52 protein-coding genes and 1 tRNA gene (2 of these 53 only partly in view) are annotated in these 56,088 nt (G+C 64.2%); 40 read left to right on the top strand and 13 right to left on the bottom strand.

What is annotated here, in order from left to right; translation table 11 throughout:
• The 4 genes in view from AC0CMF_RS13930 to AC0CMF_RS13915 are tightly spaced (at most 7 nt apart) and all read left to right on the top strand, a layout consistent with a single transcriptional unit that may run on beyond the window.
• Positions 1-601: the 3' end of a Z1 domain-containing protein gene (locus tag AC0CMF_RS13930; protein ID WP_374629224.1), read on the top strand. The gene continues 2,267 nt to the left of window position 1, outside the view; 601 of the gene's 2,868 nt are visible here — the last part of the coding sequence; its start codon lies off the left edge, out of view; the stop codon is at positions 599-601.
• Positions 585-1,589 (top strand): PD-(D/E)XK motif protein, encoded by a 1,005-nt coding sequence (locus AC0CMF_RS13925; protein ID WP_374629225.1) that lies wholly within the window; start codon positions 585-587, stop codon positions 1,587-1,589. The genes AC0CMF_RS13930 and AC0CMF_RS13925 overlap by 17 nt, the downstream gene beginning before the upstream one ends.
• Position 1,590: 1 nt before the next feature.
• Positions 1,591-3,393: an AIPR family protein gene (locus AC0CMF_RS13920; RefSeq protein WP_374629226.1), complete on the top strand. Its 1,803-nt coding sequence runs from the start codon at positions 1,591-1,593 to the stop codon at positions 3,391-3,393.
• 7 nt (positions 3,394-3,400) lie between these two features.
• Positions 3,401-4,552, top strand: a complete 1,152-nt coding sequence (locus AC0CMF_RS13915; protein ID WP_374629227.1) for an HNH endonuclease — start codon at positions 3,401-3,403, stop codon at positions 4,550-4,552.
• Here AC0CMF_RS13915 and AC0CMF_RS13910 read toward each other — a convergent pair.
• On the bottom strand, positions 4,535-6,070 hold the full coding sequence (locus AC0CMF_RS13910; RefSeq protein WP_374629228.1) for a DNA cytosine methyltransferase: 1,536 nt from the start codon (positions 6,068-6,070) through the stop codon (positions 4,535-4,537). The genes AC0CMF_RS13915 and AC0CMF_RS13910 overlap by 18 nt on opposite strands.
• Before the next feature lie 67 nt (positions 6,071-6,137).
• Between AC0CMF_RS13910 and AC0CMF_RS13905 the strand changes: the two genes are divergently transcribed.
• On the top strand, positions 6,138-6,635 hold the full coding sequence (locus AC0CMF_RS13905) for a very short patch repair endonuclease (protein WP_050474437.1): 498 nt from the start codon (positions 6,138-6,140) through the stop codon (positions 6,633-6,635).
• 286 nt (positions 6,636-6,921) lie between these two features.
• On the opposite strand, the gene AC0CMF_RS13900 is transcribed toward AC0CMF_RS13905, so the two are convergent.
• Positions 6,922-7,011 (bottom strand) — tRNA-Ser (locus AC0CMF_RS13900).
• Positions 7,012-7,980: 969 nt separating this feature from the next.
• On the opposite strand from AC0CMF_RS13900, the gene rplU reads away from it, so the two are divergent.
• From rplU to AC0CMF_RS13825, 15 genes are all read left to right on the top strand, one after another.
• Entirely contained in the window at positions 7,981-8,355 is a 375-nt protein-coding gene (gene rplU / locus AC0CMF_RS13895; RefSeq protein WP_050473329.1) for a 50S ribosomal protein L21, read from the top strand.
• 50 nt (positions 8,356-8,405) lie between these two features.
• On the top strand, positions 8,406-8,675 hold the full coding sequence (gene rpmA, locus AC0CMF_RS13890; protein ID WP_019963644.1) for a 50S ribosomal protein L27: 270 nt from the start codon (positions 8,406-8,408) through the stop codon (positions 8,673-8,675).
• Between the two features lie 123 nt (positions 8,676-8,798).
• The gene (locus AC0CMF_RS13885; protein WP_094462809.1) at positions 8,799-9,404 is read left to right on the top strand and encodes a GNAT family N-acetyltransferase; all 606 of its coding nucleotides are present in this window, start codon (positions 8,799-8,801) and stop codon (positions 9,402-9,404) included.
• Positions 9,401-9,970: a GNAT family N-acetyltransferase gene (locus tag AC0CMF_RS13880; protein ID WP_050473331.1), complete on the top strand. Its 570-nt coding sequence runs from the start codon at positions 9,401-9,403 to the stop codon at positions 9,968-9,970. The genes AC0CMF_RS13885 and AC0CMF_RS13880 overlap by 4 nt, the downstream gene beginning before the upstream one ends.
• On the top strand, positions 9,970-10,536 hold the full coding sequence (locus tag AC0CMF_RS13875) for a GNAT family N-acetyltransferase (RefSeq protein WP_374629231.1): 567 nt from the start codon (positions 9,970-9,972) through the stop codon (positions 10,534-10,536). Before AC0CMF_RS13880 ends, AC0CMF_RS13875 begins: the two co-directional genes overlap by 1 nt.
• 27 nt (positions 10,537-10,563) lie before the next feature.
• Entirely contained in the window at positions 10,564-11,610 is a 1,047-nt protein-coding gene (gene obgE / locus AC0CMF_RS13870; protein ID WP_050473333.1) for a GTPase ObgE, read from the top strand.
• Positions 11,598-12,749: a glutamate 5-kinase gene (gene proB, locus AC0CMF_RS13865; RefSeq protein ID WP_374629233.1), complete on the top strand. Its 1,152-nt coding sequence runs from the start codon at positions 11,598-11,600 to the stop codon at positions 12,747-12,749. Before obgE ends, proB begins: the two co-directional genes overlap by 13 nt.
• Positions 12,750-12,759: 10 nt before the next feature.
• Positions 12,760-14,040: a glutamate-5-semialdehyde dehydrogenase gene (locus AC0CMF_RS13860; protein ID WP_374629234.1), complete on the top strand. Its 1,281-nt coding sequence runs from the start codon at positions 12,760-12,762 to the stop codon at positions 14,038-14,040.
• A gap of 12 nt (positions 14,041-14,052) precedes the next feature.
• The gene (locus AC0CMF_RS13855; RefSeq protein WP_374629235.1) at positions 14,053-14,697 is read left to right on the top strand and encodes a nicotinate-nucleotide adenylyltransferase; all 645 of its coding nucleotides are present in this window, start codon (positions 14,053-14,055) and stop codon (positions 14,695-14,697) included.
• A 243-nt stretch (positions 14,698-14,940) separates the two neighbouring features.
• Positions 14,941-15,339: a ribosome silencing factor gene (gene rsfS, locus AC0CMF_RS13850; protein ID WP_081625965.1), complete on the top strand. Its 399-nt coding sequence runs from the start codon at positions 14,941-14,943 to the stop codon at positions 15,337-15,339.
• Positions 15,340-15,430: 91 nt separating this feature from the next.
• Positions 15,431-15,913 carry a 23S rRNA (pseudouridine(1915)-N(3))-methyltransferase RlmH gene (rlmH, locus tag AC0CMF_RS13845; protein WP_019963653.1) on the top strand — a complete coding sequence of 161 codons (483 nt, stop codon included), beginning with the start codon at positions 15,431-15,433 and terminating at the stop codon, positions 15,911-15,913.
• A gap of 382 nt (positions 15,914-16,295) precedes the next feature.
• Positions 16,296-17,600 (top strand): murein hydrolase activator EnvC family protein, encoded by a 1,305-nt coding sequence (locus tag AC0CMF_RS13840; RefSeq protein ID WP_082676130.1) that lies wholly within the window; start codon positions 16,296-16,298, stop codon positions 17,598-17,600.
• Positions 17,597-18,949: a S41 family peptidase gene (locus AC0CMF_RS13835; protein WP_050473337.1), complete on the top strand. Its 1,353-nt coding sequence runs from the start codon at positions 17,597-17,599 to the stop codon at positions 18,947-18,949. The genes AC0CMF_RS13840 and AC0CMF_RS13835 overlap by 4 nt, the downstream gene beginning before the upstream one ends.
• 137 nt (positions 18,950-19,086) lie before the next feature.
• Entirely contained in the window at positions 19,087-20,226 is a 1,140-nt protein-coding gene (locus AC0CMF_RS13830) for a divergent polysaccharide deacetylase family protein (RefSeq protein WP_082205973.1), read from the top strand.
• Between the two features lie 86 nt (positions 20,227-20,312).
• Positions 20,313-20,864 (top strand): RNA pyrophosphohydrolase, encoded by a 552-nt coding sequence (locus AC0CMF_RS13825; RefSeq protein ID WP_374629236.1) that lies wholly within the window; start codon positions 20,313-20,315, stop codon positions 20,862-20,864.
• Positions 20,865-21,192: 328 nt separating this feature from the next.
• On the opposite strand, the gene queG is transcribed toward AC0CMF_RS13825, so the two are convergent.
• Positions 21,193-22,368: a tRNA epoxyqueuosine(34) reductase QueG gene (gene queG, locus AC0CMF_RS13820; RefSeq protein WP_374629237.1), complete on the bottom strand. Its 1,176-nt coding sequence runs from the start codon at positions 22,366-22,368 to the stop codon at positions 21,193-21,195.
• 23 nt (positions 22,369-22,391) lie between these two features.
• Positions 22,392-23,084 carry a glutathione S-transferase family protein gene (locus AC0CMF_RS13815; RefSeq protein ID WP_019963659.1) on the bottom strand — a complete coding sequence of 231 codons (693 nt, stop codon included), beginning with the start codon at positions 23,082-23,084 and terminating at the stop codon, positions 22,392-22,394.
• 181 nt (positions 23,085-23,265) lie between these two features.
• Between AC0CMF_RS13815 and AC0CMF_RS13810 the strand changes: the two genes are divergently transcribed.
• Positions 23,266-24,072, top strand: a complete 807-nt coding sequence (locus tag AC0CMF_RS13810) for an undecaprenyl-diphosphate phosphatase (RefSeq protein WP_374629239.1) — start codon at positions 23,266-23,268, stop codon at positions 24,070-24,072.
• A gap of 115 nt (positions 24,073-24,187) precedes the next feature.
• Here the strand turns inward: AC0CMF_RS13810 and AC0CMF_RS13805 are convergent, their stop codons facing one another.
• Positions 24,188-24,511: an AzlD domain-containing protein gene (locus AC0CMF_RS13805; protein WP_374629241.1), complete on the bottom strand. Its 324-nt coding sequence runs from the start codon at positions 24,509-24,511 to the stop codon at positions 24,188-24,190.
• Entirely contained in the window at positions 24,504-25,250 is a 747-nt protein-coding gene (locus AC0CMF_RS13800; protein WP_472481972.1) for an AzlC family ABC transporter permease, read from the bottom strand. Before AC0CMF_RS13800 ends, AC0CMF_RS13805 begins: the two co-directional genes overlap by 8 nt.
• 88 nt (positions 25,251-25,338) lie before the next feature.
• Between AC0CMF_RS13800 and AC0CMF_RS13795 the strand changes: the two genes are divergently transcribed.
• The 3 genes from AC0CMF_RS13795 (at position 25,339) to maiA (ending at position 28,403) form a co-directional block, all read left to right on the top strand.
• Positions 25,339-25,899 carry a helix-turn-helix domain-containing protein gene (locus tag AC0CMF_RS13795; RefSeq protein WP_374629245.1) on the top strand — a complete coding sequence of 187 codons (561 nt, stop codon included), beginning with the start codon at positions 25,339-25,341 and terminating at the stop codon, positions 25,897-25,899.
• A 99-nt stretch (positions 25,900-25,998) separates the two neighbouring features.
• Positions 25,999-27,228: an alpha/beta hydrolase family protein gene (locus tag AC0CMF_RS13790; RefSeq protein ID WP_374629246.1), complete on the top strand. Its 1,230-nt coding sequence runs from the start codon at positions 25,999-26,001 to the stop codon at positions 27,226-27,228.
• Between the two features lie 524 nt (positions 27,229-27,752).
• Positions 27,753-28,403, top strand: coding sequence for a maleylacetoacetate isomerase (gene maiA / locus AC0CMF_RS13785; RefSeq protein WP_374629247.1), 651 nt, complete (start codon positions 27,753-27,755; stop codon positions 28,401-28,403).
• A 66-nt stretch (positions 28,404-28,469) separates the two neighbouring features.
• Here the strand turns inward: maiA and fsa are convergent, their stop codons facing one another.
• Positions 28,470-29,123, bottom strand: coding sequence for a fructose-6-phosphate aldolase (gene fsa / locus AC0CMF_RS13780; protein WP_374629248.1), 654 nt, complete (start codon positions 29,121-29,123; stop codon positions 28,470-28,472).
• Positions 29,124-29,353: 230 nt separating this feature from the next.
• Between fsa and AC0CMF_RS13775 the strand changes: the two genes are divergently transcribed.
• The 6 genes from AC0CMF_RS13775 to AC0CMF_RS13750 all read left to right on the top strand — a co-directional run bounded on the left by AC0CMF_RS13775 (position 29,354) and on the right by AC0CMF_RS13750 (position 36,748).
• A complete protein-coding gene (locus tag AC0CMF_RS13775; RefSeq protein ID WP_374629249.1) occupies positions 29,354-31,549 on the top strand; it encodes a primosomal protein N' in 2,196 nt (731 codons plus the stop codon).
• Positions 31,550-31,770: 221 nt separating this feature from the next.
• The gene (locus AC0CMF_RS13770) at positions 31,771-32,331 is read left to right on the top strand and encodes a F0F1 ATP synthase subunit delta (RefSeq protein ID WP_050473643.1); all 561 of its coding nucleotides are present in this window, start codon (positions 31,771-31,773) and stop codon (positions 32,329-32,331) included.
• The gene (gene atpA, locus AC0CMF_RS13765; RefSeq protein WP_050473348.1) at positions 32,331-33,860 is read left to right on the top strand and encodes a F0F1 ATP synthase subunit alpha; all 1,530 of its coding nucleotides are present in this window, start codon (positions 32,331-32,333) and stop codon (positions 33,858-33,860) included. The genes AC0CMF_RS13770 and atpA overlap by 1 nt, the downstream gene beginning before the upstream one ends.
• A gap of 37 nt (positions 33,861-33,897) precedes the next feature.
• On the top strand, positions 33,898-34,779 hold the full coding sequence (locus tag AC0CMF_RS13760; protein WP_058898322.1) for a F0F1 ATP synthase subunit gamma: 882 nt from the start codon (positions 33,898-33,900) through the stop codon (positions 34,777-34,779).
• A 19-nt stretch (positions 34,780-34,798) separates the two neighbouring features.
• Entirely contained in the window at positions 34,799-36,223 is a 1,425-nt protein-coding gene (atpD, locus tag AC0CMF_RS13755) for a F0F1 ATP synthase subunit beta (protein WP_472481968.1), read from the top strand.
• A 117-nt stretch (positions 36,224-36,340) separates the two neighbouring features.
• Positions 36,341-36,748, top strand: coding sequence for a F0F1 ATP synthase subunit epsilon (locus AC0CMF_RS13750; RefSeq protein WP_019963672.1), 408 nt, complete (start codon positions 36,341-36,343; stop codon positions 36,746-36,748).
• Positions 36,749-36,946: 198 nt separating this feature from the next.
• On the opposite strand, the gene AC0CMF_RS13745 is transcribed toward AC0CMF_RS13750, so the two are convergent.
• The 5 genes from AC0CMF_RS13745 to AC0CMF_RS13725 form a co-directional block, all read right to left on the bottom strand.
• Entirely contained in the window at positions 36,947-37,153 is a 207-nt protein-coding gene (locus tag AC0CMF_RS13745; protein ID WP_026355509.1) for a hypothetical protein, read from the bottom strand.
• A gap of 243 nt (positions 37,154-37,396) precedes the next feature.
• Positions 37,397-39,022 carry an NTP transferase domain-containing protein gene (locus AC0CMF_RS13740; RefSeq protein ID WP_374629829.1) on the bottom strand — a complete coding sequence of 542 codons (1,626 nt, stop codon included), beginning with the start codon at positions 39,020-39,022 and terminating at the stop codon, positions 37,397-37,399.
• The gene (locus AC0CMF_RS13735) at positions 39,022-39,717 is read right to left on the bottom strand and encodes an XdhC family protein (RefSeq protein WP_374629828.1); all 696 of its coding nucleotides are present in this window, start codon (positions 39,715-39,717) and stop codon (positions 39,022-39,024) included. The genes AC0CMF_RS13740 and AC0CMF_RS13735 overlap by 1 nt, the downstream gene beginning before the upstream one ends.
• Complete coding sequence (locus tag AC0CMF_RS13730) at positions 39,707-40,027, bottom strand: XdhC family protein (RefSeq protein ID WP_019963676.1); 321 nt, start codon at positions 40,025-40,027, stop codon at positions 39,707-39,709. The genes AC0CMF_RS13735 and AC0CMF_RS13730 overlap by 11 nt, the downstream gene beginning before the upstream one ends.
• 254 nt (positions 40,028-40,281) lie before the next feature.
• The gene (locus AC0CMF_RS13725) at positions 40,282-41,892 is read right to left on the bottom strand and encodes a phosphoenolpyruvate carboxykinase (RefSeq protein WP_122519082.1); all 1,611 of its coding nucleotides are present in this window, start codon (positions 41,890-41,892) and stop codon (positions 40,282-40,284) included.
• 421 nt (positions 41,893-42,313) lie between these two features.
• On the opposite strand from AC0CMF_RS13725, the gene AC0CMF_RS13720 reads away from it, so the two are divergent.
• The 8 genes from AC0CMF_RS13720 (at position 42,314) to tsaE (ending at position 52,310) form a co-directional block, all read left to right on the top strand.
• Positions 42,314-43,012: a response regulator transcription factor gene (locus tag AC0CMF_RS13720; protein ID WP_026355512.1), complete on the top strand. Its 699-nt coding sequence runs from the start codon at positions 42,314-42,316 to the stop codon at positions 43,010-43,012.
• A 16-nt stretch (positions 43,013-43,028) separates the two neighbouring features.
• Positions 43,029-44,939: a stimulus-sensing domain-containing protein gene (locus tag AC0CMF_RS13715; RefSeq protein ID WP_374629827.1), complete on the top strand. Its 1,911-nt coding sequence runs from the start codon at positions 43,029-43,031 to the stop codon at positions 44,937-44,939.
• Positions 44,936-45,421 carry an HPr kinase/phosphorylase gene (locus AC0CMF_RS13710; RefSeq protein ID WP_374629826.1) on the top strand — a complete coding sequence of 162 codons (486 nt, stop codon included), beginning with the start codon at positions 44,936-44,938 and terminating at the stop codon, positions 45,419-45,421. Before AC0CMF_RS13715 ends, AC0CMF_RS13710 begins: the two co-directional genes overlap by 4 nt.
• Positions 45,422-45,555: 134 nt before the next feature.
• Positions 45,556-45,960 (top strand): PTS sugar transporter subunit IIA, encoded by a 405-nt coding sequence (locus tag AC0CMF_RS13705; RefSeq protein ID WP_019963681.1) that lies wholly within the window; start codon positions 45,556-45,558, stop codon positions 45,958-45,960.
• 32 nt (positions 45,961-45,992) lie between these two features.
• The gene (locus AC0CMF_RS13700) at positions 45,993-46,286 is read left to right on the top strand and encodes an HPr family phosphocarrier protein (protein ID WP_058898317.1); all 294 of its coding nucleotides are present in this window, start codon (positions 45,993-45,995) and stop codon (positions 46,284-46,286) included.
• A gap of 307 nt (positions 46,287-46,593) precedes the next feature.
• Positions 46,594-47,982 carry an adenosylhomocysteinase gene (gene ahcY / locus AC0CMF_RS13695; protein ID WP_374629825.1) on the top strand — a complete coding sequence of 463 codons (1,389 nt, stop codon included), beginning with the start codon at positions 46,594-46,596 and terminating at the stop codon, positions 47,980-47,982.
• A gap of 226 nt (positions 47,983-48,208) precedes the next feature.
• Positions 48,209-50,731, top strand: coding sequence for a PAS domain-containing sensor histidine kinase (locus AC0CMF_RS13690; protein ID WP_374629824.1), 2,523 nt, complete (start codon positions 48,209-48,211; stop codon positions 50,729-50,731).
• A gap of 7 nt (positions 50,732-50,738) precedes the next feature.
• Entirely contained in the window at positions 50,739-52,310 is a 1,572-nt protein-coding gene (gene tsaE, locus AC0CMF_RS13685; RefSeq protein ID WP_374629823.1) for a tRNA (adenosine(37)-N6)-threonylcarbamoyltransferase complex ATPase subunit type 1 TsaE, read from the top strand.
• A 61-nt stretch (positions 52,311-52,371) separates the two neighbouring features.
• Here tsaE and AC0CMF_RS13680 read toward each other — a convergent pair whose 3' ends face one another.
• Complete coding sequence (locus AC0CMF_RS13680; protein ID WP_050473360.1) at positions 52,372-52,719, bottom strand: gamma-glutamylcyclotransferase family protein; 348 nt, start codon at positions 52,717-52,719, stop codon at positions 52,372-52,374.
• Between the two features lie 307 nt (positions 52,720-53,026).
• Here AC0CMF_RS13680 and AC0CMF_RS13675 point away from each other — a divergent pair, with 307 nt between their 5' ends.
• On the top strand, positions 53,027-53,761 hold the full coding sequence (locus AC0CMF_RS13675; RefSeq protein ID WP_058898314.1) for a nucleotidyltransferase family protein: 735 nt from the start codon (positions 53,027-53,029) through the stop codon (positions 53,759-53,761).
• 28 nt (positions 53,762-53,789) lie between these two features.
• On the top strand, positions 53,790-56,088 hold the 5' portion of the coding sequence (gene addB, locus AC0CMF_RS13670; RefSeq protein ID WP_374629822.1) for a double-strand break repair protein AddB. Its footprint extends 845 nt past the window's final position; 2,299 of the gene's 3,144 nt are visible here — the first part of the coding sequence; the start codon lies at positions 53,790-53,792; the stop codon falls past the right edge of the window.

Genomic DNA, 56,088 nt, shown 5'->3' with positions numbered 1-56,088 from the left:
CAGGACCCACCCTGCCAGTTTCCGGATCATGAGTCCGCTGATTGCGGACTTCATCGAGGAGATGAACAAGGATAGCGAGCTCACAAGCTGGACGGTTGCGCTTATCGGAAAAGACACAGGCCCGGACGACAAATACCGCACGGTCGGCGGTGCTTCGGTCAATATGCTGAAGCGGAGGAGAACGACAGAACATGCAGACCGTTACTCGATAAAGACCCTGATCTCGCCTCGCGATCAGGCCATCGATCTGACCGAGGCGGAATGGAAGGCAGCGCTCGATCTCAGCCAGAAGACCTGGCGCAACGACACGGATCGAAACGAAGGCAAGGAGCCACCGTCCGATCCGAGAGGTCCGCAGATCCGTCACGTACTCGGAGAAGGCGTCGCCGAAGCGGGCATTCCGGCTCGCCGGGAACGCGGCCTGCTCATGCTCTATCTGCTCGATCCCGAGGGTGCAGGTGTCGATGAGTTGAATGATGCCGATCCCGTCGTCGCCTGGGCAATCAGTTTTCCGTCAAGCACTTCCGAGAGAAGGGTCTCCAACTCGAGGTACATCGCCAACAGCGTACTGTGGGGAGGCCTCAATGAGTGGGTGGACTGAAGACGGGCTCGCACGTGCGTGGCGAGCGCTCGCGCGTCAGGAAGCCGGAGAAGACTGGCGATTTGTCCATCTCACCGGAATAGGCACTGTCTCGGTCGAGGCGGGTTGTCACTTTCCCCTCGGGCGGGAAGCGCTGATCGTCGCCTTTCCTGGATCATGGCCAGTCAATCCGGCACGGCTGCCCGAAGGCAAGGGCTTCGACGTTTCCTGCATCGAAGGTCAGATTGTCTTTGCCGGGAAGACCGCCATCGCCCTCGTGAGGCGGCCTGAGGGGTCACCGGATATCTTCGCCATCATGGTTGTCGATGTCTTGAGGACGCTGGAGACCGCAGCCGACACCGCGAATCGCGACGTGATGGAGGCCTTCCTCGAACGTGTCATGGAGTGGCAGGCGTTCATGGCTCGAACGCACCGTCCACTCTCGTCCGATGCGCAGATCGGCCTGCTCGGTGAGCTGTGGCTGCTCAGGCTGCTCACGGACACTTCCCTCGGAGCTGGTGCTCTCGACTGCTGGCAGGGACCGTTGCGGGCGGCGCAGGACTTCCACGTTCGAGGTGGCGCGATAGAGGTGAAGAGCACGGTTCGGACCGGCAGCTTCCTTGCGCGGATCAACAGCATCGAGCAGCTGGACGGTGACAGGGCTCCCATCTTCCTCTGCGCCTTCCGCTTCGAGGAAAACACGGACGGGATCTCGCTTGTCGATCTCGTGTCTGAACTCCGCGAGAGGTTTAGACTGGCCGGAATTCAGCGCGGCTTCGAGGCGTTGCTCATGGTGATGGGGTACCTCGAAGAGCATTCACCGCTCTACAGCCGAACGCTGACATTGAAGGATGCAAGGACATTCCGCTCGGAAGGTGACATGCCGCGCCTTACGCGTGCCTCCCTGCCAGCCGCCATCCGTTCGGCCGCCTATGTACTCGACCTCGATGCCTTGGAAGTCCCCTCTATTGGGATTCCGGAGCTGATCAACGAATTTGGACTTGACTGACATGAGCCTTGAAGAATTTCACCGCAACTTTCGTTCCGACCTGCAGACCATCATCGCCGAGCGCGTAGAGGCTGGCGAAGGCCCCTTTCCTTCGGATGAGCTCGTCTTTGCGGAAATGGTCATGGAGCATGTCGCAGAAACCGGGATCTGCGAGGCCCCAACCGTTTGCCACTGGAGCGGCAAGGTCGGCAACGCAAAACTTCGCATTACGGGCTATGCGCTCAGCTCCGATGAAACGGCTCTCGACCTGTTCGTGACCCACTATTTCGGGACTGAGGAACTGAACGATCTCAGGGACTCGGATGCCACCGCAACTGCAGGCGAAGGCGTTCGCTTTCTCTTTCGTGCGGCAAGCGGCAACCTCGACGCAAAGATCGATCCGACCCATCCGGTCAGGGACCTGGTCGCAACCATTCGTTCTCGCTGGGGCGACATTGACCGACTTCGTGTGTTCGTGATCACTGATGGCAAGACCAAGACCAAACGGTTCTCGAACAAGGAGGTTCACCAGAAGATGGTGGCCGTTGAGGCCATGGATATGGAGAGGCTGTTCCGCCACACCGAGGGCAAGCCGCGAGACGAGCTGGCCGTGAGTTTCGTCCAGTCGATCGGTCGGGCGCTCCCCTGCGTCCACGTCCCGGACCCTGATGCAGACTACGAGTATGCCCTTACTGCCATTCCCGGGCAGCTCATCCGGGATCTTTATCTGCGCTACGGGACGACGCTGCTCGAAGCCAACATTCGCACCTTCCTGGGGAACAAGCGCGCGGTCAACAAGGGCATCGTCGAAACGCTGCGAAAGGAACCGGAGCACTTTCTTGCCTTCAACAATGGCCTCGTTCTTGTCTGCGACGAAGCGGCGTTCGAGCGGACTGAGGACGGAAATCTGGGCCTGTCGTTCCTGAAGGGCCTGCAGATCGTGAACGGCGGGCAGACCACCTCGACCATCTACTTCTCTTCGCGCGACGATCGCACCATCGATCTCAGCCATGTCATGGTCCCCGCAAAGATCATCATCCTCAAGGGATCGCAGGACGAGGCACGCGAGCGACTGATCAGCAACGTCTCCCGCTATGCGAACAGCCAGAACGCGGTGAAGATGTCCGACCTGTCGGCAAACCGCCCGTTCCATCGAGAGCTTGAAAAACTTGCAAACGACACGTGGTGCCCGGACGGCGCAACGCGATGGTTCTACGAGCGCGCGGCTGGCGCCTACAACGTCATGCTTCTGAGAGAAGGCACCACGCCGGCCAAAAGGCGAAACCTGAAGGAGATGATCCCGCCGAAACGCAAACTGACCAAGAACGACATCGCGAAGTACCATGAAGCGTGGCGCGGCAAGCCGAACCAGGTCGCCATGGCTGGCGAGAAAAACTTCGCTGCCTTCATGGCTGCACTCGATGATGATCCGACGATTGTCCCGAGCCCGCTCGATGCCCGCTGGTATCGGGCGATGATCGCCAAGGTCATTCTGTTCAAGGCGATCGAGAGCATGATCAAGACGAAGGAGGCGAAAGAGGTGTTCCGCCAGGGATGGGTGAACATCGCAACCTACGTCGTGTCGGTGGTCGCGGATCGACTCGGCGACAGGCTGGACCTCGAGCAGATCTGGATGCGACAGGGGATTTCTGGCGGTCTGCGCGACCTGCTCTGGGACTGGGCCGTGGTCGTGAACGCCGAGTTCAACAGGATCGCTCCGGGTCAGCAGATCTCGGAAGTTGCGAAGCGCGCGGACACGTGGGCTAAAGTCAGAGCGGCGGACTACTCGCCTCATTCCTTGTCCATTCCTGAAATCAAGCAATAGAGATCATTTGGTCAGCACAGAAATGGCAAAAGTTCGAGACATCGGCGAGACACGGAAACGATCCGACGACATGATCCTAGTTGGGTACTTTCTTTCGCGTTGCACAGACTTTTCCGATGGCAAGGTGCCGAGGCCGCCTACCTCACTGGGCGTCGATAGTTGGAATGGTGCGTACGACCTGTTCTTTGACGCGCTTTCGGATGGTCGCTCTCAACAGCAGTTTCGCCATACGCTCAGGAATACGCGCGACATCTTTGACTCCCTTTTTGACAATGGTCGAAAGGGCTGGTCGGATGGTCAGAAGCGAGGGTCAGAGCTCAGCGAACGAGACCGCGCAGTTCACGAACAGTGGATACGGAACAGCGATGAAGATCTGTTCCGCAAGGTTCGTGAGTTTCTTGTAGAGCAGGGTCGACACCAAAATCCAGATTGGACCCGTGACGAGCTAATCATTGCACTCGACTATCATCTGAATCATCGTAATTTTGATCCACGGCCCCAATCTGAGGAAATCGGTGAACTCGCGCAGCGTATCGCGAAAGTTGGTGTAGCCTTGGGCCTGATAGAACGCGGATTGCTTTTGCGAACGCCAGATGCAATCGCCATGAAGTTGCGAATCTTCAGTTCTTTCGACCCCCAATATATTGATAACGGCCGAAAGGGGCTAACCAATGGCAACAGGCTTGAAGTTGAGCTTTGGGAGGAATTTTCCGGACGTCCGGACGAGGTGGCGCGGGTTGCGAATGGGATATTGGAGTTAATCGGCGACAGTGATGCGGAGATCCTGGCTTTCGATGAACCCGAAATCGAAGCGTCAGAAGGTCTAATAATGACCCGAGTTCATGTTTCCCGAGAACGAAACAGTACACTCGTGAAGAAAAAGAAAGCCGTCGCGCTGAGACAGCATGGCTGTCTTGCCTGTGAGGTCTGTGGTTTCGATTTCTTGCAAACCTACGGAGAGAGGGGCCGGGAATTTATCGAATGCCACCACACCCTGCCAATTTCATCGCTCGGTGAACACGGCAAGACGAACCTGAAGGACCTTGCCTTGGTCTGTTCCAACTGCCACCGGATGATACATGCTCGACGACCTTGGTGGTCAATTGACGATGCTAAGGCCGCGCTGATCGGCGCCAACGGATCAAGAGCCCAAAGCTGAAAGGAGCAATCTCGAAATCTGCCTCGCAAGAAACGGCGGCACGGCGTTTCCGACCTGGACATACTGCTGCGTGCGGTTGCCAAGAAACAGGTAATCGTCGGGAAAGGTCTGGAGCCGGGCTGCCTCGCGCACGGTCAGACTCCGGCACTGGATCGGATCGGGATGAATGAAGTAGTGCCCGTCCTTGGAAATATGGCTCGTGACAGTGGTAGACGCTTCGCCCGCCAGCTGGACACGGAAACGGTCGTTGAAGACACCGCTGTGCCAGTTGCGGTGATTCGGGCTAAGCGCCAGAGGAAAATCGGCGGCCTTCGGACTGTAGCCACGCACCGCCCCGAACACCGACGCGAACAGGTAGCGGCCGAGATCCGACGCCATGTGCCCGCGTGTCTCATGCTGGGCAATTGCGCGCAGGTTCGGCCGCTCGAGCCACCGCAGCAGATCATCGTTCGAAGTGCCGTAGCCCTCCGGCAGACATGACGCCGCCCGAAGGGTCGGCGAGCCGTCCGTCAGTTGCCTTGAAACGGTCAGGAACGCGTCATGGAGCGTGTCGTCGTCCTCCACCGTGCAGATGCCAGCCAGCAGTCTCGCGGCGTCGACGACCTCCTGTCGCCACGCCGCCGCGTTGTCCACCCCACGGCTGATGCCGCTTCGCAAGGCGGGCATCGTTTCGATGACATCCCGGACGGTACGTGCCATCCCCGCTACAGCGATCTCCGCATCGGCGGCACGTCCTGCGAGGTCCGAACGGATGCCGACAATGATCACCCGGTGGCGCCGCTGCGGGACTCCGAACGCCTCGGAGCGCACGACGAAGTCCGATGGCTGCACCGCATCCCGCAAGCTGGCCTTTCCATCCTCGACCCGGATGGCCCGCAGTTCGTAGTGATGGCCGTGGCCCGTGCCGAGCGAGGACAGGTCCTCCATCAGCATCTCGAAGACAAGGCGGCTCTCGACTGTCGAAGACAGCATGCCCTTGACGTTCTCCATCACGAAGGCGGCCGGGCGAAGCTTGTCGAGCACCCGGATATACTCGCGGAAGAGATAGTGCCGCGCATCCTCCTCGGGAACATAGCCGACCTTGCCCCTGGAGCGGGCGCGCCCCACCAGGGAATAGGCCTGACAGGGCGGACCGCCGATCAGGATCGTGTCGTCGTATTTTCGTTTCAGCTTCGCGATGGCGCCATCTATGGCGGTCGTCGCAGCCTCGGTTCCGAGCTCGAGCGCGCGGGCTTCATCGATGGCATGCTGCCACGCTTCAGCGTCGACGGCTGACCAGTCCGGTTCGGATGCAAGCCCAGCATGGAAATCGATGAACTCTTTCGGCAAGACGCCATGACGTGCACGGTACTCGCGCAGAAAGGCACGCAGCGTCAGGGTCCGATGGGCCGACGCCTCCTTCTCGACCGAGATGCCGATCCGGAACGGCGCATGGCCGTCCTCGACGAAGGACGCGAATCCCTCGCCAAGGCCGCCTGGACCGGCAAACAGATCGACAATGCCGAAAGTGGAGGGCAAATCAGGCTCCTGACGAATTTCATTCAGCCGGTGTATACTAGGTTCAAGGACGAAAACCAGGGAGCATATGACCGATATCGTGGACCAGCAGACCCGTTCCCGGATGATGTCAGGGATCAGGGGAAAGAACACCAAGCCCGAGCTGGCTCTCAGGCGGGCATTGCACGCGCGCGGTTTTCGCTTCCGTCTTCATTCAAAGAAGGTCCACGGACGACCGGACCTCGTTCTGCCGAAGTATCGCGCCGTCGTCTTCGTGCACGGCTGTTTCTGGCATCGGCATAAGGGATGCCGCTACGCCACCACTCCCGCAACGCGCTCGGAGTTCTGGCAGGCCAAATTCGCGGCGAACGTTGCACGGGACAGCTCTGTGCGCGGAGCGCTGCTTGACGAGGGTTGGCGCGTGGCGACGATTTGGGAGTGTGCCTTGCGTAAGCCCGAACTGGTCTCCGTAGCCACCGACCGTCTTTCTGAATGGCTGCGGACTGTTGGCGCCACGCTCGAGCTCGGCGAAAATGAGGTTTCGAAACCCACAAGAGAAGGTGAGGACGTCGGCTCTTCCCGCTGATTGATCCAGCGCAGCAAGGCTATGATCCGCCTGTTGAATGTTCGATGCGGGTTCCATTTCACGAACGCCACTGACATCGAAGTGTTCAGGTGCTACGTCGGAAAAACCGAGAAATATTTGATGGTTGCAAGCTATTCACCAAAATCGCGCAGTCATGAGGTCCGGAGAGAACGCATGCGCGCCCTTCAGGGCGTAGCCCGGTCAACAGCCCCTCCCGCATAACCCTCGAAAACAACGGAAAAATCCGGCCGGGGCCGGATCGGGAGAAGGTCTTTGTAAGGGAGAATGGCGGAGAGGGTGGGATTCGAACCCACGGTACGGTTGCCCGCACAACGGTTTTCGAGACCGTCCCGTTCAACCACTCCGGCACCTCTCCGCGGCACACGTCAAACGTGGTCTCAAGTGGCGCGGAACATAGACAAGGGTTCCAACCCCCGCAAGGGGCAATTTCGGCTTTTGCCGGTTTTTTTGCCATGCACAGCCGGGACCGGCAGAAAGCCTTGAGCGGCAAGGGGTTGAGAGTGTTTTCAGGAGCAGCAGGCTTCACTTGCGTCTCCTTTTTCCGTTCAGCCACCCGTATGCCGGTGATGCAGCAGGCCGTTCCCCGGTCAAAGCCGCCACACGCCCGGCAGCCATCGTCATGAGTGCCGGACTTGACCGCGTGGCCTCCGGGGATACTGGATCCCCACCTTCGTGGAGATGACAGCCCCACCGATGGCAAGCCGTCATGCCCGGCAGCAACGCCGCCTCAACGTACACGCAGCGCCACTTGCCGAGGCCACCGGCGCCCCGGTGCAGACTGCACGGAACCGGCACACGAGGCGCCGTCCCGGACGACGCGCAGCGAAGATCCGGGAACCATCCGTTCGCAGAGCGGTCCGTGGAGCTTCCGGCGGCAACCCGTTGCCAAGGCTCAGGACGATGGCGCCTCTCTGCAGGCGAACAGCTCCCGGCTCGCGCTGCGCTTGGCCGGGGCGGCCCGGTGTCTCCTGGCAGCGCCGCACCCGACAGCCGGGAGACCGGCCGGGAGAAAAGCTGCCGCACCATGCCTGCCCACCTTTGCCGGGGCAGGAAAAATGGCGGTTTGCGGCGGGTTGTGGATTGACTTTCCTTTGATCGCGGCGTTATACAGCCTCTGCTCAGTGAAATGGGGCCAATAGGCTCCGTGCATTGTGCTGTCTCCAGACCTCCAACCATCCAGCATTGCTGCCGGTTTTTCCGCAGGGCTGGCTGTTCCCGAAGAGAAGAAACTCCGGCATGGGCCAGACGGCCTGCGGCGTGGTTTTGACCGGCGGGAGGGGTTCCGGAGATACGGCAACAGAACGAAAAAAAGGACGTGCAAGACATGTTCGCAGTGATCAAGACCGGCGGTAAGCAGTACACCGTCGCACAGGACGACCTCCTGAAGGTCGAAAAGCTCGACGCCGAAGCCGGCGCCACCGTGACCTTTGAAGAGGTCCTGATGGTCGGCAATGGCGAAGAAACCACCGTTGGCGCGCCGCTCGTGGCTGGCGCCACCGTGACTGCGGAAGTGGTCGACCAGGCCCGCACCCGCAAGATCATCATTTTCAAGAAGCGCCGCCGTCAGAATTCCCGGCGCCGCAACGGTCACCGTCAGTCGTATACGCTGGTCAAGGTGACGGCCATCTCCACCGGCGACGCAAAGCCGGCGAAGAAGACCACCAAGAAGGCAAAGGCTGAGGAAGCTGCTGGCGAGTAATCGCCGCCACCTCAGCGCAACTTGAACAGCGAAAGACGAGGAGTTTCGTCATGGCACACAAAAAAGCAGGCGGTTCATCCCGCAACGGCCGCGACTCCGCCGGCCGCCGTCTCGGCGTCAAGAAGTTCGGCGGCGAAGCCGTGATTCCGGGCAACATCATCGCACGTCAGCGCGGCACCACCTGGCATCCGGGCAACGGCGTCGGCATGGGCAAGGATCACACCATTTTTGCGACCGTAGAGGGCAAAGTGGAATTCCAGGCCAAATCCAACGGCCGAACCTTCATTAACGTGCTGCCGGCAGCGGTAGCAGCGGAGTAAAGCCGAGTGAAACCATGTTCGCCGGCGTCCTGATCGACCCGGCGGTTCTGGTGAACCGGTCAAAGTTCAAGGGGAGATGGGACGCCATCTCCCCTTTTCGTTTTTCTTTGACCGGAGGAAGTTATGGTTGTCGAGAGTGAAGGATACTTAGACGAAAGCAGTCTGGTTGCGGCCCGGATGCCGCTGGAAGGGGTTCGTGTCCGGCTCGATACGCCGCGCAAGGACGATCTGGCAGACATTGTATTTCTCGCCAACAACCGCAAGATTGCCTCGCATCTGGCCACCATGCCCCATCCCTTCGCTCTGGAGGATGCGCGGGCCATCGTGCAGAAGAGCCAGACGGCAACTCCCCATTACGCAAGTTTTGCCATCCGTCTGAAGGCCACCGGCCGCTTCATCGGACAGGCCAAGTATGCTGCCGCCGAACCCGGCGGGCCGATCCAGGTCGGCTACTGGCTGGGCGAGCCCTTCTGGGGCTGCGGCTTTGCCACCGAAGCGCTGCACCGGCTGGTCGATCACGCCTTCAGCAACGGCGACATGTACGAGTTGCAGGGCAGCTGCCGCGTCACCAATCCGGCCTCGCGCCGGGTGCTGATCAAGAGCGGCTTCCAGTACCGCGACCAGGGCATGGCCCGGTCGCTGGGGGCTGGCGGCAATGTGCCCATCGAGCGCTTCGTGCTGGAGCGCTCCGTCTGGCGCTCGCTGAAGCAATGGGGAGGCCGGTCATGAGCCGCTTGCCGGAACTGCGCACCCGCCGCCTCATCCTGCGCCCCTTGCGCGGGGAGGATTCGGAGGCCATCGCCCGCCTGTGCGGGCAGGAATTCGAGGTTGTCCGCTGGCTGACGAGCATGGCCTGGCCCTATGAAGAGGGCTCGGCCGAGGCTTTCACCGCCCGGGCGATGACCTGTGATCCGGTGGAGGAGGCGGCCGTCTTCGCCATCACGCTGGGCGGCGTCTTCATCGGCGTCATGGCGATCGACGCGCCGGGCGAGCTGGCGGAAGCGGCCGGCTGCCCGACCATCGGCTACTGGCTGGGCCGCCCCTTCCAGGGCTTCGGCTATGCCGGGGAAGCAGCGGAAGCGGCGCTCGACTGGGCCTTTGCCGCCCATGGCTGCACGGCCGTTGCCGCGCGGGTGTTCGAGGAAAATGCCGCCTCGCGGGCGCTCTTGCGCAAGCTTGGCTTCCAGCCGGAAGCCATCACCGAGCGCTATGCAAGGGCACTGGACCGCAAGGTCCGCAACATCGTCGTGCGGCTGGATGGCAAGGCCTTCCGCCAGCGCAAGGCAGCGGCCTGATGGGCGCGGCGGAGAGCGGCGGCAAATGGCAGGGCCTGCCGCTCGCCACACCCCGGCTGACCTTGCGCCCGGCACGGGCCGCCGATGCCGCTGATATTGTCCCGCTGGCCGGGGATATCGAGGTCTCCCGCACGCTGGCGCGGATGCCCCATCCCTATACGGCAGAGCATGCGCAAGCCTGGCTGCAGGCGGCGATGGACGGGACGGATCTGACCATCGTCAATCTGGTCATTGACCGGAATGATGCCTTCATTGGCGCAATCACGTTTCGCGAGTTGCACGCAAGCCCCCTGATCGGGTATTGGCTTGGCCGCCCCTTCTGGGGTCAGGGCCTGATGAGCGAAGCCCTGAAGGCTGCGCTTGGCTGGTTCTTTGCCGTCACAGATCATGAGGCTCTGGAGGCAGAGGTCATGACGGGCAATGCCGCGTCGCTGGCTGCGCTGCGCAGGCTGGGGTTCCGCGAGACGGGCACCGGCACCTGCGCCAGTCTTGCCACCGGCACGGCGGCGGCTTCAATCCGCACACGCCTTGAGCGCGCGCGTTTTCTGGAATCTAGTGATGCCTGACGCGCGGGCAGCAGAAATGGACATGAGATGAAGTTCCTCGACCAGGCCAAGATTTATGTACGCTCCGGCAATGGCGGTGCCGGTGCGGTCTCCTTCCGGCGGGAGAAGTTCATCGAGTTCGGCGGCCCCGATGGCGGCGACGGCGGACGCGGCGGCGACGTCTGGGTCGAATGCGTCGAGGGGCTGAACACGCTCATCGACTACCGCTACCAGCAGCATTTCAAGGCCGGAACCGGCATCCATGGCATGGGCCGCAACCGCACGGGCGCCAAGGGCAACGATGTGGTGCTGCGCGTGCCGGTGGGCACGGAGATCCTCGAAGAGGACAACGAGACCGTCATCGCCGACCTGACCGAACCCGGCCAGCGCCTGCTGCTGCTGCGCGGCGGCAATGGCGGCTTCGGCAATGCCCAGTTCAAGTCCTCCACCAATCAGGCGCCGCGCCATGCCAATCCGGGCCTTGAGGGCATCGAGAAGTGGATCTGGCTGCGGCTGAAACTCATCGCCGATGCCGGCCTCGTCGGCCTGCCCAACGCGGGCAAGTCCACGTTCCTGGCCTCCGTGTCTGCGGCCAAGCCCAAGATCGCCGACTATCCCTTCACCACCCTGCACCCGAACCTCGGCGTGGTCGAGCTGGACGGGCGCGGCTTCGTGCTGGCCGATATTCCGGGCCTGATCGAGGGCGCGCATGAAGGCACGGGCTTGGGCGACCGGTTCCTTGGCCATATCGAGCGCACCCGCGTGCTGCTGCATCTGGTCGATGGCTCGGGCGTGGAAGATCCGGGCGAAGCCTACCGTGTGGTGCGCGGCGAGCTGGAGGCCTATGGCAACGGGCTGGAAGACAAGCCGGAAATCGTCGCCATGTCCAAGGCCGACGCCTTGTCGCCGGAGCTGCGTGCCGAACGGGCGGCCTCGCTGGAAGCGGCCTGCGGCCGCAAGCCGCTGATCCTCTCGTCGGCCAGCCGCGAGAATGTGGACACGGCGCTGCGCATGATCATCAGGGCAATCGACAAGGATAAGGAGGACGCCGCAAACGAGGTTCCCTCCCGTCCTGAAGAGGGATGGCGTCCGTGAAGCAGGCAACCCGGCAGCTTGGCGAGTTCAAGCGCATTGTTGTGAAAATCGGCTCGGCTCTGCTTGTCGAAAACGGCAAGCTGCGGCGCGAGTGGCTGGAAGCCATCGTCGATGACCTGGCCGCGCTGGCGGAAAAGGGCTGCGAGCTGCTGGTGGTCTCCTCCGGCTCCATCGCCCTGGGGCGCGGCGTGCTTGGCCTGCCGCGCGGGCCGCTGAAGCTGGAAGAAAGCCAGGCCGCCGCCGCCGTGGGCCAGATCGCGCTGGCGCAGGCCTATTCCGAGTGCCTTGGCCGCAAGGGGCTGAAGGCAGGGCAGGTTCTGCTGACGCTGGGCGACACGGAAGAACGCCGCCGCTATCTCAACGCCCGCGCCACCATAGGCACGCTGCTGCGCATGGGGGCGGTGCCGATCATCAACGAGAATGACACGGTCGCCACCTCGGAAATCCGCTATGGCGACAATGACCGGCTCGCCGCCCGCGTCGCCACCATGACGACCGCCGACTGTCTCGTGCTGCTGTCGGACATCGACGGGCTCTACACCGCCCCCCCGGCCACCAATCCGGATGCGGTGTTCCTGCCCGAAGTGCCGCGCATCACGCCGGAGATCGAGGCGATGGCAGGCAGCGCCGGGTCGGAGCTGTCGCGTGGCGGGATGAAGACCAAGATCGACGCGGCCAAGATTGCCACCTCCGCCGGAACGGTGATGGCGATTGCCTCGGGCAAGCGCATGAACCCGCTGCGCGCCATTGATGAGGGCGTGCGCTGCACGTGGTTCCTGGCCGCCTCCACGCCCGCCACGGCCCGCAAGGCCTGGATCAACGGCCATCTGGAGCCGCGTGGCGAAGTGCATCTGGATGCAGGCGCGGTTTCCGCGCTCAAATCCGGCAAGAGCCTGCTTCCCGCAGGCGTCACTCACATTTCGGGTGGCTTCTCGCGCGGGGATACGGTCAAGATCCTTGCCCCGGAAGGCCGGGTGCTGGGGCGCGGCCTCATTGCCTATGATGCGGCAGAGGCACGCATGATCGCGGGCCGCAACAGCCGCGAGATCGAAGCCATCGTCGGCTATCCGGGCCGCGCCGAGATGATCCACCGCGATGATCTGGCGCTGGACGACGCCCAGTTCGAGAAAGAAGCCTGAGGAAAATCCGATGCAGGACAAGGTTGAAGCAAGCAGCATCACGGCACTGATGGCGGATCTGGGCAAGCGTGCCCGCGCCGCAGCCCGCAAGCTCAGCCTTGCCCCAGAGGAACAGAAGAACCGCGCCCTGCGCGCCATGGCCTCTGCCGTGCGCGAGGCAACGCCTGCGATCCTTGCCGCCAATGCGCAGGACGTGGAAACCATGACGGCCAACGGCCAGATTGCCTCATTCCTCGACCGCGGCACCCTGACGGCGGAGCGGATCGAGGATATCGCCCAGGCGCTCGAGGCCATTGGCGCCCTGCCCGATCCGGTCGGCAGTGTCATGTCCGAATGGGAGAGGCCCAACGGGCTGAAGATCGAGCGTGTGCGGACGCCGCTCGGCGTCATCGGCGTCATCTACGAAAGCCGCCCCAACGTGACGGCCGATGCCGGCGCGCTGTGCCTGAAGGCGGGCAATGCGGTGATCCTGCGCGGCGGGTCCGACACGCTGCAATCAAACCTTGCCATTCACGCTGCCCTGCAAAAGGGGCTGGAGGCTGCCGGCCTGCCGGGCGATGCCATCCAGCTGGTGCCGGTGGCAGACCGCGATGCCGTCGGCGAAATGCTGAAGGGCCTTAGCGGCAACCTGGACGTGATCGTGCCGCGCGGCGGCAAGAGCCTTGTCGCACGGGTGCAGAACGACGCGCGCGTGCCCGTCTTCGCGCATCTGGAAGGCATCGTGCACATCTTCCTCGACAAGGCGACCGATCCGGCCAAGGCAACGGATGTGATCGTCAATTCCAAGCTGCGCCGCACCGGCATCTGCGGCGCGCTGGAAACGCTGCTGGTGGACCGCGCCGTTGCCCGGGACCTACTGCCCGGCATCATCAAAGCGCTGCAGGACAAGGGCTGCGAGGTGCGCGGCGACGCCGAGGTGCAGCACCTGTGCCCCGGCACGCTTGCCGCAACGAATGAGGACTGGACGACCGAGTATCTCGACAAGATCCTCTCCGTGCGCATCGTCGGCGGGCTGAATGAAGCGATCGAGCATATCGAGACCTACGGCTCGCATCACACCGACTGCATCCTGACCGAGGACGAAGAGGCGGCGCGCCGTTTCTTTGCCGAGGTGGATTCGGCCATCGTGCTGCACAATGCCTCCACCCAGTTTGCCGATGGCGGCGAATTCGGCATGGGCGCGGAAATCGGCATTGCCACGGGCCGCATGCATGCGCGCGGGCCTGTGGGGGTCGAGCAGCTGACCTCCTTCAAGTACCGCGTGCACGGCAACGGCCAGCTTCGCCCGTAACGGACCCATGACGTGACATCATCCGCCACCGGCCGGTTCGAGGCCGATCCCCGCTGGACCAGACTGCCGCATGCGGAGCCGGGCAACCGGATCGGCCTCTTCGGCGGCTCGTTCAATCCGGCCCATTCGGGGCACCGCCTCGTGGCGGAAACGGCGCTGAACCGGCTGAAGCTGGATCAGGTGTGGTGGCTGGTGACGCCCGGAAACCCGCTGAAGGACCACGGCGATCTGGCGCCGCTGAACCAGCGGCTGGAACAGGCCGCCGCCCTTGCGCGCCATCCGCGCATGAAGGTGACGGCCATTGAAGCGCGGCTGCGCACGGCCTATACGGCTGAGACGCTGGCACGGCTGAAGGGCCTGCGGCCGGATCTTGCCTTCGCCTGGATCATGGGGGCGGACAATCTCGCCAGCTTCCACCGCTGGCAGGACTGGCGGGGAATTCTCAATCAGGTCACCGTCGCCGTGGTCAACCGGCCCGGCGCGTCCCTGTCACCTCTCTTTGCTCCCGCAGCAAGAGCCTTTGCCCGCTACCGGCTGGCTGAAGTGGATGCGCCGCTGGCGCTGTCCATGAAGCCGCCGCACTGGGTTTTCCTGCATGCGCCGCTGGACCCGGTCTCTTCGACAGTCCTGCGCGCCAGACAGAAGGAAGGGCTCTGAATACAGGTACTTGCGGCAACCGGACACGAGCGGGGCCTGATGCCTCTGCGTCCGGCAGCCCAAGCCTGAGACGGCAAAGAATTAACACTGACACGGCTTGTGTCTTGAAAATGACAGATATGAAGCACTATTCTTGGGGCAGATGGCAGATCCAGGGTCTGAAACTCTGCCGTCCTTGTGGTGCGAAACGGGGATGCCCGGGCATCCCTATCCAACCTGTGGCGAAAGGCGAAACACCTGAGCATGACCTTGCACTCCGGAGAGGCACACGTGTCCTCTCCCACTCAGCCGTCTTTGGACGTAGCTCCCAAAGGCAATCTGATCGACGCGATCCTCTCCAGTCTCGACGCTTCGAAAGCGGAAGAGATCGTCTCCCTCGACATCGCGGGCAAAAGCTCGCTGGCCGATTTCATGGTGATCGCCTCCGGGCGTTCGCACCGGCATGTGGGCGCCATCGCCGACCACCTGCTGCGCGACATCAAGGAATTGGGCTTCGGCAATGCCCGTATCGAAGGCCAGACCCATTGTGACTGGGTGCTGATCGACGCCGGTGACGTGATTGTCCACGTCTTCCGTCCGGAAGTCCGCGGCTTCTACAATCTTGAGAAGATGTGGTCCGCCGACGCGAACGACGTGCAGTAAGGCCAAAGCTGGCCCGGCCAGATGCGCAAAAGGCATCTGGCCTGACGGCCCTTGGAGCTCCCGGCAGCAAACGCCGGGGGGAATGTAATTCATGCGCTATGTCATAGCGGCTGTCGGCCGCATGAAATCCGGTCCGGAGCGCGAGCTGCTGGACCGTTATCTCGACCGTGCCCGCAAGACCGGCCGGGCTCTTGGCGTGACTGCGGTCGATGTCACCGAGACGGTGGAAAGCCGTGCCCAGCGCTCCGAGGACCGCAAGGCGGAAGAGGCGCAGGTTCTGCTCTCGGGCCTGCATCCGCGCGCAAGGCTGATTGCCCTCGATGAAACCGGCAAGACCATGGCGAGCCCCGCCTTTGCAGAGGTTCTGCGCGGCTGGATGGACGAAGGCTGTCCGGAAATCGTGCTGGCCATCGGCGGCGCAGACGGGCACGGCCCCGATCTTCTGGCCCGTGCCGACCTGAAGCTTGCCTTCGGCGCCATGACCTGGCCGCATCAGATCGTGCGCATTCTGGTGGCAGAACAGGTCTACCGGGCGCTGACGATCCAGTCCGGCCACCCCTATCACAGGGTTTGATGGCAAGCCCGTGCGGTGTCTGAGCAAGGCCAAGGCGTGATGCGCTGGCATCCCAGCGCCCTGGCATGGGCAAGATCTGCGGTCAGCTTCACGCAAGATGACAAAATGATCATCTGCACCGGCTTTTCCGGCCCGGATCCCGCCGCATTTGCGCTCTAGTTTCTCTGCTGTGGAGCGAACGGGACGGTAAACGCTTCGTTAATGACAAGGCCGCATCCTCGCTTCACATATCTGGCTGTCCCGGTGGAATCACTCTCCGGGCGGAGGGTATGCCGAGACAGGTGCCTCCGGCACATCTGACAGGACGATCGTGGTGCAGCCCTTGCGAATGGCGGGAAGCAGCAGAGCTTTGCAGTCGCGGCGCCCTCTGGCGCTGGCGGGTCTGCTTGCGCTCATTTCGGCTCTTCCGCAGCCCGCCGCGGCTCAGGCCGTCCCGGCCGTGGAGGCTGGCGTGTCCGGCCATGCGGCAGAGGTGCTGAAGCGCAAGCTGGAGCGCGAAGCGGAACTGGCGGCCCTGTCGCGGGACATCGAGCTGTCCTCCGGGCGCCAGCAGGAAATCGAGCAGGAAATTGCCTCGCTCGACCGGGATAGCGAATCCCTGACCAATTCGATCCTGAGCACGGCCGGACGGATCAAGGGACTGGAAGGCAACATTGCCGATACCGAACGCCGGCTGGAGCGGCTGACGGCCAATGAAGATACCGTGCGCGCCTCCCTGTGGCAGCGCCGGGACACGCTGGCCGAAATCCTCGCTTCGCTGCAGCGGATCGGGCGGCGTCCGCCGCCTGCGCTGGTGGTGCAGCCGAGCGACGCCCTGTCAGCGGTGCGCAGCGCCATCCTGCTGAACGCGGTGATGCCGGGCCTGCGCATCGAGGCAGAAGCGCTTGCCTCCGATCTTGAGGAATTGAACCGCCTCAAGTCCGGCATTGTGGCCGAGAAGGACAAGCTGCGGGCCGATGCCACCCGGCTTGCAGAGGAAAAATCACGTCTGGAACTGCTGATGGCCGCCAAGCGGCAGGAGCGGGAAAGATCGGCCGGGGAACTGGCCGCAGAGCGGCAGAAGGCAGAGGACCTTGCAGCGCAGGCTGGATCTCTCAAGGAATTGATCGCCTCGCTGGAGACGGAAATCGAGAGCGCCCGCAAGGCTGCGGAGGCGGCAGCGGCTGCCACGGCCCTGCGCCAGAGCGGCCGCGCGCCCTCCCGCACGGCGCCCCCCGATCCGGGCCGGCTCAGCCCGGCGGTCGCCTTTGCAGAGACAAAAGGCCTGCTGGCACGGCCGGTTGCAGGCGGCATGCTGAAGGACTACGGCCAGAGCGACGACTATGGCGGGCAGACGGAAGGCCAGACCTTCTCCACCCGTCCGGGCGCGCAGGTGACCGCCCCCGGCGACGGCTGGGTGGTCTATTCCGGCCCCTTCCGGTCCTTCGGCCAACTCTTGATCCTGAACGCCGGCGACGGTTATCATGTGCTGCTTGCCGGAATGGACAGGATTGATGTCGAACTGGGGCAGTTTGTTCTTGCCGGAGAGCCCGTCGGTGTGATGGGCTCCACCCAATGGGCGAGTGCTTCGACCTATGGCTTGGGATCGACCAGCCCGGTCCTATATGTTGAATTCAGAAAAGATGGCAGTGCGATTGACCCCACCCCCTGGTGGGCCAGCACAGAGGAAGAAAAGGCTCGCGGATGATACGGAAAGCTTCTCTGCTGTTCACCGGCGCACTGATCGGCGCTGTGGCGGTCACAACCTTTTCAAACCTGCCCATTCGTCTGAGCGGCGCAGCCAACGCAGCAGCTTCGGATACCTACCGCCAGCTGAACCTGTTTGGTGACGTGTTCGAGCGTGTCCGCTCGGACTATGTCGAGGTGCCGGACGACGCTGAGCTGATCGAATCTGCCATCAACGGCATGCTGACCTCGCTGGACCCGCATTCCAGCTACATGCCGCCGAAGGCTTTCCGCGACATGCAGGTGCAGACCCGCGGCGAGTTCGGCGGCCTCGGCATCGAGGTGACGATGGAAGACGGCCTCGTCAAGGTCGTCTCGCCGATCGATGACACCCCGGCCGCCAAGGCGGGCCTCATGGCCGGCGATTTCATCGTGCAGATTGATGGCGAGCAGGTGCAGGGCCTGACCCTGAACCAGGCGGTCGAGAAGATGCGCGGCCCGGTCAAGACCCAGATCAAGGTCACCATCCGCCGGGACGGCCGTGCCGAACCCTTTGACGTGACCCTGACCCGCGACACCATCCGCATCCGCTCCGTCCGCTGGCGTGAAGAAGGCGACGTCGGCTATATCCGCGTCACCCAGTTCAACGAGCAGACCTATGACGGGCTGCAGAAGGCCATCGACGAAATCTCCACCAAGATCGGTGGCGACAAGCTGAAGGGCTATGTGCTTGACCTGCGCAACAACCCGGGCGGGCTTCTGGATCAGGCCATTGCCGTCTCCGACGCCTTCCTTGACCGGGGCGAGATCGTCTCGACGCGCGGCCGCAACGCCGAGGAGACCCAGCGCTACAACGCCCGCGCCGGTGATCTGACCCGCGGCAAGCCGGTCATCGTGCTGGTGAATGGCGGTTCGGCCTCGGCTTCGGAAATCGTGGCTGGCGCCCTGCAGGACCACCGCCGCGCAACCGTTCTGGGCAGCCGGTCCTTCGGCAAGGGCTCCGTGCAGACCATCATTCCTCTGGGCGCCAATGGGGCGATCCGGCTGACCACGGCACGCTACTACACCCCGTCGGGCACCTCGATCCAGGCCAAGGGTATCCAGCCGGATATCATTGCCCTGCAGGACCTGCCGGAAGACATGCAGGGCCGCGCTGAAACCACCGGCGAGGCAGGCCTGCGCGGGCATCTTTCGGCCGGCAATCAGGAAGACGCCGAGCAGAAGGAAGAGTCCGGCAGCCAGGCTTATGTGCCGGCCGACCCGAAGGACGACAAGCAGCTGAACCTTGCACTGGATCTTCTGCGCGGCGTACAGGCCAACAGCGCCTTCCCGCCGTCGGCTGACCAGCAGAAGGCGGCTGTTCCGAACTGACCGGAGACGTCCGCAAAATCACTCTCCGGCAGGCCCTTCGTCGCTTGTAGGCCTGCCGGAGTTGAGCAGCATCTGAACCAGCAGGCAGGCGCCGCGTTCCGTCACCCGGAAGGCGGCGCAAGGATATTTGGAGCGTCATGGCGGCGAAGGACCTCACAGCGCCTTTGGGCATGGGCAAGCGGAAACTGATCCGTTTGCCGTTCGGCCTGATCGGTATGGGACTGATGACGGTGGTCATCACCACCGGCCTGCTGTGGATGGGCGTCGTCGATGATCCGCTCGGCGGTGAGCCCACCGCCGTGGTGCCGCTGGAACGCACGGTCGAGGGCCTGGCCGCCCGTGACATCGCAGCCTTGAGCGTGCAGCAGGATCTCAGTTCCGACGAAGATGGCCGGGCAGGCAAGCAGCACGCCACCCTGGGGCCCCGCTTTGACGATGAGGCCAACCAGCCGAGCCGCATCGGCGAAGGCCTGTCGGTGACGCCCGATCAGCGGGTCACAGAGCGTGTCGAATATGGCTATTTGCCCAAGGTTGGCGGTGATGGCATCCGGCCGCTGGATCTTTATGCAAGGCCGCTGTCAGGTGATCTTCTGTCCGCACCACGCATTGCCGTTGTCATCGGCGGGATCGGCCTGTCGGAAGCGGGCAGCCAGAATGCGCTGAAGAGCCTGCCGCCGGAAGTCACGCTGGCCATCGCGCCCTATGCCGCCACACCCGACCGCTGGATGAAACAGGCGCGGGCGGCAGGCCATGAGCTTTTGATGCAGCTGCCGCTGGAGCCGTTCGATTATCCGGACAATGATCCCGGCCCGCATACGCTGCTGGTGAGCCTGCGCAGCCCCGAGTTTTTGGACCGGCTGAGCTGGCTTCTGTCGCGGACCACCAACTATGCCGGCGTGATCAACACGCAAGGCGGCCGTTTCACCGCAGCCGAGCCTTCCATGCAGCTGCTGCTGGAACAGGTCACCCAGCGGGGCCTGATGTATGTGGATGACGGATCCTCCTCCCGCACGGTCGCACCGGCGGCCGCCTCTGCGGCCCGCACACCCTTCAGCCGGGTCGATGTGGTGCTGGATGCCGTCCCGCGGGCAGAAGATATCAACGGCCAGCTTCTGCAGCTGGAGGCTCTGGCGCGGGCCCGCGGCGTTGCCGTTGCATCGGGCACGGCCCTGCCCGTTACCATCAAGACGCTGCAGGAATGGGCCGCGGATCTGGAACGGCGCGGCCTGCAGCTGGTTCCCGTCAGCGCCACCATCGACAGAGCACCGCAAGGCTGATACCGGAGAGGCCGCCCGTGTTTCAGCGGATGGCAGCCTGCGGTTTTGTGATAGTCTGACCGGGCTGACGGGATGTGGAGTAAGACGTGAGCAAGGCCTTGCATGATTTTCCGGGTGCGGGTGCACCCGGCCAGCTGCCCTACCGCCCCTGTGTGGGCATCATGCTCGTCAACCGGGAAGGCCGTGTCTGGGCCGGTCACCGGTTCGATCCCAAGGCTGCCCACAAGGGGCGCAAGATCGAGGAAGAATACGCCTGGCAGATGCCGCAGGGCGGCATCGATGCGGGTGAAGATCCGCTGACCGCAGCCTTCCGCGAACTCTATGAGGAAACCTCCGTCCGCTCCGCATCGCTGATTGCCGAAGCCCCCGGCTGGTTCACCTACGACTATCCGCCCGAAATGCTCGCCAGCACCCGGCATGGCAGATACCGGGGACAGGCGCAGAAATGGTATGCCCTGCGCTTTGAAGGCGAGGACAGCGAGATCGACATCCTCACTCCGCCCAAAGGCCATTCGCAGGAGTTCGACGGCTGGCGCTGGGAGGAGGCAGCAAGGCTTCCGGAGTTGATCGTCCCCTTCAAGCGGCATGTCTATCAGCAGGTGGTCGAGGCCTTCGCAAGGCTGGTGCCGGGGCTTTGATCCTGCTCCAGGGCGCATTCATGATGTCCGGGCCTGCGGCACCGCTCCGGCTTTACCTCGTCTCTGATGCCGCCTTGGCCTTTGCGGATAGCCCCACCACGAGGCACTGCGCCTTGTAACAGGCACTGAGTCACCCCGACCAAGCGCAGCGCGAGCCGGGGCCTACTCGTTCGCAGAGAGATGCTTGTTTCCACAGTCTTGCGGCAGGCACCCGCCCGGAGCAAGCCTCTGCGCCGCGCTTCAACCTCACCGCTCTGCAAGCGAGTGGGTCCCGGATCTCCGCTCCGCTGCGTCCGGGACGACGCCCGGTGTGCGGCAGGCTCCGGCTTTACCTTGTCTCTGATGCCGCCCTGGCTTTTGCCGCCAGCCATTCACGGCGTACATCTGCGTCTGCTTCCGGGGTGAGCCGGCCTTCTGCCAATGCTGCAAAAGCCTCCGGCGCAAGCAGGCGGGACAGGGCCCAGACGGCGGCACCGCGCACGACAGCCGCATCATCGTCCAGCAGCGCCACGGCCTGTGGCACATGACCGGCATCGGCACTGTTTCCTGCCGCGATCAGGCAGTTGCGGATGAAGCGGTCCCGGCCGATGCGCTTCACCGGCGAACCGGAAAAGAGCTGGCGGAAGGCCGGATCATCCAGCCTCAAGAGCGTGGCCAGCGGCGGCGCCTCCAGATCTTCCCGCGCCTGCAGCTTGGCTTCGCGGGCCTCCACGGCGAACTTGTTCCAGGGGCAGGCGGCAAGGCAGTCATCGCAGCCATAGATGCGGTTGCCCAGGGCCACGCGGAACTCGTCCGGAATCGGTCCGGCGTGCTCGATGGTCAGGTAGGAAATGCAACGGCGGGCATCGAGCCGGTAGGGCTGCGGGAAGGCGTCTGTCGGACAGGCGGACAGGCAGGCCCGGCAGGAGCCGCAATGGTCGCGCTCCGCCTCTGCGGCAGCAAGATCCAGCGTGGTGAAGATGCTGGCGAGAAAGAACCAGGAGCCGAGCCGCCGTGACACCAGATTGGTGTGCTTGCCCTGCCAGCCAAGGCCTGCAGCCTGTGCCAGCGGCTTTTCCATCACCGGCGCCGTATCGACGAAGACCTTCACATCACCGCCGCCCGCACGCGAGACGAGAAAACTCGCCAGCTCCTTCAGCTTGCCCTTGATGACATCGTGATAATCCCGGTGGCGGGCGTAGACGGAAATGTTGCCCCGGTCCGGATGGGCAAGGTTCTCCAGCGCATCCCCGGCAGGGCCATAATTCATGGCCAGCATGATGACCGAGCGCACGTCCGGCCACAGCACGCCGGGGCTGGCGCGCCGGTCCGCCGTTTCCTCCATCCAGCCCATGGAACCGTGATGGCCATCGGCGAGAAACTGCGCCAGCCGCTGCGGCGCTAGCGGAATGGCATCGGGCCGGGTGATGGCGAGATCATCAAAGCCCAGCTGGGCGGCCTTGTCCCTGAGCTGGCGGCAAAGGCGGTCCAGAGCCTTTGCCGAAAGCACCGGGTTTGAGGGCACGGCAGGGCTGTTGCGGCTCTGCGTCAGAAGTCCAGATCCGCGTAGGTCATCGACGGCGGCATGCCGAGCATCTTTTCGCTCAGGAGCGGACGGAAGCTCGGGCGCGATTTCACCCGCGCATACCAGGCCTTGACGTTCTCCTCGGTGTCCCATGGCACTTCGCCCAGATAATCGGCGCAGGACAGTTCGGCGGCGAGCGCGAAATCCGCAAAGCTCAGCCGGTCGCCGCCCAGCCATTTGCGCGAGGCCGCAAGATAGCCGAAATAGCGCATGTGATGGTGAATATTGGCACGCGCCACGCGCAGAATGGCCGAATCAGGCTCGCCGCCGCCGACAGAGCGGGGCATGTCCTGCTTGTAGATGCGCTCGCGCACGAAATGGCCGGCGACCTCGTCATCGAACTTGCGCAGGCCCCATTCCACCAGACGGCGGGTCTCTGCCCGCAGTTCAGGATGGTCCGGCATCAGCCGCCGGTCGCCCATCGCATAGCCGCGCGTTTCATCGAGATATTCCATGATGGCATAGGGACCGCAGACCGGCGTGCCGCCGTTCTCGATCAGAACCGGCACGGTTCCGGCCGGATTGAGCATCAGGAATTCCCGGCGCCGTTCCCAGGGATTGATGGTGTGCATCTCGTAATTTGCGCCGTACTCCCCGAGGATGAGACGCACAAAACGGGAAGACGGCGAGAACGGATGATGATAAAGCGTGAGCATTCAGTGATTTGGACCTTCAGCGCCGGGTGCCCCCCAAGCGCCCGTCACAACCCTAATAGGATATGGTTAGCATCCTGTTGCTGCCGCCCTCTTTTCCCGCGAGCCAGCGCGCCCGCATAGATCATGCCCCGCAGCGGGATTCAATAGCCTCTCAACAGCTCTTTTCAGGAGTTCATTTCCGATGACAAGCGATACGATCATCAGCGCCTTCATTCTGGGCATTGTCGAGGGTCTGACCGAGTTCATTCCGGTCTCCTCCACCGGCCACATCCTGCTACTCGGCCATTTCCTCGGCTTCGAAAGCACGGGCAAGACCTTCGAGGTGCTGATCCAGCTGGGCGCGATCCTCGCCATCCTCAGCGTCTATTTCAGCCGGCTGTGGTCCATCGCCACTGCCCTGCCGCATGACCGGCGCGCCCAGCGCTTTGTCGCGGGCATCCTGCTTGCCTTCCTGCCGGCGGCCGTCATCGGCGTGCTGGCGCATGGCTTCATCAAGTCGGTGCTGTTTGAATCACCGGCCCTGATCTGCACCACCCTGCTGCTGGGCGGTGTTGCACTTCTGGTGATCGACCGGCTGCCGCTGAAGCCGCGCTATCACAACGCCATGGATTTCCCCCTGCACCTGTGCCTTGCCATCGGCTTCGTCCAGTGCCTTGCCATGGTGCCGGGCGTGTCGCGCTCCGGCTCGACCATCGCCGGTTCGCTGCTGATGGGCACGGACAAGCGCTCTGCGGCGGAATTCTCGTTCTTCCTGGCCATGCCGACCATGGCAGGCGCCTTTGCCTATGACCTCTACAAGAACCGCGATGTTCTCTCCATGGACGACGCCACGATCATCGCCATCGGTTTTGTCACGTCCTTCGTGGCGGCCGTGTTCGTGGTGCGCAGGCTGCTGGACTTCGTTTCCCGCCACGGCTTCGCCCCCTTCGCCTGGTGGCGCATTGGCGTCGGCCTTGCCGGCTTTGCCGGTCTCTATTTCTTCGGATAAGCGGCTCATACCAACACTCGATGAGCTTGCCTCATTGAGTGTTGTTCAAGCCCGTGCGGCGCATGAGCAATTTCCAGGCGTGATGCGTCAGCACCGAAAACCTTGGTATCCAGCCTCAGGCGATGCCGGAGGCCCTGAGCGCCGCTGTCACGGCAGCCGCGCCAATGACGATGACCGGGAACGGCGCCCGCAGCAGATAAAGCCCGAGACCGGCGGCAACGCCTGCCGGTCTTGCCCAGCCCGCGAAGGCTGCGCCATCCAGTAGCGCGGAACTGGCCATCAGCGACACCAGCATCACGACAGCCGCAGCCTGAAACAGCTGCTGCATGCGGCCCGACAGCACCAGCCGCCCATGCAGCAAGGGGCCGGTGGCGCGGAAGGCGAAGGTGCCGGCCGCCAGCGCCAGAATGGCGGCAAGCGGCATCAGGTTCTCAGTCATTTGCGCAATCCCCTGCCAGTTCACGCCCTGACAGTTCTCGGGCTGACAGTTCACGGGCTGGTGCGGGCGTACGCGGCCAGACGATGAAAACCACCAGCCCGCTGAGTGCGGCCAGCACCGGGACACCTGCGGGCAGCACCGGTGTCAGCACGAAGGCGATGGCCGCCCCCAGACCCGCAGCAAGCCGCAGCCGGGCATCCTTCAGCGCCGGCAGAACCAGCGCCAGCAGCACAGCCGGGAAGGCCGCATCAAGGCCCAGCGCCGAGGCATCGCCCACCGCCTGACCGAGCAATGCCCCGGCGAATGTCCCCACGTTCCACAGCACATAGAGGCCGATGGCGCAGGCCCAGTAGAGCGCACGGGCGCGCTCCGGATTGTTGTCCTTCAGCGAAAAGGCCAGCGCCTCGTCGGTCAGAAGGTGCGATCCGAGCAGTTTCTGCAAGAGCCCGCCACGCAGCAGGCCTGCCACCGAAAAGCCGAAGGGCAGATGCCGGGCGTTGAGCACCAGCCCCGCCAGAACCGCAGCCACCGGCCCGCCGCCCGCCAGCACCACGCCAACGGCCGCAAATTGCGAGGCCCCGGCAAAGACGATGGTGGACATGGCCAGCGGCACCCAGAACGGCAGTCCGCCGCCCGTGGCTATGGCCCCGAAGGAGACACCGGCAATGGTGGTGGCGCCGCAGACCAGCAGCACGTCCATCCAGTCCCGGCGCGTGAGTGTTTGAAATATCGTCCGCATGTGCGATAAAATGGACAAAGCCATATCGTTCGTCAAGACGAACATTCGTTCGCCATTAAGAACGGACGACAAGACGCAAAGGCCCCGCATGTCAGACACCGCCGAAGCCCTCCGGCAATGGATTTCCATCGCACTCAAGACCGAGCGGGAAAAGGCGGGACTGAGTCTCAGCGAATTGGCGCGGCGGGCGGGCCTTTCCAAGTCCACCCTGTCCCAGTTGGAGGCGGGCAACGGCAATCCGGGCATCGAGACGCTGTGGATGCTGGCGGTCGCGCTCAACATCCCCTTCAGCCGCCTTGTCGACCGGCCGGAGCGCAGCACCCGCCTGGTGCGGGCGGGCGAAGGCCCTTACACCTTGTCCGAGGAGGCCGCCGTTCGCGCAACGCTTCTTTCCACCGGCAGCACCGGCGCGAGACGGGACATCTACCGCATGGATCTTGAGCCCGGACGCGCGCGGCGCTCTCCCGCCCATATTGCCGGTTCGACAGAACATGTGATTGTGGCAACCGGCCGCGCCCGGGTCGGCCCGGAGACGGAAACCGAAGACCTCTCACCCGGCGATTACTACACCTATCCCGGCGATACGGCCCATCTCTACGAAGCCCTTGAGCCCGGAACGGTGCTGCTGCTGGTGATGGAGCACGCCTGACATCAGGGGGTTTTCCGGTCCTAACGCTTTTTTCGCTTCCCTTGCGGTAAAACACGGCATCCGGCGCGGGGTGCGCCGCAGCCATGAAGGGGACCTTCCGTGCAAGGGCAGCTTTCGATTTTCCGTCATCTGCTGGCCGCCGCCAGCTTCTGCGCCGCCGTTCTCGTCGTGGCGCCCGCAGCTCACGCCGTAGATAACGGCCCTGTCTCCGTCGAACAGGGCGTGACCTACGAATATCTCGACCGCTGGGACGTGGACAAGCTGAACGAAATCCTGACCAAGGATACGCCTGCCTTTGCCGGGATCACCGAGACCTACACCCCGGCCCGCAATGCGGTGAAGCTCTACCGCGTCACCTATCCGTCCGTGATCCCGGAGCGCGGCAACAAGCCGACCGTTGCCACCGGCCTGCTCGCCGTTCCGGACGTTGAAGGCAGCAACTTCCCTCTCGTGTCCTATCAGCACGGCACGGTCTACCTGAAGCAGCAGGTGCCGTCCTATCCGGATCAGTCGCCGGAAACCCAGCTGATGATCGCCCAGTTCGCCGGGCAGGGCTATCTGCTCATCGGTGCGGACTATTTCGGCCTCGGCGATTCGCCGGAGACGGAAGGCTACATGGTCAAGGCCAGCCACCAGCAGGCCACCTATGACATGCTCACCGCCAGCCAGTCGGTCCTCAAGGCCATGAAGCTGGAGGACAGCAAGCTGTTCCTCGCCGGCTGGTCGCAGGGCGGCTATGTCACCATGGCCATGGTGCAGAAGCTGGAACAGGCCGGTGTGCCCGTCACGGCCGCCGCCACCGCCAGCGCGCCCATCGACATTTTTGCAGCCCTCAACGGCTTCCTGAATTTCCCGCGCAAGTTCGATGCGGATTGGGTCAACAGCCTGTTCATCCTGTCGTCCTTCTCCTACGAGCACTACTACGGCCTGCCCGGCCTTGCCCGCTCGATGATCGCGGAAGAGTATTATGACGTGGCGCAAAAGGCCTATCTGCGCGAGCCCATTGATCCGTCCACGATCCCGGGCGACCTGCACAAGCTGCTGAAGCCGGAGTATTTCGACACCCAGTTCTTCGCTGCCTCCGCCTTTGGCCGCCTTGCGGCGCAGAACGAGGTCTTCCGCTGGATCTACAAGACCCCGGTGCGCAACTATTACGGCGAAACGGACGAAGCCATCGCCGTGGGCATCGGCCGCATGGCCATGACCTATCAGCAGGCCATCGGCGCCGGAAACCCGGCTGTGGAAGCCGTCTCCACCGGCGGCACCACCCACCGCGGCACCTTCGCCCGCGCTACCCCGCAGTGGAAGGCCTGGTTCGACGGGCTGTGAGGGCAGATGGCACCCTCCTTGTGCCGCCCTCTCCTTCCTTGAGCTACGGCATGTACACATCCGTTGCGGACACCGGCCGCAGTGATGCATCTGATCTGTGGCGAGGACTCTCCGCTCCCCTCCCCCTCGTGGGGAGGGGTAAGGGGTGGGGGGATCTGAGCCCGCAACTATATGAAAGACAGATATTTTCCTGAAGAGGCATTACGAGGGGAATCTATCTGTAATCAATGGATACTCTACCAGCCGGAAAGGCCTTCCCCCCACCCCTTACCCCTCCCCACGAGGGGGAGGGGGGCTGAAACGCCGTGCCGGAATCACCAGACTGCGGGCTTTCCCCAAGCCGTCTCCGGCTTCAAGCACGATGTGTGAATCCGGTAGCCCTCGTGGAGAGGGGGCTGGTGGCACTTCTGAGGGGAGCTCGCGGCTGTCCGTTCGTGTCCCCCTTGAACTCCCCCTTCCCCGCTTGACGGCATATAGTTGCATTTGCAATCAATTGCATTTCCAGTCCGCCTTGGGAGGGGCTTATGGGCCGCGTTGTCCTTCACACCTATTTCCGCAGTTCCACGTCATACCGGGTGCGCATTGCGCTGGCGATGAAGGGCATTGCCTATGAGCCGGTGTTTCACCACCTGCGCCTCGGCAAGCACCGGGAGCCCGGATACCTGGCCGTCAACCCGCAAGGGCTGGTGCCCACGCTGGAGTGGAGCGACGGCACGGTGCTGAGCCAGTCGCTGGCCATCATCGAATTCCTGGACGAGATGGTGCCGGAGCCCCGGCTGCTGCCGGAGGATGCCAAGGGCCGGGCGCGGGTGCGGATGCTGTCGCAGATGATTGCCTGCGACATCCACCCGGTGAACAACCTGCGCATCCTCAACGCCCTGCGCAGCCGCTTCGGCGCCGATGACGCGGCCGTCGCGGACTGGTTCCGCACATGGGTGGCAGAGACCTTCAGCCCGCTGGAGGCGCTGCTGGCGCAGAGCCCGGAAACCGGCCGCTTCTGCCACGGCGACGCAGTGACCATGGCCGATCTCTGCCTTGTGGCACAAGTGGCCAACAATGGCCGCTTCGGCGTGGACATGATCCCCTATCCAGTGATTTCCCGCATCCACGCTGCCGCCATGGAGCTCCCCGCCTTCATCGCCGCCGCCCCGCAGAATCAGCCCGACGCGGAATAGCCCCCAAAAAGCAAACGGCGCCCACTGGGGGCGCCGTGCATCTTCGAAACCCGGTGAACCGGTCAATCAGGCGATCGACTGGCCGGTCTTGGCCCAGTCGGCCAGGAAGGTTTCGAGGCCCTTGTCGGTCAGCGGATGCTTGACCAGCGCCTTGAGCGTTGCCGGGGGAATGGTGGCAACGTCGGCACCGGCGATGGCGCAATCCTTGACGTGGTTGATGGTGCGGATCGACGCGGCCAGGATTTCGGTCTGGAAGCCGTAGTTGTCGTAGATCACCCGGATCTCGCGGATCAGCTCCATGCCGTCGATGTTGATATCGTCGAGACGGCCGATGAAGGGCGAGATGTAGGTGGCACCGGCCTTGGCAGCCAGCAGCGCCTGCGTGGCGGAGAAGCACAGGGTGACGTTGGTCTTGTGACCGGCAGAGGTCAGCGCCTTGCAGGCCTTGAGGCCGTCCATGGTCAGCGGCAGCTTGATGACGACATTGCCGGCAATGGCGGCCAGCACCTTGGCTTCGCGCATCATGCCTTCATAGCCGGTGGCGGCCACTTCGGCGGACACGGGGCCCTTGGTGATCTTGCAGATCTCGGCAATGACCTCCTTCATCGGGCGGCCGGCCTTCATCACGAGCGACGGATTGGTGGTGACGCCATCGAGCAGGCCGGTGGATTCCAGCTCGGCAATCTCGGCGGTGTCTGCGGTATCGACAAAGAATTTCATGCGAGTATCCACTCCCCTTGCGCCCGGCTTGCCCTCTGGGGCAATCAGGCATGAGTTGAGACGCGTGCGATGGAGGTGCCGCGCGTCTGTCCCGTCCCTGCCTCTTTAGCGTAGGATTGCGCCGAGCAACACCCCCGATTCGGAATGTGACAAGCGATTGCGGTACGCACCTCAGCATTTGACCCGGTTTTCTGGCGCAGGACGCATGAGCCTCCGCGAAGCGAGGACCCATGCTGTTTGACGATCTGCCCCGCAACCATGAAACCATCGTCAGCGTGCTGGTGCCGGTCGCCGTGCCTGCGCCCTATACCTACAAGGTGCCGGCGGAGATGAGCGTGCGGCCCGGTGCCATCGTGCGTGTGCCGCTGGGCCCGCGCGAGGTGGTGGGCGTCGTCTGGGACGTGGAGCCGGAGGCCGGCATCGATCCGCGCAAGCTCAAGTCCATCACCCATGTCTATGACGCCCCGCCGCTGGGCGATGAACTGCGCCGCTTCATCGACTGGGTCGCCAACTGGACGCTGGCCGCGCCGGGCATGGTGACCCGCATGGTGCTGCGTTCGGAAGATGCGCTGGAGCCGGAGGCGCCCGTTTCCGGCGTCATCCGCGTCGAGGGCGCGGCGCCGGACCGGGCAACGCCTGCCCGCGCCAAGGTTCTGGCGCTGATGGAAGACGGCATGGCCTGGACGAAGCCGGGCCTCGCCTCAACGGCGGGCGTCAGCGCCTCCGTCATCGACGGACTGTTGCAGCAGGGCGTGCTGGAAACCGTGGCGATGACCGCCAGCCCCCTGCCCCTGCCGCCGGATCCGGCCTTTGCCCCGCCGCAGCTGACACCGGCCCAGAGTGCCGTGTCATCCGCACTGGTGGAGAGCTTCGACAAGGGCGGCGTGGTGTCGCTGATTGATGGCGTCACCGGCTCGGGCAAGACGGAGGTCTATTTCGAGGCCGTGGCGGAGGCCATAAGGCGCGGACGGCAGGCGGTGATTCTGGTGCCGGAAATCGGCCTGACGGAACAGTTCCTGCGCCGCTTCGAGCAGCGCTTCGGCGTGCCGCCTGCCGAGTGGCATTCGGAAATCACCCCGAAGAAGCGCGCCCGCGTCTGGCGCGGGGTGGCGAAGGGGGAGATCCCCGTGGTGGTGGGTGCACGCTCAGCGCTGTTCCTGCCCTTTGCCAATCTGGGGCTCATTGTCGTCGACGAAGAACACGACACCGCCTTCAAGCAGGATGACCGGGTGTCCTACAACGCCCGCGACATGGCCGTGGTGCGCGGGCATCTGGCGCGCTTTCCCGTGGTGCTGGCGTCTGCAACGCCGTCGGTCGAGAGCCGGGTGAATGCGGATACGGGCCGTTACGTGCGCCATGTTCTGCCGGAGCGCGCCACGGGCGCCGCTCTGCCGGAACTGGGGCTCATCGACATGCGCACCGAGGGGCCGGAGCGCGGCCGCTGGCTGGCACCTGCCATGATCGAGGCCATCCGCCAGACCTTTGCCGAAAAGCACCAGTCGCTCCTGTTCCTCAACCGGCGCGGCTATGCGCCGCTGACGCTCTGCCGTTCCTGCGGCCACCGGTTCCAGTGCAGCCATTGCAGCGCCTGGCTGGTGGAGCACCGGATGAAGGGCAAGCTGGTGTGCCACCACTGCGGCCATCAGGAACCCGTGCCCCGCGCCTGCCCCGCCTGCGGCACGCAGGATGCCCTGGTCGCCTGCGGCCCCGGCGTGGAGAGAATCGCCGAAGAGGTGGAAGGGCTTTTTCCGCAGGCCCGCACCCTCATCCTTTCGTCGGATATCAGCGGCGGACCTGAACGGCTGCGGCGGGAGATGAAGATCGTCGAGGAGGGCGGCGCCGACATCATCATCGGCACGCAGCTCGTCGCCAAGGGCCACAACTTTCCGCTGATGCGGCTTGTCGGCGTGGTCGACGCGGATCTCGGCCTTGCCCATGGCGACCCGCGCGCGGCCGAGCGCACCTTCCAGCTTCTGGCGCAGGTGACGGGCCGGGCCGGGCGCATGACCGGCGGCGGGCGCGGGTTGCTGCAAAGCTATTCGCCCGATCACCCGGTGCTGAAAGCGCTGGTTTCCGCCGACCGAGAGGCCTTTTACCAGGCCGAGATCGAGACCCGCCGAGTGACCGGCCTGCCGCCGTTCGGGCGGCTGGCGGCGCTGATCATCTCAGGCCCCGAAAAGGCGCAGGCGGAAGGCTTTGCCCGCGCCGTGCTGCGCGCCGCCCCGCCGCATCAGGGCATCACCGTGCTGGGCCCGGCCGAGGCGGCGATGGCGCTGGTGCGCGGCCGGCACCGGTTCCGCCTGCTCGCCATGGCGCCGCGTCAGGTGGACCTTCAGAGCTATCTGCGGCACTGGATGAGCCTTGTTCCACCCGCCCGCGGCGGGTTGCGGCTGCAGATCGATATCGACCCGCAGCAGTTTTTGTGACCGCTGTTGCGCGTTGCGGCAAGATTCCGCCCAAAATGCAGCATTTCTGCCCACTGGCAAAGTTGCACACCTCGGTGGGCTGTGTTATTCGAGGCGCGGCTCCTGGGGGGTGCGGTTCTGCCGTCAAACCTTATGACCCTGAAAAACCAATAATTTTCAAGGCATTGACTCGGGGTTTCCCCTTGCCGGTGCCAAGAAATGTGTCAGAGAGCTCGGACCTGGTGACTGACAACGTATCTCTCGTATCCGGCGTCGCGAAGCGCTATGCTTCTGCCCTGCTGGACCTTGCCGGGGACGGCGGCGTGACCGCAGACGTCGAGCGTGATCTCAATGCGTTTGAAGGCATGCTTGCCGAAAGCGCGGATCTCGTCCGTCTGGTGCGCAGCCCCGTATTCAGCGCCGATGAGCAGCTTGCGGCTCTGGACGCGCTGCTTGCCAAGGCCGGTATCACCGGTCTTGCCGCGAATTTCGTGAAGCTGGCTGCAAAGAACCGCCGCCTCTTCGTTCTTCCCGACATGATCAAGGCCTTCCGGGCGCTTCTCGCCGAGAAGCGTGGCGAGACGACTGCTGAAGTCGTTTCCGCTGCTCCCCTGTCGGATGCGCATGTCGCTGCCCTGAAGGAAGCGCTCTCTGCTTCCACGGGCAAGTCCGTCAAGATCGCCGCGAGCGTTGATCCTGCCCTCATTGGCGGCCTTGTCGTCAAGGTCGGCAGCCGCATGATCGACACGTCGCTGCGCACCAAGCTCAATACTCTCAAGTTCGCAATGAAAGAGGTCGGCTGATGGATATTCGGGCCGCGGAGATTTCCGCTATCCTCAAGGACCAGATCAAGGGTTTCGGCCAAGAAGCCGAAGTGTCCGAAGTCGGTCAAGTGCTTTCCGTCGGTGACGGTATTGCGCGCGTTTACGGTCTGGACAACGTCCAGGCCGGTGAAATGGTCGAGTTCCCGGGCGGTATCCGGGGCATGGCGCTCAACCTTGAAACCGACAACGTCGGTGTCGTGATTTTCGGTTCCGACCGCGACATCAAGGAAGGCGACACTGTCAAGCGTACCGGCGCCATCGTGGAAGTCCCGGTCGGCAAGGGCCTGCTCGGCCGCGTTGTCGATCCGCTGGGCAACCCGCTGGACGGCAAGGGCCCGATCGAAGCTGCCGAAATGCGCCGCGTCGACGTCAAGGCTCCCGGCATTCTGCCGCGCAAGTCCGTGCACGAGCCCATGTCCACCGGTCTCAAGGCGATTGACGCCCTGATCCCGATCGGCCGCGGCCAGCGCGAGCTCGTCATCGGTGACCGCCAGACCGGCAAGACCGCGATCATCCTCGACACCTTCCTCAACCAGAAGCCGCTTCATGAAGGCTCTGACGAGAGCAACAAGCTGTACTGCATCTATGTCGCAGTCGGCCAGAAGCGCTCCACCGTCGCCCAGTTCGTGAAGACCCTGGAAGACAGCGGTGCTCTCGCCTACTCCATCGTCGTCGCCGCGACCGCTTCGGATGCTGCTCCCCTGCAGTTCCTGGCTCCGTTCGCTGGCTGCGCCATGGGCGAGTACTTCCGTGACAACGGCATGCATGCCGTGATCGGTTACGACGACCTGTCCAAGCAGGCCGTGGCTTACCGTCAGATGTCCCTGCTGCTCCGCCGCCCGCCCGGGCGCGAAGCTTTCCCGGGCGACGTGTTCTACCTGCACTCCCGTCTGCTGGAGCGTGCGGCCAAGCTGAACGAGGACAACGGCCTCGGTTCGCTCACCGCGCTGCCGGTCATCGAGACCCAGGCAAACGACGTGTCGGCCTACATTCCGACCAACGTGATCTCGATCACCGACGGTCAGATCTTCCTTGAAACCGACCTGTTCTACCAGGGCGTCCGCCCGGCCGTGAACGTGGGTCTGTCGGTGTCGCGCGTCGGCTCCTCGGCCCAGATCAAGGCGATGAAGCAGGTGGCAGGCCCGATCAAGGGCGAGCTGGCTCAGTACCGCGAAATGGCGGCCTTTGCCCAGTTCGGCTCCGACCTCGACGCCACCACCCAGCGCCTGCTGAACCGTGGTGCCCGTCTGGTCGAGCTGCTGAAGCAGCCGCAGTTCTCGCCGCTGAAGACGCAGGAGCAGGTTGCGGTCATCTACGCCGGCGTGAACGGCTACCTGGACAAGATCCCGGTGGACCGCGTTCGCGAGTTCGAGGCTGGCCTGCTGCTCTCCCTGCGTGGTGAGCATGCGGACCTCCTCGACGCCATCTGGCAGAAGAAGGCCCTCGACGATGAGCTGACCGCGCGCCTTCGTGCCGCGATCGAAGCTTTCGCCAAGAGCTTCTCGTAAACCAGAAACGCTGTCGGGATAAGGAGCAGGGGCGGCCATGCCGAGCCTGAAGGACCTAAGAAACCGTATCGCCTCGGTCAAGGCGACGCAGAAGATCACCAAGGCCATGAAAATGGTGGCCGCGGCGAAGCTGCGTCGCGCCCAGGACGCTGCGGAGGCGGCCCGGCCCTATGCGGAACGCATGGAGCAGGTGCTGGCCAACATTGCCGCTGCCTTTGAAGGCCGCGATGATGCGCCGAAGCTGATGACCGGAACGGGGCGCGATCAGGTACATCTCCTGATCGTCGCCACCGCCGAACGCGGCCTGTGCGGCGGCTTCAACTCCTCGATCGCCAAACTGGCGCGCGAGCGGGCCCGGAGCCTCATTGCACAGGGCAAGGAGGTGAAAATCCTCTGCGTCGGCAAGAAGGGCTTCGATGCCATCAAGCGCGAGCTTGGCAAGTACGTCATCCGCACCATCGAGCTGCGCGGCGTGAAGTCCGTTGGCTATGCCAACGCGACTGACATCTCGGACGTCGTCTTCAAGATGTTCGAGGCCGGCGAGTTCGACGTCTGCACCCTGTTCTTTGCCGAATTCAAGTCGGTGATCAGCCAGGTGCCGACAGCGCAGCAGCTCATTCCGGCCAAGCTGCCGGAGACGGCCAAGGCTGCCGATGGCGCGTCGCTGGTGTACGAGTACGAGCCCGACGAGGCCGCTATTCTGACCGACCTTCTGCCCCGCAACGTGTCGGTGCAGATCTTCCGTGCGCTCCTTGAGAACGCCGCCTCCGAGCAGGGCGCCCGCATGTCCGCCATGGACAATGCGACCCGCAACGCAGGCGACATGATCAAGAGACTGACACTGCGCTACAACCGCCAGCGTCAGGCTCAGATCACCAAGGAACTGATTGAAATCATCTCGGGCGCCGAAGCGCTCTGACCGGATCGAGGATTGAGGGATGGCTGACAACAAAGTCGGACAGATCACCCAGGTCATCGGCGCCGTGGTCGACGTCAAGTTCGACGGCCACCTGCCGCAGATTCTGAACAGCCTGGAAGCGGACAACCAGGGCACCCGTCTGGTGCTCGAAGTTGCCCAGCATCTCGGCGAAAACACCGTTCGCACCATTGCGATGGACTCCACCGAAGGCCTCGTGCGCGGCCAGAAGGTCACCGACACCGGTGCCCCGATTGCCGTGCCGGTTGGCGCCGGTACCCTGGGCCGCATCATGAACGTGATCGGCGAGCCGGTTGACGAAGCCGGCCCGATCCCGCATGACGCCAAGCGTGCCATCCACCAGGAAGCTCCGAGCTTCGTCGAGCAGTCGACCGAAGCCCAGATCCTGGTCACCGGCATCAAGGTGGTGGACCTGCTGGCTCCTTACGCCAAGGGCGGCAAGATCGGCCTGTTCGGCGGCGCCGGCGTCGGCAAGACCGTTCTGATCATGGAACTCATCAACAACGTCGCAAAGGCGCACGGCGGTTACTCCGTGTTCGCCGGCGTGGGTGAGCGTACCCGTGAAGGCAACGACCTTTACTGGGAAATGATCGAATCGGGCGTGAACAAGAAGGGCGGCGGCGAAGGCTCCAAGGCTGCTCTCGTTTACGGCCAGATGAACGAGCCCCCCGGGGCCCGCGCCCGCGTTGCTCTGACGGGTCTCACCGTCGCCGAGCATTTCCGTGACCAGGGCCAGGACGTGCTGTTCTTCGTGGACAACATCTTCCGCTTCACCCAGGCCGGTTCCGAAGTGTCCGCTCTGCTCGGCCGTATCCCGTCGGCCGTGGGTTACCAGCCGACGCTGGCGACCGACATGGGCACCATGCAGGAACGCATCACCACCACCACCAAGGGTTCGATCACCTCGGTGCAGGCCGTTTACGTGCCCGCCGACGATCTGACCGACCCGGCGCCGGCTTCGACCTTCGCCCACCTCGACGCAACGACGGTTCTCAACCGCTCGATCGCCGAAAAGGGCATCTACCCGGCTGTGGACCCGCTGGACTCGACCTCGCGCATGCTGGATGCCCGCATCATCGGCGAAGAGCACTACAATGTGGCTCGCCAGGTGCAGCAGACCCTGCAGCGTTACAAGGCCCTGCAGGACATCATCGCGATCCTGGGCATGGACGAGCTGTCTGAAGAAGACAAGCTGACCGTGGCCCGCGCCCGTAAGATCGAGCGCTTCCTGTCCCAGCCGTTCTTCGTGGCCGAAGTCTTCACCGGTTCGCCGGGCAAGCTCGTCGCCCTCGAAGACACGATCAAGGGCTTCAAGGGCCTGGTCGAAGGCGAATACGATCACCTTCCGGAAGCTGCCTTCTACATGGTTGGCAACATGCAAGAAGCGATCGAGAAGGCCCAGCGCCTGGCTGCTGAAGCTGCCTGATGCGATCTGCCGCTGCCGGAACCCGGCAGCGGCCTGTAACCGGCGGGCGCCCGTGTGGCGCCGCCTCTTGCAGGGCGGCTTTGCCGCCCGCATTGCGACGAACAAAGGACACGCCAGATGGCACAGCCATTTCAGTTTGAGCTTGTCTCCCCTGAGCGCCTTCTCCTGTCGGACAAGGTTCTCGAGGTCACCGTTCCCGGCAGCGAAGGCGAGTTTGGTGTCCTGAAGGATCACAGCCCGTTCATGGCCACCATGCGTCCGGGCCTGCTGAAGGTCCGCACCGGCGAAGGCAAGCTGGTCGAGTACTTCGTGCGCGGCGGCTTTGCCGACGTGTCCACCAGCGGTCTCACCGTTCTGGCCGAACAGGCCATTCCGGTTTCCGAGCTGAAGGCCGAAGTCATCGCCCAGCAGGTGCAGGACGCCCGTGAGGACGTTGCCGACGCCCGCGACGACGAAGCGCGCACCAAGGCCGAAGCAACGCTGGCCCAGCTGATCGAAATCCAGACGGCGCTCAAGGCAGCCTGAGGGTAACGGCCGGTCACGCACATAGCGGACATTTTTCGAAACGCGGTTCTCCGGAGCCGCGTTTTTTGTTTGCCGCAGGGCAATCTTCCTCCCTGCTCCATTCTGGCGTGAACAAGAAAAAACCCGGCTCAACGGGGAGCCGGGTTGAAAGAGGACAGCCGGGAGGAGGAAAGCTGCCCTGTCTTGAGTGTGCCTCTATCAGGCCGCGATGCGCTTGAAGGCCGGAGCAGACGCGCTCTTCGAACGGCGGCGCTCTTCCGGCGGCATGTAGACCAGTGCGCGGTGGTCCGTGCAGTAGGACGTGCCGGACTCGACGCGCACATTGCACGGGAACGTGTAGTTGCCGCTGTCACCTTCGGCCCACTTGCAGCGGCCAGGACGCGGGAGGCTCAGAGCATTATCCATCTTCTTTTCCTTCTTGCCGGTCTCTGTTGCAGGAAAACGCAAAAGACCGGCCGCTCCTCCGGAACTTGCCGGGCGGCCAGACGTCGCATTCTCGTGCTGGAATTTCATGGCGGAGCCAGACAGGACCGAAGTTCACGTCCGCAACCGCAAATCAAGTGAAGGTTACATAATGCCCTTGCCTGATTTGCGCAAGAGCTTAGCCGTCATGGAAGACCTGCAGGCAAAGCATGGCTGAAACTGCAGTTAACCTTCTGTCAATACTCCGCCCTCCGCAGCCAGAGACTCGCGCGTGTCGAGATCAAGCCGCGCGGCACGGCCCAGTTCAACTTCAGTACAGACATCATCATGCGCGCCTATGAGATGCCGGGCGCCCGTATCACCTTGAAGCTGCATGAGATCTTCGCGGAAGCGCGTATCGATGAGCACCGGATTGCCGCGCTTGCCCTCGGCCGTCGCCAGCACGATCAGATGCCCCTCGCTGCGGTCATGGGCGGCGACCAGCGCATCAATCATGGTGCCGGTGATGCGCGGCATGTCGCCCAGCAGAATCACGACGCCATCGAGATTGTCCGGCAAGGCCCGCAGCCCAAGGCGGATGGAACTGGCCATGCCTTCTTCAAAACCGGGGTTTATGACCGCTCGCACACGGCTTCCGTCCGCTTCTCCACTCACCCGTTCCGCCATGTGGCCGGTGACGAGGATCACCTTTTCGAGCTGACTGGCCGCGGCCGCGTCAATGACATGACGCACAACGCTCTTGCCGTCCAGCTGTGCCAGAAGCTTGTTGCCGCCCGCCATGCGGCTGGAACTGCCCGCCGCCAGAATGATGCCGCCATAGCGCCCGCTGGCACTCGTGGCTGAAAACTTGCCCGCCCCCTGCTGCCGGGGCTGCGGGCGGCTGGCGATCTCCATCAGAAGGCCGCCAACGCCAAGCCCGGTCACAACCTCCGGCGTCACAGTTAGCCCCGCCAGCAGCCGGTTCAGCACCCAGTCGAAGCCATTTTCCGCCGGACTGCGGGCACAGCCCGGCGCGCCGATGACCGGCATGCCGTCCAGTTCGCCCAGCAGCATCAGATTGCCCGGATCCACCGGCATGCCGAAGTGGATTACCCGGCCACCGGCCTGTTCGATGGCGGCGGGCAGAATATCGCGCCGGTCGGCAATGGCGGAGGCGCCGAAGAGCACGAAGAAATCCGCCCCCTGGCGCTTCAGGGCGGCAAGCGCCTCTGCCACCGCGTCCCTGTCATGGGCCACCCGGTGTTCGCCAATCACCACGCTGCCGGAGGCCTCAAGCCGCCGCTCCAACACCTTGCGGGTCTTGTCCAGGGTAACCGCCTTCAGCTGCGGCAGCAGGGTTGCCACCAGCCCCACCCGGCGGGGCCGGTAGGGCGCAACGCGGATTGCCCCTGCCCCGGCCAGTTCCGCCGCAGCCAGATGGTGTTCGGCCACCGCATAGGGGATGATCTTGGCTGTTGCCACCATCCGGCCCGCATTCACGGCGGCAAATTCCGGCAGGGTGGCGAAGGTCAGCGCCGGATCAATGCGGTTCATGGCATCGACCTTCTGCCGGTCGATCACCAGTACGCCGTTCACCTCCGCATGAAGATTGACGCGGCCGGTCTGCACCCCGTCGCGGATCAAGCCGCTGCCCGCTGCGGCCTTTGCCAGCCTCTGCGCCGCCGTGTTTTCATCCACATCGCCAGGCTCCAGCCGCGCCACCGTCACATCCGTCAGCCCCGCTGCGGCCAGCGCCTCGATGTCGGCTGCGGTGAGGCGGTGCCCCTTCTTCAGCAGCCCTTCTGCCGTGCGCGTCGCATGGACCAGCAGCGCGCCTTCGGCTTGCGCCAGAGGGACGGGACCAAACTGCATCAGCGCCCCCCGCCCGGCTTGCGCAGCACCGCAATCACTTCACCTAGCACCGCCACGGCGATCTCGGCCGGTGAAGCTGCCCCGATATCAAGGCCGATGGGCGCGCGGATGCGGGCGAGATCCGCTTCTGCGACACCCGCCGCCGCCAGCCGCTGCAGGCGGGAGGCGTGCGTCTTCCGGCTGCCCAGCGCGCCCACATAAAAGCACCCCGCCCGCAGCGCGCTTTCCAGCGCAAAGTCATCGATCTTCGGGTCATGGGTGACGGCGGCCAGCCCCGTATAGGCATCCAGCGGGCGCTCGCGCAGTGCATCCTGCGGCCAGTCGGCCATCAGCACCTCCGCCGGGAACCGCTCGGGACTGGCAAAGGCGGTGCGCGGATCAATCACCGTCACGTCAAACCCGGCAATCTGCGCCATGGGCAGAAGCGCCTGCGAGATATGCACCGCGCCGATGATCACGAGGCGCGGCGATGGCACGGAAACGGTGAGGAAGGACTGCGTTCCATCCTCCGCGCTCACCAGCCCGGACGCGCCGGACAGGAACCGCTTTTCCAGCTCTGCGGCGAGAGGGTCCTCAGCCGCGACCACCCCCTTTTTCACCAGCCGCTGGGCGCCGCTGGCAAGCTCCGTCACCAGAATGGCGGCACGGCGGGCCGAACGCTCCTCATTGAGAGCGGCAAGAAGATCAAGCTGCATGGGTGACCGGCTCCACATAGACGCGGATGCGCCCGCCGCAGGACAGGCCAACCCGCCAGGCGGTTTCATCGGCGACGCCGAATTCCAGCATGGAGGCCTTGCCGGAGGCAATCACGTCCGCCGCCTCGGCGACGACCGCGCCTTCGACACAGCCGCCGGAGACGGAGCCCTCGAAATTGCCCTGTGCATCAATGACGAGATGGGAGCCAACCGGCCGGGGCGCAGAACCCCAGGTCTCCACCACCGTCGCAACCGCCACCTTGCGGCCCGCCTTCACCCAGGCTTCTGCCACTGCCAGTTCATCCGCCATGGCACTCTCCCTCATGGTCTTTCCCGCAAGGATATAGGGAGGATGCAGGCGCTGGAAAGAAAAACCCGCTCAGCCGGTTCAGCTGCAGGAATACGGGCAGAAAAAAGAACAGCGCCCCGGAGGGCCGGGGCGCTGCAGCGGAACCAGGCATGATGGGTGCGCATGCCGGGGCCCGTTTGGAAAGCTGTAAAACGCGAGACAGCCGCAGCGGGGCTGCGGCTGTCTCTCATGTCATTCCCGCACGGGAAAGCGGATCACTCAGCCGCGTTGCGCGAAGCCGGAGCTGCAGCCAGAACGGAGCTGTCCACCGCGTCTTCGAACTTGGCGAAGTTGTCGATGAACATCTGCACCAGCTTCTTGGCCTGCGCGTCATAGGCGGCCTTGTCGGCCCAGGTTTCGCGCGGGTTCAGGATGGCGCTGTCGACGCCCGGCACGGCTTCCGGAACGGCAAAGCCGAAGTTCGGGTCCATGCGGAAGGCGGCGGTCTTCAGCGAACCATCCAGCGCGGCGCGCAGCAGCGTCCGGGTTGCCTTGATCGGCATGCGGCTGCCGGTGCCATAGGCCCCGCCCGTCCAGCCGGTGTTCACCAGCCAGCAATCGACGCCCTGCTCGGCGATGAGATCACGCAGCAGGTTGCCGTATTCGCTCGGGTGGCGCGGGATGAAGGGTGCGCCGAAGCAGGTCGAGAAGGTCGCCTGCGGCTCGGTCACGCCCTTTTCCGTGCCGGCCACCTTGGCGGTGTAGCCGGAAAGGAAGTGGTACATGGCCTGCGCCGGGGTCAGACGGGCGATCGGGGGCATCACGCCGAAGGCATCGGCGGTCAGCATGATGATCGTCTTCGGCTGCGGTGCAACGCCCGTGGCACTGGCGTTGGAGATGAAGTGGATCGGATAGGCCGCACGGGTGTTCTCGGTCTTCGAGCCATTGTCGAAGTCCGGCACGCGGGCGTCATCCAGCACCACGTTTTCCAGCACGGTGCCGAAGCGCTGCGTCGTGGAGAAGATCTCCGGCTCAGCTTCCTTCGACAGCTTGATGGTCTTGGCGTAGCAGCCGCCTTCGAAGTTGAAGACGCCGGTCTTGCCCCAGCCGTGCTCGTCGTCACCGATGAGAGTGCGCTCCGGATCAGCGGAGAGCGTGGTCTTGCCGGTGCCCGACAGGCCGAAGAAGACAGCCGTGTCACCGTCCTTGCCGACGTTGGCCGAGCAATGCATCGGCATGACGCCCTGCGGCGGCAGCAGGTAGTTGAGGAAGGTGAAGACGGACTTCTTCATCTCGCCGGCATAGGACGTGCCGCCGATGAGCACGATCATGCGCGACAGGTCGCAGGCAATGACCGTTTCGGAACGGCAGCCGTGACGGGCCGGATCGGCCTTGAAGTCCGGCAGATCGATGATGGTCATCTTCGGCACGAAGGTGGCCAGCTCTTCCGCCTTCGGGCGGATCAGCAGGTTGCGGATAAACAGCGAGTGCCACGCAAACTGGGTATAGACACGCACGGGAAGACGATAGGCTGCCTCGGCGCCACCGTAGAGATCCTGCGCGAACAGATCCTTACCCTTGGCATGATCGAGGAAGTCGCCCAGCAGAACGTCGAACTGCTCCGGCGTCATCTTTGCGTTGTTGTCCCACCAGACCTGATCTTCGGTCGAAGCATCACAGACAACGAACTTGTCCTTCGGCGAACGGCCCGTGTGGGTGCCGGTGTCAGCCACCAGAGCCCCGCCGGCCGACAGCCGCGCCTCACCGCGCTGCAGCGCGTATTCGTAAAGAGACGGTTCGTTCTGGTTCCAATAAATCGCACCGAGCCCCGTCAGGCCGATTGTTTCAAGGCCGCAGGCCGGGTTCCGGACACCTGTCTCTTTCATGATCGCGCAGTCCCTTAATCTGTCTACACGCGCCAGAGGGCCGGGGGATCGCACCTGATCTGCTGCCCCTCAAGTCCCGGCGCAGGCGGACCCTAGTTGATCTGCTGCTGCGCAACAAGAGAACAGAAAGGATGATTTGACCATTTAATCGATTAAAAAACAAAGACTTGGCAGAACGATTTATTTTGGACCGTGAATTTAAGCAAAACTGTGACGCAGAACACTTTGTCTTTCGCAGATCACACCCACATGACAGACGGGCGCCGAGGTTCCCGCCTTATAAAAACGGCGGCTAATGGAACCGGCAGAAGATTAAAGAGTTGGTATGCAATTGCCTTTGCCTTATTTTATGCGCAATTGCGGGGCCAAAGGCTGAAGGTGAGTTACGACATTGACGGATCAAAGGACGAAGACCCGCATCATGCCGACTATTGCACTCGTCGACGATGACCGTAACATCCTGACTTCGGTTTCCATTGCACTGGAATCGGAAGGATACAGGGTCCAGACCTATACGGACGGTGCCTCCGCCCTGGATGGTCTTCTCAGCGACACGCCCAATCTTGCGATCTTCGACATCAAGATGCCGCGGATGGACGGGATGGAACTGCTGCGCCGCCTGCGCCAGACCTCGGATCTGCCGGTGATCTTCCTCACCTCCAAGGATGACGAGATCGACGAGCTGTTCGGCCTGAAGATGGGCGCGGACGATTTCATCCGCAAACCCTTCTCCCAGCGCCTGCTGGTGGAGCGCGTGCGCGCCGTGCTGCGCCGGGTGCAGCCGCGCGATGCCTCCGCCCCGCGCGAGGATGGCGACAAGCTGCTGGAACGCGGCCAGCTTCTGATGGATCAGGAGCGCCACACCTGCACCTGGAACGGCAAGCCGGTGACGCTGACCGTGACCGAGTTCCTCATCCTCTCGGCGCTGGCCCAGCGCCCGGGCGTGGTGAAGAGCCGCAATGCACTGATGGATGCGGCCTATGACGATCAGGTCTATGTGGACGACCGGACCATCGACAGCCACATCAAGCGCCTGCGCAAGAAATTCAAGATGGTGGACGACGACTTCGACATGATCGAGACCCTTTATGGCGTCGGCTACCGGTTCCGGGAGACCTGAGGGTTCCTGACGCCAGATGGCAACTGACACCGGGGAAGACATGCGCCTTCACGCGAAGGAGCAAGACGGCAACGCCCGCGCAGAGGACAGCGCGGGCGAACGCACGTCTCCGGCTGCCCTGCGCCATCTTGGCAACCCACGCCTGCGCCGAAGGTTCCTGAACCGGGCCGGGGCACTGCTCGGCACCTATGTTTTCTCCTCGCTGACCCGGCGCATCGTGGTGCTGAACCTCGCCGGCCTCATCGCGCTGGTCTCCGGCATTCTCTACCTCAACCAGTTCCGCGCCGGGCTGATCGACGCCCGTGTGCAGAGCCTTCTGACGCAGGGCGAAATCATCGCCGGCGCCATCGCCGCCTCGGCCACGGTGGACACGGGCGCCATTACGGTTGACCCGGAACGCCTGCTGCAGATGCAGGCGGGCGAAACACTGATGCCCAGCACCACAACGGTGGAATCCCTTGATTTCCCGGTCAATCCCGAGCGTGTCGGGCCGGTGCTGCGGCGGCTGATCTCGCCGACCAAGACCCGCGCCCGGATCTATGACACACAAGGCATGCTGATCCTTGATTCGCGCCAGCTTTACAGCCAGGTGATGCGCTACGACCTGTCCCCGCCCACGGTGCAGGAGGATGGCTTCTTTGACCGGATCTGGCAATCGGTGAAGATCTGGCTGCGGCGCGGTGATCTGCCGGTCTATCAGGAAGCCGGTGCCGGTGACGGGCTGATCTATCCTGAGGTGGAAGCCGCCGTTTCCGGCTCCCCCGCCAGCATCGTGCGCCTGTCGCCGCGCGGCGAGCTGATCGTCTCCGTGGCCGTGCCGATCCAGCGGTTCCGGCAGGTGGTGGGCGCGCTGCTGCTCTCCACGCAAGGGGGAGACATTGACGCCATCGTCAGCGCCGAGCGGATCGCGATCATCCGCGTGTTCATGGTGGCCGCAGGCGTCATGCTCGTCATGTCGATCCTGACGGCCGGCACCATTGCCGGGCCCGTGCGCCGCCTTGCTGCGGCGGCAGAGCGGGTGCGGCGCGGCGGCAAGTCACGTCAGGAGATCCCGGAGTTTTCCGACCGGCAGGACGAAATCGGCCATCTTGCCCGCTCCTTCCGCGACATGACCAATGCGCTCTATAACCGCATGGATGCCATCGAGCGCTTTGCCGCTGACGTGGCGCATGAGTTGAAAAACCCGCTGTCCTCGCTGCGCAGCGCCGTGGAAACCCTGCCGCTGGCGAAATCGGACAATTCGCGCGCCCGCCTGCTGGAGGTGATCCAGCATGACGTGCGCCGGCTCGACCGCCTGATCACCGACATTTCCGACGCCTCGCGGCTGGATGCGGAACTGGCGCGCGGCAGTGCGGAGGTGCTGGATGCGAGCCGCCTGTTGCGCAATGTCGCCGACATGGCCAACCAGCGTGCCACCGACGACGCGCCGCGCGTGATCCTGACCATCGCAGACGTGAAGAATGCCGATGTGAAGGGCAGCAGCACCCGTCAGGACCGGCATGCCGACAAGGCCGCCGAAAAGGCGGAGGAGAAAGGCTATCTGATCCTCGGCCATGACAGCCGGCTGGCGCAGGTGATCAACAATCTGATCGACAATGCCCGCTCCTTCTCACCCCCCGGCGGCACCGTGCGCATCGGCGCCAGCCGCACAGGCAACACGGTTGTCATCACCGTCGATGATGACGGCCCCGGCATCCGGGCCGAGAAGATCGAGCGCATCTTCGAGCGCTTTTATACCGACCGGCCCGATGGCGAGGCCTTCGGCAACAACTCCGGCCTTGGCCTCTCCATCTCGCGCCAGATCATCGAGGCGCACCGGGGCACGATCACGGCGGAAAACCGCACGGAGACCGATCCGGAAACCGGTGAAAAGACCATTCTGGGTGCGCGCTTCATCATCACCCTGCCCGCAGGCGGCAGCGCATGAGCGGCCATGCAGCTCATGGCGGCCTGCTGGTGCATGGCTGCGCGGTCATCCTCGGCACCACGGGTGTACTGATCCGCGGCGCCTCGGGCTCCGGCAAGTCGCGGCTGGCGGCAGAACTGGTGGAGCGGGCTGGCCGCAACGGCCATTTCGCCGCCCATGTGGCCGATGACCAGTGCCTGCTGGACGCGGCAGCGGCAGGCCTGAGGGCGCGGGCGCCGCAGACCATCGCCGGGCTGGCGGAGCTGCGCGGGCGCGGCATCGTGCCGGTTCTCCATGAGCCTGCGGCCCTGATCAGCCTTGTGGCCGATCTTGAGCCGGCAGCAAAAATCGAGCGCATGCCGGAGGCAGACGCCCTTTCCACGGTGCTGCTGGACCGGCTGATTGCCCGCCAGCCGGTGCCCTCCGGCGATGCGGCAGGCGCAGTGGCCTTGATCCGGGAGGCCCTGCGCGCGATTTATCCGGGAAAGCGGCCGCCTGTTTAGGCCGTGTTAATGAGAAAACTGCTTGCTTTGGGCGCCACGCTTGCCGACATTGCGGCAACAGCGTTCAGATCCGGCGCAAGCCCCGGGAAACCGGACAGACCGGACCCACGACGAAAGACACAGGTCGGCAAGGCATGATTGGACTGGTACTCGTGACCCATGGCCGCTTGGCGGAAGAGTTCAAGGCGGCACTTGAGCACGTGGTTGGCCCGCAGACGCAGGTCGCAACGATTGCGATCGGTCCGGAGGACAACATGGAGCAGCGCCGTCAGGATATCCTCGGCGCTGTCGAGGAGGTGAACACCGGCGCAGGTGTCGTGCTCCTGACCGACATGTTCGGCGGCACGCCCTCGAACCTTGCCATCTCCGTGATGGACGGCAAGACCATCGAGGTGATTGCCGGGGTGAACCTGCCGATGCTGATCAAGCTGGCCAGCGTGCGCGCCGACCGGGGCCTTGCCGATGCGGTGGAGGAAGCCCGCAAGGCCGGCCAGAAATACATCTCCGTCGCCAGCCAGGTTCTGTCCGGCAACGGCTGACGCCAGCGCCCCGAAGAAAGACACTGACCACGATGGATGCCGCGCCAAACATGACACGCCTCGAACGCAGCCTGCTGATCGTCAACCAGCGCGGCCTCCACGCCCGCGCCTCCGCCAAGCTGGTGAAGCTGGTGGATACGTTCAACGCGGATGTGCGCGTGTCAAAGGACGGGCAGACCGTCGGCGGCACTTCGATCATGGGCCTGATGATGCTGGCCGCAGCGCCCGGCTGCTGCATCCACGTGGAAGTGACCGGCCCCGAAGCCGAAGCCGCCCTGACCGCCATCGCCGCGCTTGTGGCGGACAGGTTCGGCGAGGAGGATTGAGGGGCAACGCTCCTTCTTCGCACGTCTCTGAAACTCTCCCTTTGATATCTACAGTCAGACCGCGCGTGTTTCAGCGCGCCGGGTGTTTGCGCGTGTCCGCCAACACACCCTTAACCCCGTTCCCGCATTTCCTTCCTCATATAAAGAAATCTTTATATCCGCATTGATAGGGCTGAAAGGCCGCTATATAAGGAGCGGAATGGGATTCCGGGGCTGTTGCCGTGAGGCGGGCAGACCTGGCCGGGTGCAGTGCACCTTCGTGCCGCCAGCGGGCGGCTGCTGAAACAGATCAGAACAGGATCAGGTCATGACCGACTATATCGTCAAGGACATCAAGCTCGCCGATTGGGGCCGGACGGAAATCGAGATCGCCGAAACCGAAATGCCGGGCCTGATGGCCAGCCGCGCCGAATTCGCCGCCTCTCAGCCGCTGAAGGGCGCCCGCATCGCCGGCTCGCTGCACATGACCATCCAGACGGCCGTGCTCATCGAAACGCTGGTGGCCCTTGGCGCCGAAGTCCGCTGGGCTTCTTGCAACATCTATTCCACCCAGGACCAGGCAGCTGCCGCCATTGCCGCTGCCGGCATCCCGGTCTTCGCCATCAAGGGCGAGACGCTGGAAGAATACTGGGACTATGCCGACCGGATCTTCGACTTCCCGGAAGGCGCCAACATGATCCTCGACGATGGTGGCGATGCCACGCTCTACATCCTGCTCGGCGCCCGCGTCGAAGCCGGTGAGACCGGCCTCATCGAAGATCCGAAGTCCGAAGAGGAAGAATACCTCTTTGCCCAGATCAAGAAGCGCATGGCCAAGAACCCGGGCTGGTTCACCAAGCAGCGCGATCTGATCCAGGGCGTCACCGAAGAGACCACCACGGGCGTGCTGCGCCTTTACGAGATGCAGAAGAAGGGTCAGCTGCCCTTCCCGGCCATCAACGTGAACGACAGCGTCACCAAGTCCAAGTTCGACAACCGCTATGGCTGCCGTGAATCGCTGGTGGACGGCATCCGCCGCGGCACCGACGTGATGATGTCGGGCAAGGTCGCCGTGGTTTGCGGTTATGGCGATGTGGGCAAGGGCTCGGCCCAGTCGCTGGCTGGTGCGGGCGCGCGCGTCATCGTCACCGAAATCGACCCGATCTGCGCCCTGCAGGCCGCCATGGACGGCTTCGACGTGAAGACGCTGGATCAGGTGGCCGGCACGGCTGATATCTTCGTCACCGCCACCGGCAACAAGGACATCATCACCCTCGACCACATGCGGGCGATGAAGGACATGGCCATCGTCTGCAACATCGGTCACTTCGACAACGAGATCCAGGTTGCCGCGCTGAAGAACCTGCAGTGGCGCCCGGTCAAGGATCAGGTCGACATGGTCGTCTTCCCGGACGGCAAGCGCATGATCCTTCTGTCGCAGGGCCGCCTCGTCAACCTTGGCAATGCCACCGGCCATCCGAGCTTCGTGATGTCCGCCAGCTTCACCAACCAGGTGCTGGCGCAGATCGAACTCTTCACCCGCGGTGATCAGTACCAGAACGAGGTCTACGTGCTGCCGAAGCATCTGGACGAGAAGGTGGCCCGCCTGCACCTCGCCAAGCTGGGCGTCTCGTTAACCGAACTGACGGACGACCAGGCCCAATATCTGGGGATTAACAAGACCGGTCCGTTCAAGTCGGAACACTACAAGTACTGATTTCAAGCGCTCGGCACACCACATATTGTGCCATATGGAATCTGACTTGCGTAGAAGCACAAATGCAGGCCCCGTCCACCCGGACGGGGCCTGTTAACTTTTCATCAACAGACTCTTTAGCGCGATTCCCGAACAAGGTATGGTCAAGACGAATCAGGGGATTGAGGCAGCTCCCTGACGACTCCGGCCTCCGGCCGGACTGAATGGCGGCAAAAGAGGTAGGCAGATGCCGGTAGACGGCGGTTCACGCTTGCGCAAGGGCGCAGGGCGGCGGAGACGGATTCTGAAAACGCTCTCCCTCTCGGGCGTGAGCGCCCTTGCCCTCGCCGCCAGCATGGGCAGCAGCCTGGCACAGGCGGCAAGCACCTCCACCGCACAGTTCGGCGCCGACCAGATGGTCTGGCTGGCCGCCCTTGGCGGGGCCTGCGCCTTTGCCGTCACGGCCTCCTTCGCCTTTCTGCGCAACCGCCGCACCAGCGCTGCCCGCATCGGTGCACTTTCGCGCGAGAACCGCGATCTCAAGCTTTTCGTCGACCGGCTGGAATCCATGCTCAACACCGAAGAGCAGCGGATCATTGCCTGGACCGGGCTTGGCGAACGCCCGGGTCTGACGCCGCATGTCTGGGGCAACCTGCCGGACAGCTGCGGCGCGCCGCGCAGCGCCGCCCAGCTTCTGAGCTTCGGCAGCTGGCTGGATGCGAAATCGGCCGAGCTGCTGGAAGATCACCTCGCCCGCCTGCGCAGCATTGGCGAGGCTTTCTGCATCACGCTGGAAACCCGCCACCGTACCTATATCGAGGCCGTGGGCCGCACGGCGGGTGCCGCCTCCGTGCTGCGCCTGCGCGACCTGACCGGCGACCGCCAGTCGCAGGCGGAGCTCGCCGCCCGCAACGCGCGCCTCTCCGGTGAGCTTTACATGCTGCATGCCCTGCTGGAGGCGATGCCCGCCCCGGCGTGGCAGACGGATGCCGAAGGCAAGGTCAACTGGGCCAACCGCGCCTATGCCCGCGCCGTCGATTGCGCCTCACCCGAGGCGGCCGTCAGCGGCGCTGTCGAATTCCTCGATGCGCCGGCGCGCGAGGCCATGAGCCGCGAGCGCAACGATGACGGCTGCTTCCGTTCGCGCATGCCGATTGTGGCAGCCGGCGAGCGCCGCGTCTTTGAAGTGACGGATGTGCGCTCCAACGTCGGCAGCGCCGGCATGGCCATCGACATTTCCGAGCTGGACCGCACCAAGAAGGAACTGAAGCGCACCGAGGAATTCCACGGGCGCACGCTGGACCAACTGGCGACAGCGGTGGCCATCTATGGCGCAGACCGCAAGCTGCAGTTCTACAATGCCGCCTTCCGTGCCCTGTGGGATCTGGACACCGGTTTCCTCGACGGCCAGCCGGAAGACGGCATCGTGCTCGACACGCTGCGCGCCGGGCGCAAGCTGCCCGAGCAGGCCGATTACCGCGTCTGGCGCACCAAGATGCTGGAAAGCTACCAGTCGCTGGAAGCGCGCGAAAGCTGGTGGCACCTTCCGGACGGCCGCACGCTGCGCGTCATCGCCAACCCGCATCCGCAGGGCGGCGTGACCTACATCTACGAGAACGTGACCGAGCGGCTGGACCTCGAAAGCCGCTACAACGCCCTGATCCGCGTTCAGGGCGAAACGCTGGACAATCTGTCCGAAGCCGTCGCCGTGTTCGGCTCCGACGGGCGCCTGCGCCTGTGGAACCCGGCCTTCAGCGAAATCTGGGCGATGCCGGAAGACCAGCTTTCGGTCATGCCGCATGTCAATGACATCGTGAACACCTGCGCCGCCAACACGGGCGAAATGGAAGCCTGGCACCTGCTGGCAGGGTCCATCACCGGGCTGATGGACAGCCGCACGCATCTGGCCGGCCGCATGGAGCGGCGCGACGGCTCGGTGCTGGATTACGCCACCGTGCCCCTGCCGGACGGCGGCACGCTGGTGACCTTCGTTAACGTTACCGACAGCGTCAACATGGAGCGCGCCCTCGTTGAAAAGAACGAGGCGCTGCAGCAGGCGGACGATCTGAAGAACGCCTTCATCCAGCATGTTTCCTACGAATTGCGCTCGCCGCTGACCAACATCATCGGCTTTGCCCAGCTTCTGTCCGATCCGAAATTCGGCGAGCTTTCCGACAAGCAGGGCGAATACGCAGAATATATCCTGTCCTCGTCCTCGGCGCTGCTGGCGATCATCAACGACATTCTCGACCTGGCCACCATTGATGCGGGCATCATGGAGCTGGACCTCAGCGAAGTGGATGTGGCGCAGACCGTGTCCGCCGCCGTCGAGGGCCTGAAGGACCGGCTGGTCGAATCGCAGATCGTGCTGCGCACCCATGTGCCGGATGACATCGGCACCATGCTGGCGGATGAGCGCCGGCTGCGGCAGGTGCTGTTCAACCTGATTGCCAATGCCGTGCGCTATTCCGAGGAAGGCGGCATCATCGATGTGACCTGCACCCGGCAGGGCGCCAGCGTCGTCTTCACCGTCAAGGACCGTGGCTGCGGCATTCCGCAGGAGATGATCGAGGCCGTGTTCAACCGCTTTGTCGGCCACGATTCGGGCGCAAGACGCCGGGGCGCGGGCCTCGGCCTGTCCATCGTCAAGAGCTTCGTGGAACTGCACGGCGGGCATGTGGAGATCCAGTCGCGGGAGGGGAACGGCACGACCGTGACCTGCACGTTTCCCGCCAAGCCCGAAGTGACCGGCCGGGTCGCTGCCGAGTAAGCCCGGCATGAGCCCCGCGCACCCGCTCTCCCCCACGCTCAACCTCACCATCGCCGATGAAGCCGCCATGGTGCGGCTGGCCGAAGACATCGCCGCCATCCTTGGCCCCGGCGATGTGATTGCGCTCAGCGGTGATCTGGGCGCGGGCAAGTCCACCTTCAGCCGCGCCCTGCTGCGCGCCTTTGCCGGTGATCCCGCGCTGGAAGTGCCGAGCCCCACCTTCACCCTCGTCCAGACCTATGATCTGGACCGGCTGACCATCTCCCATCTCGATCTTTACCGGCTGGAAGAGCCGGAGGAGCTGGAAGAACTGGGTCTGGAGGATCTGACGGCCACGGGCGCGGCGCTGATCGAATGGCCGGAAAAGGCCGGCCATTTCCTTCCCGCCAGCCGGCTGATCCTGTCCATCGCCCATTCCGGCGAGAATGACGCCCGTGCGGTGACTTTCTCATTTGCCAGCCCTGCCGCAGAAAGCCGCTGGGCGCAGCGGCTGGCGCGGACGCAGCGCATCCGGGCACTGGCAGAGGAGGCCGGTTTTGCTGGCGCAGAGCGGCGCTATCTGACCGGCGATGCCTCGGCGCGGGCCTATGAGGTGATCCGCACGCCGCAAAAATCCGCCGTGCTGATGAATTCCCCTGCCGCCTATGACCAGGCAAAGCCGGGCGAAATACCCAGCTACAGCGAGACCGTGCACCGCGCCCGCACCGTCGATGCCTTCATCGCACTGACGGGTGAATTGCGGCGGCGCGGCTACAGCGCGCCGGAGCTTTACGCCATCGACCGGGACGCGGGCCTGCTGCTGCAGGAGAACCTTGGCGGCGAAGGCATCATCACGCCGGACAGGCAGCCCATCGCGGAGCGCTACGCCGCCGCCGCGCAGCTGCTGGCGGACATGCACTTGGACACAGACTGGCCGCAGGATCTGCCCGTGACCGGCATGGACGGAGCCCTTCTGGCCCGCCACATCATCCCGGCCTATTCGGCAAATGCCCTGCTGACGGAGGCTGATCTCTTTCTCGAATGGTATGTGCCCTGGCGTGCCGGAGCGGATCCCGCCACCCTGCCTGCAGCGCCGGATACGCAGGAGCGGGCGGAATACCGCGCCCTGTGGCAGACGGCCTTTGCCCGGATCAGGGATGCGCAGACCGGCTGGGTGATGCGGGACTATCACTCCCCCAACATCCTGTGGCTGGACGGGCGCGAGGGGCACGCGAAACTGGGCCTCATCGACTATCAGGATTGCGTCCTTGGCCCCGTTGCCTATGACCTTGCCTCCCTGCTGCTCGATGCAAGGGTGGATATCCCGCGCGTGCTGGAAGACGGGTTGCTGACCGGTTATCTCGCCCGCCGCAAGGCGCAGGATGCGGGCTTTGACGAAGAGCTGTTCCGTGCTGCCTATGCCGTCATGGGCGCGCAGCGCATCGCCAAGATCCTCGGGGCCTTCGTGCGGCTGAAATATGCCTATGGCAAGCCGCAGTACATGGCCCACATGCCGCGCATGACGGACTATCTCGACCGCACCATCGCCCATCCGGCGCTGGCGGAACTGGCCAGCTGGTTCCGGGCACGGACTGGCTAGGCTCACGCGGTGCCCGGGCATTGGCAAACTGTGAGGCGCCAGTGTCTCTGATGCCGTCAGATCAGGCCTTGACGTAGACCCAGGCCCGCTTTCCGGACTTCAGCTGCACCTCGGTCCGGATGTAGTCATCCACTTCATAGGCATCCGCGGCTGCAAGCTCTTCGTCCGTGATCGCAAACACGGTGCCCTTCACTTCATCGTCCGGATTGCTGCTGGGCACGACGACCGGATGGAACCGCTGCCCGCTCTGGCGCAGAACTTCGGGATCGGTGATCTCGATCATGCTGGTTGTATAGCCGGTCATGGCGTCCTCTTCCCCCGAAAGCAGCCGTCCGAAGGAAGACTGCTGCACGGAAGGCAGCTGCAGCGTGCCGTAGGAAAAGAGCAGAACTGACGCATTCACTGTCATGGCGAACTCCGGACTGGGCTCTTGAGAGGCCTCACCAACGTACCCTGTGCTTTGCATGGCGGGAAAGGCCGGTCAAACGGCACATCGCGAAAAATGCTCATGTGCCGCGAAGATTCAGTCACGTGCCAGCTGCCTGCTGGTCATCCTGCTGCCTCATGGCTGCAAGAAGCTCTCAAGCCGCACCCGGCTGCACTTGCCTTGAGAGCGCGAAGCAGGCACTGCTAGGCAGTGGCCCCTGCTTGCCGGGGGCTTCGGCACTTCCTATCTCCGGCAGGCGATTTCAACCGGAGCAGTTTGCAGGTTTCTCATGACGAACGGCGTTTTCCGTCCCCATAGCGCAATGATCCTGGCTGCCGGGCTTGGCAAGCGCATGCGCCCGATCACGGCGACAACACCCAAACCCCTGATCGAGGTGAACGGCAAGGCGCTGATCGACCATGGCATGGACAAGCTGGCGGCTGCCGGGGTGAAGCGCTGCGTCGTCAACGTGCATTACCTTGCCGATCTGGTGGAAGTGCATGCCCGCCGCCGCAAGGACCTTGAGGTTATGATTTCCGACGAGCGCGAGGCCCTGCTGGAAACCGGCGGCGGCATCGCCAAGGCCCTGCCGCTGCTGGGTGATGATCCGTTCTTCGTGCTGAATGCCGACACCGCCTATTGGGTGGAAGGCGTGAAGCCCAATCTGGAACACATGATCGAGGCCTTTGATCCGGAGCGCATGGATGCGCTGCTGCTGCTCTCGGACATGGTACACAGCGCCGGCTATCACGGGCGCGGCGATTTCCTGATGGACCCGAACGGCGTACTGGAGCGCCGGCCGGAGCGTTCGGTGGCGCCCTTTGCCTATGCGGGCGCGGCCATCCTGCATCCCCGCCTCTTCCGCGATGCGCCGGAGGGCAAGTTCTCGCTCAACCTGCTGTTTGACCGGGCCATCGAGGCTGGGCGCCTGCATGGCACGCTGATGGAAGGCATCTGGCTGCATATCGGCACGCCGGAGGCCATTGCCGAGGCGGAACTGGCCGTGCGCGAAAGCGCAGACTGAAACCCGATCCAGACGGCAGGCAGGACTGATGGCAGTGCGGATTTTCTCCATTCCGCCCTCGGCGGATTTTTCCCGGGAGCTGATCGCAGCGCTGGTGGACGGGCGGCTGATCGAGGGCTTCCGGCCACTGGATGACCCGCTGCTGCTCTCCGATGTCACCCTCTATCTGCCGACCCGCCGCGCCGCCCGTGCCCTGCCCGCGCTGGTGCAGGAAATGTTCGGCGGCCGGCCCGTGCTGCTGCCGCGCATCCGCCCCTTGGGCGATGCGGATGAGGACCTGCAGCTTCTCTCCGCCCCCGGTGACGGCGAGGCGCTGCCACCCGAACTGCCGCCGCTGGAGCGCAAGCTGGCGATGACCCGGCTGGTGATGGGCTGGAAGGCGGCCCTGCGCCGTCAGGTTCTGGCCCTTGGCGAAGACGAGCCGCTGGGCCTGCCCGCTTCTGCCGCTGATGCCGCGTGGCTGGCAGGTGACCTCATCACCCTGATGGACGAGCTGGAAACCGAGGAAGCCGACTGGTCGGCGCTCGCCAGCCTCGTGCCGGAGGATCATGCCCGCTACTGGCAGGTGACGCTGGAATTCCTCGATATCGTGCGCCTTGCCTGGCCGGCCTATCTGGCCGAATGCGGCGCCATGGACCCCAAGGCCCGCCGGTCGGCGCTGATCCGGCGTGAGGCGGAGCGCCTGCGCCTCACCCCGCCCAAGGGCCCCGTGATCGCCGCCGGATCGACCGGCACCGTGCCTGCCACCGCCGAGCTGCTGAAAGCCATTGCAGACCTGCCGCAGGGCGCCATTGTGCTGCCGGGGCTGGACATGCGCATGGATGATGCCTCCTGGGCCGCCCTTGGCCGCGCCCCGCAGCGGCGGGTGAATGCAGGTAAAGCCGCACTGCCGCAGGACGAGCCCAGCGCCAACGGCCACCCGCAATATGGCCTGAAACAGCTGCTCGACCGGCTGGGCGTAGACCGGCGCGAGGTGACGCCGCTCTGCCCGCCGGAACCCCCGCAGCTCGCCGCCCGTGAGGCGCTGGTGAGCGAAGCCCTGCGCCCGGCTTCCACCACCGACGCATGGACCTCCTTCCTGCAACAGACCCCGGCAGAGGAGCGCAAGGCCGCGCTTGACGGGGTGGAACTGGTGATCGCCCGCAACGAAGCGGAGGAAGCCCTCAGCCTTGCCATAGCCCTGCGCGAGGCGGTGGAGCGCGGCGGGACGGCAGCCCTCGTGTCCCCCGACCGCCTGCTCGCCCGCCGCGTGGCGGAAGAGCTGGGCCGCTGGAACATCACCGTGGATGACAGCGCCGGACGCCCGCTCGACCAGACGCCGCCCGCCGTGCTGGCCATGCTGGCCGCGCGCCTTGCACTGGAAGGCTGCGCGCCGCTGGATCTTCTCGCCCTCCTGAAGCATCCGCTGGCACGCCTCGGGCTGGAGACAAAAGACATCCGCTCCGCCGCCCGCTCGCTGGAACGCGGCGTCTTGCGCGGGCCTGCGCCGAAATTCGGCTCTCGCGGGCTGCCGGATGCGATTGCCGCCGCACGCCTTGCGGCCGAGGATGCCCATACGCCGCGCTGGAAGAAGCTGGTGGAAGAGGACTGGGCCGCGGTCAGCGATCTTGCCAACCGTCTGATTACGGCGCTTGAGCCGCTGGAATGCCTGCTGGAGCGGAAAGAGTCCGTTCCCGTCGATGAACTCGCCCGTGCCCATGCCAGGGTGCTGCAACAGATTGCAGGCGACCCCACCGGCGCGGATGCGGAGCTTTACCGGGGCGAAACCGGCGATGCACTGGCGCTGATGCTGACCGCGCTGATGGACAGCAGCCGTGCGGGCCTTGCCGTGCCTGCGCGCGAATGGCCCTCCGTCTTCGCAGCGCTGATTGCCGGAACCGCCGTGCGCCGCCGCCTGCCGGGTGATCCGCGGGTACAGATCCTCGGTCCCATGGAAGCGCGCCTGCAGCGGCCGGACCTGGTCATTCTCGGCGGGCTCAACGAAGGCATCTGGCCGCAGCGCACCCGCAACGATCCATGGCTTAACCGCCCGATGAAGCGCGACATGGGGCTGGAGCCGCCGGAGCGGCGCATCGGGGCTGGCGCCCATGACTTCGTGCAAGGGCTGGGCGCGCGCCGGGTGATCCTCTCCCGCGCCAGCCGCGCCGATGGCGCCCCCACTGTGACCTCCCGCTGGCTGCAACGGCTGCTGACACTGGCCGGACCTGAGGCGGAAGCTGCCTTGCTGGAACGCGGGCGGCGCTGGACGGAGCTCGCCAGCCTCCTTGATCTTGCCGAAGGGCCCGTCACCCCGGCGGAACGGCCTGCCCCGAAGCCGCCCCTGAGCG

The sequence above is a fragment of the Pannonibacter sp. CBAS1226 genome (genome assembly GCF_055685825.1).
This window is presented reverse-complemented; position numbering and strand designations above follow the sequence as displayed.

What these genes read in the sequence shown, in the direction of transcription:
- AC0CMF_RS13885 (WP_094462809.1), top strand. Translation starts at nt 8,799, where the DNA reads ATGGTTGTCGAGAGTGAAGGATACTTAGACGAAAGCAGTCTGGTTGCG.
- AC0CMF_RS13920 (WP_374629226.1), top strand. Translation starts at nt 1,591, where the DNA reads ATGAGCCTTGAAGAATTTCACCGCAACTTTCGTTCCGACCTGCAGACC.
- AC0CMF_RS13675 (WP_058898314.1), top strand. Translation starts at nt 53,027, where the DNA reads ATGACGAACGGCGTTTTCCGTCCCCATAGCGCAATGATCCTGGCTGCC.
- AC0CMF_RS13720 (WP_026355512.1), top strand. Translation starts at nt 42,314, where the DNA reads ATGCCGACTATTGCACTCGTCGACGATGACCGTAACATCCTGACTTCG.
- AC0CMF_RS13830 (WP_082205973.1), top strand. Translation starts at nt 19,087, where the DNA reads ATGGCGGCGAAGGACCTCACAGCGCCTTTGGGCATGGGCAAGCGGAAA.
- ahcY (WP_374629825.1), top strand. Translation starts at nt 46,594, where the DNA reads ATGACCGACTATATCGTCAAGGACATCAAGCTCGCCGATTGGGGCCGG.
- AC0CMF_RS13690 (WP_374629824.1), top strand. Translation starts at nt 48,209, where the DNA reads ATGCCGGTAGACGGCGGTTCACGCTTGCGCAAGGGCGCAGGGCGGCGG.
- AC0CMF_RS13710 (WP_374629826.1), top strand. Translation starts at nt 44,936, where the DNA reads ATGAGCGGCCATGCAGCTCATGGCGGCCTGCTGGTGCATGGCTGCGCG.
- AC0CMF_RS13700 (WP_058898317.1), top strand. Translation starts at nt 45,993, where the DNA reads ATGGATGCCGCGCCAAACATGACACGCCTCGAACGCAGCCTGCTGATC.
- proB (WP_374629233.1), top strand. Translation starts at nt 11,598, where the DNA reads ATGGCGTCCGTGAAGCAGGCAACCCGGCAGCTTGGCGAGTTCAAGCGC.
- AC0CMF_RS13875 (WP_374629231.1), top strand. Translation starts at nt 9,970, where the DNA reads ATGGGCGCGGCGGAGAGCGGCGGCAAATGGCAGGGCCTGCCGCTCGCC.
- obgE (WP_050473333.1), top strand. Translation starts at nt 10,564, where the DNA reads ATGAAGTTCCTCGACCAGGCCAAGATTTATGTACGCTCCGGCAATGGC.
- AC0CMF_RS13835 (WP_050473337.1), top strand. Translation starts at nt 17,597, where the DNA reads ATGATACGGAAAGCTTCTCTGCTGTTCACCGGCGCACTGATCGGCGCT.
- AC0CMF_RS13860 (WP_374629234.1), top strand. Translation starts at nt 12,760, where the DNA reads ATGCAGGACAAGGTTGAAGCAAGCAGCATCACGGCACTGATGGCGGAT.
- rsfS (WP_081625965.1), top strand. Translation starts at nt 14,941, where the DNA reads ATGACCTTGCACTCCGGAGAGGCACACGTGTCCTCTCCCACTCAGCCG.
- AC0CMF_RS13775 (WP_374629249.1), top strand. Translation starts at nt 29,354, where the DNA reads ATGCTGTTTGACGATCTGCCCCGCAACCATGAAACCATCGTCAGCGTG.
- AC0CMF_RS13740 (WP_374629829.1), bottom strand. Translation starts at nt 39,022, where the DNA reads ATGCAGTTTGGTCCCGTCCCTCTGGCGCAAGCCGAAGGCGCGCTGCTG.
- rpmA (WP_019963644.1), top strand. Translation starts at nt 8,406, where the DNA reads ATGGCACACAAAAAAGCAGGCGGTTCATCCCGCAACGGCCGCGACTCC.
- AC0CMF_RS13925 (WP_374629225.1), top strand. Translation starts at nt 585, where the DNA reads ATGAGTGGGTGGACTGAAGACGGGCTCGCACGTGCGTGGCGAGCGCTC.
- tsaE (WP_374629823.1), top strand. Translation starts at nt 50,739, where the DNA reads ATGAGCCCCGCGCACCCGCTCTCCCCCACGCTCAACCTCACCATCGCC.
- atpD (WP_472481968.1), top strand. Translation starts at nt 34,799, where the DNA reads ATGGCTGACAACAAAGTCGGACAGATCACCCAGGTCATCGGCGCCGTG.
- atpA (WP_050473348.1), top strand. Translation starts at nt 32,331, where the DNA reads ATGGATATTCGGGCCGCGGAGATTTCCGCTATCCTCAAGGACCAGATC.
- AC0CMF_RS13905 (WP_050474437.1), top strand. Translation starts at nt 6,138, where the DNA reads ATGACCGATATCGTGGACCAGCAGACCCGTTCCCGGATGATGTCAGGG.
- rlmH (WP_019963653.1), top strand. Translation starts at nt 15,431, where the DNA reads ATGCGCTATGTCATAGCGGCTGTCGGCCGCATGAAATCCGGTCCGGAG.
- AC0CMF_RS13745 (WP_026355509.1), bottom strand. Translation starts at nt 37,153, where the DNA reads ATGGATAATGCTCTGAGCCTCCCGCGTCCTGGCCGCTGCAAGTGGGCC.
- AC0CMF_RS13795 (WP_374629245.1), top strand. Translation starts at nt 25,339, where the DNA reads ATGTCAGACACCGCCGAAGCCCTCCGGCAATGGATTTCCATCGCACTC.
- AC0CMF_RS13810 (WP_374629239.1), top strand. Translation starts at nt 23,266, where the DNA reads ATGACAAGCGATACGATCATCAGCGCCTTCATTCTGGGCATTGTCGAG.
- AC0CMF_RS13760 (WP_058898322.1), top strand. Translation starts at nt 33,898, where the DNA reads ATGCCGAGCCTGAAGGACCTAAGAAACCGTATCGCCTCGGTCAAGGCG.
- AC0CMF_RS13725 (WP_122519082.1), bottom strand. Translation starts at nt 41,892, where the DNA reads ATGAAAGAGACAGGTGTCCGGAACCCGGCCTGCGGCCTTGAAACAATC.
- AC0CMF_RS13800 (WP_472481972.1), bottom strand. Translation starts at nt 25,250, where the DNA reads ATGCGGACGATATTTCAAACACTCACGCGCCGGGACTGGATGGACGTG.
- maiA (WP_374629247.1), top strand. Translation starts at nt 27,753, where the DNA reads ATGGGCCGCGTTGTCCTTCACACCTATTTCCGCAGTTCCACGTCATAC.
- AC0CMF_RS13815 (WP_019963659.1), bottom strand. Translation starts at nt 23,084, where the DNA reads ATGCTCACGCTTTATCATCATCCGTTCTCGCCGTCTTCCCGTTTTGTG.
- AC0CMF_RS13880 (WP_050473331.1), top strand. Translation starts at nt 9,401, where the DNA reads ATGAGCCGCTTGCCGGAACTGCGCACCCGCCGCCTCATCCTGCGCCCC.
- AC0CMF_RS13680 (WP_050473360.1), bottom strand. Translation starts at nt 52,719, where the DNA reads ATGACAGTGAATGCGTCAGTTCTGCTCTTTTCCTACGGCACGCTGCAG.
- AC0CMF_RS13735 (WP_374629828.1), bottom strand. Translation starts at nt 39,717, where the DNA reads ATGCAGCTTGATCTTCTTGCCGCTCTCAATGAGGAGCGTTCGGCCCGC.
- rplU (WP_050473329.1), top strand. Translation starts at nt 7,981, where the DNA reads ATGTTCGCAGTGATCAAGACCGGCGGTAAGCAGTACACCGTCGCACAG.
- AC0CMF_RS13705 (WP_019963681.1), top strand. Translation starts at nt 45,556, where the DNA reads ATGATTGGACTGGTACTCGTGACCCATGGCCGCTTGGCGGAAGAGTTC.
- AC0CMF_RS13730 (WP_019963676.1), bottom strand. Translation starts at nt 40,027, where the DNA reads ATGGCGGATGAACTGGCAGTGGCAGAAGCCTGGGTGAAGGCGGGCCGC.
- fsa (WP_374629248.1), bottom strand. Translation starts at nt 29,123, where the DNA reads ATGAAATTCTTTGTCGATACCGCAGACACCGCCGAGATTGCCGAGCTG.
- AC0CMF_RS13750 (WP_019963672.1), top strand. Translation starts at nt 36,341, where the DNA reads ATGGCACAGCCATTTCAGTTTGAGCTTGTCTCCCCTGAGCGCCTTCTC.
- AC0CMF_RS13715 (WP_374629827.1), top strand. Translation starts at nt 43,029, where the DNA reads ATGGCAACTGACACCGGGGAAGACATGCGCCTTCACGCGAAGGAGCAA.
- AC0CMF_RS13805 (WP_374629241.1), bottom strand. Translation starts at nt 24,511, where the DNA reads ATGACTGAGAACCTGATGCCGCTTGCCGCCATTCTGGCGCTGGCGGCC.